Below are 56,643 nucleotides of genomic sequence, written 5' to 3' on the forward strand. Positions count from 1 at the left end.
GCAGGGCGAGGTCGAAATGATCGAGTTCGAGCATGAGGCGGATGTGCGCAGGAGCGATGGTGAATGCGACTTTATCGCATGCGTCCCGTTAAGCTCACAAAGCCCGTGCGCAAAAGGGCCCTTTCGCGCGTGTTTGACGAATCGCTTACGGCAGCAAACAAGGTAACGCGCGTGTTACCAACGATGACATCGCGGAAAGTCGAAGATAACGCGCGATTACTCCAAAACCGGCTGACTGCAAGCCTTCGAATAGCTAAAAGAAAGCTCCAATGTCATCTAGCTTTCAGTCTCGACTACCATTGTTGAATCGCTCGTAAGCTTCCCAGGCGGCGCGCGCCTCGTCGTCCAGTTGCTCGAACGGCACGCCGGACTGACGCTGTACAATCAGCAGCGCATAGGGCCTGGACAGCGCGCTCGCCTCCTTGCAAAGGCTGAGTTCGTCGCCGCTAGACGGGGAGCGGCCGCGCCAGTAGTTGATGGCGGCTTCGAGTTCGTTGATCGGGATGACAGCCATGTCCGGGCAGAAATACATTCGGTGTACGGCCGCTCGCGGCTTTCGGAAACGGTCGCGCAACGCCGCATGAAGATGTGAGTTTTGAACCGGCTCGAGCCCGCGCCGCTGCGTCGTGCATGTGAGCATGCCACCGACCGCCCCGCCCGCTCGAGCTCAACCCATTGTACTTGAGCGACTCCATGCGAATCCTTCTGATCGAAGACGACCGCCCCATCGCGCGCGGCATTCAAAGCAGCCTCGAACAATCCGGCTTCACGGTCGACATGGTGCACGACGGCATCTTCGCCGAGCAGGCGCTCGCGCAGAACCGCCATGAGCTCGTCATTCTCGATCTCGGCCTGCCGGGCATCGATGGCATGACGCTGCTCTCGCGCTTCCGCCAAAGCAATCGTCACACGCCGGTGATCATCCTCACCGCGCGCGACGAACTGCACGATCGCGTGCAAGGTCTCAATAGCGGCGCCGACGATTACATGCTGAAGCCCTTCGAGCCGCAGGAACTCGAAGCGCGCATCCGCGCCGTGATGCGCCGCAGCGGCCCGCATGGCGACGTGCCGCGTCCCGAAGTGTCGCTGGGCGGTCTGCGTCTGTCGGGCGTTGATCGCCGCATCTTCAACGACGAGCGTCCGCTGGAACTTTCGCCGCGCGAATTCGCCGTGCTCGAAATGCTGTTGCTGCGTCACGGCCGCGTCGTGAGCAAGGCGCAGTTGCAAGATCATCTGACGCACTTCGGCGGCGATCTCGGCGACACGGCCATCGAAGTGTATGTGCATCGTGTGCGCAAGAAACTCGAAAACACGCGCGTGGAAATCGTGACGGTGCGCGGCTTCGGCTATCTGCTTCAGGAGATCCGGCAAGCGGCCTGACGCTCCTGCCGTAGAACGCCTTGCGACTTCCCACCCGCCGCGCGGGCGATCAGCGTTTCGCCCGCGAAGACTGGCTCGATCTGGCGCGCTCGAAAGCCACCGAGACGCCAGCGCCGCCGAGTCTGCGGCGCACGCTCCTGCGCCGGCTCGCCGCGCCGCTGTCGCTGCTCGCGCTGATGTCCGGCCTCATGGCGTACTGGCTCGCGTGGCAGTACACGCAGCACGTCGTCGACCGCTCGCTCGCCGATCTCGCCACCGCCATCTCCAAGCAAATTCAGCTCGCGGGTGTCGATGCGCCGGTCACCGTGCCGCCGCTCGCCCAGGCGATGTTCTCCGATCCCGTCGAGCAGCTCATCTACCGCATCAGCACGGGCGACGAGGAAATCGCCGGCGAGCCCGATCTGCCGCTCACCGGCACCAACGTGCGGCGCATCCATTACGCGTACGTCTTCGAGACGCACTTTCAGGGCGTCTCCGTGCGCGCGGCGCAAGTGCGCGTGCCGCAGCCGACGGGCAATCCGATCGTCGTCGAAGTGGCGCAGCGCGTCGGTTCGCGCTATCGGATCGCGGTGGAGTTTCTCATCGCGATCATGATGCCGCTGCTGTTGTTGCTGCTCGCCGGATGGGTCATCGTGTGGCGCGTCGTCAATCAGCAACTGAATCCGCTGACCGATCTCGCCGACACGCTCAATCAGCAGACGCATATCTCGCTCGAACCCGTCGACGAAACGTATGTGCCCGGCGAAATCCGCCCGCTCACGAGCGCGATGAACGGCCTGCTCGTGCGCCTGCAGACCGCGCTCGACGCGCAACGCAAGTTCATCGCCGATGCCGCGCATCAACTGCGCACGCCGCTCACGGCCGTCAAGCTGCACGCCGAGCAGGCGCTCAGTTCGCGCGATCCGGCGAAAGCCGTCGAAGCGGTGAAGGAGCTGCGCGCATCGGCGGATCGCGCGGTGCGGCTGTCGAATCAATTGCTTTCGCTCGCCCGCGCCGAGCCAGGCGAACAGGCGGCACGTTTCGCCGATTTCGATCTCGCCGCGCTCGCGTTCGAAACCGGCGCGGAATGGGTGCCGCGCGCGCTCGCCGCGCACGTCGACCTGGGCTTTCAGCGGCTCGACGATCCCGAGAACGAGCATCCGCTGACCGTGCGCGGCAACGTCGTGCTGGCGCGCGAAGTCATCGCGAACCTGATCGACAACGCGCTCAAGTACATTCCGCCGTTCCGCATCGAAGGCGCGCGCATCACGGTGACGGTAACCGAATGGCGCAACGCGAACGGCCGGCGCTTCGGCGAAGTGATCGTGGAAGACAACGGACCTGGCGTGCCGCCCGATCAGCAAGGCGATCTCTTCAAACGCTTCTTTCGCGGCGACGGACAAAACGTGGAAGGCGGCGCCGGTCTCGGACTCGCGATCGTTCACGACATCATGGTGCTGCACGGCGGCACGGTGCATTACGAAGATGCGTCCGAAGGCGGCGCGCGCTTCGTCGTTCGCCTGCCGCTGAAAGAAGCGCAACCGGCTTCGGAATGAAAAAAGCCACGGTCGCATCGCTCGACCGTGGCTCTTCTCGGAACATCGCGCGGCTTACTTCTTCTTTTTCTCTTTCTCTTTCTTGACCGCGAGCATCGTGCCGCGGCATTTCTTCGCGCCGCATCGGCACTCGTATTCTTTCTTGAGCTTCTTGGTGATGCGGCCGTCGATGACGAGACCGTAGTCGTAGTTCAGTTCTTCGTCCGCCTCGATATCGCGCAGCGCGTGAATGAACACGCGCCCTTCGACTTCCTCCGCCTCGCAATTCGGCGCGCACGAATGATTGATGTACTTCGCGCTGTTGCCGTCGATCTTGCCGTCGATCACGCGGCCGTCGTCGAGTGCGAAGTAGAACGTGTGATTCGGCTCGTCGGGATTGTGCGGATGCCGGCGCAGCGCTTCCTTCCACGAGATGCGCTCGCCTTTGTATTCCATCACCTGCTCGCCCGAGGCGATCGGCTTCACGGCAAACACGCCCTTGCCGTGGACGCCCGAGCGGCGAACGGTGACCCTGCGTGAACTCATCGAACGAATCCTTAAATAACGCTTCGCTCCCGCGCGATCGGGATGAACATCGGGATGAAAAAAAACGCGGTGGCTCCGATGCCGCCGCGTTTGCTCGGTTGAACGCTCACGTTCAACACACCGGTATCCTACACTCCCGGCGCGCATATGCTCAACCGTTCAGGGATGCCCGCTCCGTTTCAGCGCTGGCCGATCGTGATCTCGCCGAAGAGGTTCTTCTGATCGCGCGGTTGCGAGCGCCAGTACTGCGGCGGCGCAGTGACGGTCGCGCCGAGTTCGGCGGCGGCGTGCCACGGCCAGCGCGGATCATAGAGCATCGCGCGCGCCATCGCGACGAAATCGGCCTTGCCGCTCGCGACGATTTCCTCCGCTTCCTTCGCCTCGGTGATGAGCCCGACCGCGACGGTGTTCACGCCCGTCGCTTCCTTCACGGCCTGCGCGAACGGCACCTGATAGCCCGACGACAACGGAATCTTCTGCAACGGCGAAACGCCGCCCGACGATACATCGACCCAGTCGACATTGCGCTTCTTCAATTCGGATGCGAACGCGATCGTATCTTCGATGCTCCATCCGCCTTCGACCCAGTCGCTCGCGGAGACGCGCACGCCAACAGGCTTGTCGGCGGGAAATGCGGCGCGCACGGCATCGAAAATTTCGAGCGGATAACGCATGCGGTTTTCGAGCGAACCGCCGTATTCGTCGGTGCGCTGATTGGCGATCGGCGACAGGAACTGATGCAGCAGATAACCATGCGCGCAATGCACTTCGATACCGTCGATGCCGAGCCGCGCAGCCCGCTTCGCCGACGCGGCGAACGCTTCCTTCACGCGGATCAGGCCGGCGGCATCGAGCGCGAGCGGCGGCGTTTCCTCGGGCTTATGCGGAATGGCCGATGGCGCGAAGGTCATCCATCCGCCATCGGCGACGGAGATCAGCGCACCGCCTTCCCACGGCTTGCGACTCGATGCCTTGCGGCCCGCGTGCGATAGCTGCATGGTCACCGCGATCTTCGAATACTGGCGGATCGCGGCGAGCACCGGACGCAGCGCGGCTTCGGTGGCATCGTCCCAGAGACCGAGATCGCCCGGCGTGATGCGCCCGTCGGGCTCGACGGCCGTCGCCTCGATGAAGAGCATGCCCGCGCCCGACAACGCGAGCTGGCCCAGATGGATCATGTGCCATGCGGTGGCCTCGCCGCGCTCTGCGGAGTACTGGCACATCGGCGACACGAAAATGCGGTTGGGAAGTTCGAGGCTGCGTAAGGTCGTAGGTGTGAACAGCGCGCTCATGGCGGTGACTCGTCGCAAGAGAAGAAGCGATCGAGAATAGCACCGCGCGTCAGGGACCGCAGAAACCCCGATGGTTCATACCATCACACGTTCAGCGCGGGCCGAGCGCGAAACCGTCGAGCCATTCGCCGAACATCGCGCGGGCGGCGCGTTCGAGATTCGGGCCATGGCGCGCGGTTTCCTCGCGCAGCGCGGCGACCGTCGTGCCGCTTCTCGCGATATCGCCCGGATACGTGACGAGCCAGTTTTCGAAGCGCTCGACGAGCACCTCGGGATGACATTGCAACGCGAGGACGTGAGCGCCCCAAGTGAACGCCTGATGCGCGCAAAGCTCGGTGGACGCGAGCAGCGTCGCGTCTTGCGGGAGATCGAAGGTATCGCCGTGCCAGTGAAAGACGGGCACCGGCGCGCCGTCTGCTTCGAGATGCCGCAGCGCGGACGCGCGTCCGGCGCCGGTGAGCGTGAGCGGCGACCAGCCGAGCTCGAACTTGCCCGACGGATACACCCGCGCGCCGAGCGCCCGCGCGATCAGTTGCGAGCCGAGACAGATCCCGATGGTCGGCATACCAGCCGCGATGCGCTTTTCGAGCATCGACAGGAGCGGCGCGAGATGCGGATACTGCGCGTCCTCGTAAGCGCCGATCGGCCCGCCGAGCACGACGAGCAACGAGGGATCGAGCGGATTGGGCGCGTCGATGCGCCCGCGCCCGACATCGAGATAGCGCACCAGATGGCCGCGATCGCCGAGCACGTGTTCGAGGCTGCCCAGATCTTCGAAATAGACGTGGCGAATCGCCAGGACTTCATGTTTCATCGGCGGCTTTCCGTGGGTCGAGCGCGCATGGCCCGGAACGAAGTTGTGACGGGCCGCGCCTCGCGGTGAGGCGCGACGGGCACAGTCTAACCGACTCGCCGCGGCCCCACAGCACCGGATGACGCCAACTGGCTTCTAACCCCGCCGCCTGGATCAGGCGACTTGCGCGAAGACCTTCCAGCTCTTCTTCTGCGTGGCGAGATCGGCTTCTTCGTATACCGAACAGTCGAGCCGGAGATCCGTGTCCGCCATGTCGATCTGCAGAAGCGCGCAGTGATGCGGCGTCTTCTTCGGATTCTTGCTCGCTTCGAAGTGCGAGCACGAAAGACACATGCGGTGCGCCGGAATCTGCTGCTGCGATTCGAGCTGACGGATGGTCTTGAGCAGCGTGCGATAGAACGCGACCTGCTCGTCCTCGCGCAGCGTACCGACCGCCTTCGCAAGAAAGTCCGGCCATTGCAGCGCCTTCTTCGCGGCCGTGCGGCCACGCGCGGTCAGACGCACGGCGAGCGCGCGGCCGTCGTCGAGCGCGCGGCGCTTCTCGACGAGACCCTTGCCTTCGAGCGTGCTCACCGCATCGCTCGTCGTGGCGGCGGTCAGTGCCGTTTCACGCGCGATCTCGCCGAGGCGCATCGGCCCCTTGCGCTGCATTAGCAGAACGAGAATTTCACCCTGGGTCGGCGTCAGCCCCGCGCCCTCCGCCCATTCCCATGCCTGGCTGCGCATCGCGGTGCTCAGCCTCAGCAGGCCGTGGGTCACCCGCCCCGTCGCCTGCTCTCCGTAAACGCCTTCACTCATAGTCTTTCGCTTGTTGTTCCGCTTATGTGTTTTGACGGCAAGTTCGCGCCAGGCGAACACCTCGTCCGAAACGCCGCTCGCAGCAAGTACTCCGAACACCTTTTGCGATCGACTTTTCGTACTCGGTCCCCGCCGTCTCAAAATTCAGGCGTGCCAAGCCAATTAGCGGTGCCTGAATGGGGACGTTGCAACCCTCTTCGTTCTGCGCCTTCTTATGGTCCCGCTCGTGGCGCTGTTTTCCTGCCGACTATAACGCTATGCCAGCAAAGTCGCCATTCTAAGCGACCTAGAACAAACGTACACCTTAATTATCCACGCAGAACTGTGGATAACCCGTGGAAAAACGTCTCTTTGTATGTGGATGTATTCTCGATAACACTTGCCGCCGCGCATTGCGACAAATCCGTCATCCAGATCCGGTGTGGTCGCGCACACTTAAGTCACATGGTTATCAACGTGCTAGTACGTTGACTGCGCACAGCTTTCGGACGTTTTCCACAGCTTCCGCAGGAGTCGTTCACCTCGTCGCTCGCGTCCATTACGGCCGTATGCGGATTCCCCGAAGTAATCCTTGGAAATATCAAATTCCTGCTTCTTTAAACGTTGCCGCAAGCGCGTTATTTCCCTGGTCGTCATGCATGTGTTTCATACGGACCAAAGAATAAGGCCGCCCGGAGGCGGCCTTTCATCGCCATTCGCTGTTTCGTCTCAGCGAAAGCGCGGCGTTATCGACGCCACTGCAAGCACTGCTGCCTGACCGCCTCGTGCAGCGATTTCTCCTTGTCGAATACGCCGCGCAGCGAGGTCGCGTCGTTCACTCCGCGCGCGATGTCGGCGACTTCGGCGAGCGCCGCCTGCGAACCGAGCGCTTCGGCGTGCGGCGCGAGCACGTCGAGCGTCGCGAGAATGTCCTCGCCGATGGTGCGCCGCTCGCCCGTCTGCGGATGGATGCACGTGCCTTCCAGACCGAAGCGGCACGCCTCGAAGCGGTTGAACGTGTAGACGAGGTAATCGTCCTCGCGCGGCGTGAGCGGCTTGTCGAGCAGCAGATAGCGCGACAGCGTCTGGATGTAGCTGGCGATCGCCGCGGCGCGGTCGACGGACAGCGGCGTGTCCATCACGCGCACTTCGATCGTTCCGAAGCCGGGCTTCGGCCGGATATCCCAGTAGAAGTCCTTCATGCTGTTGACGACGCCCGTGTTGACCATCTTCGAGAAGTACTCCTCGAAGCCGTCCCAGGTCAGCACGAACGGCGCGCGGCCCGACAGCGGAAACGCGAAGACCGAATTCAGCCGCGCGGAATGGAAGCCCGTATCGACGCCCTGAATGTACGGCGACGACGCCGAAAGCGCGATGAAATGCGGGATGTAGCGCGACATCGAATGCAGCAGGAACAGCGCGCTGTTCGGATCGGGACAGCCGATATGCACGTGCTGGCCGAACACCGTGAACTGCTTGGCGAGGTAACCGTACAGCTCGGAGATGTACTGGAAGCGCGGCGCGTCGTAAATCTGGCGATCGCTCCACTGCTGGAACGCGTGCGTGCCGCCGCCCGCCAGCCCGACGTTCAGTTGATCCGCCGCCGCGACGAGCACGTCGCGGATCTTGCGCAGATCGGTGACGGCCTGCTCGTGCGTCGTGCAGATGCCGGTCGAAAGCTCGATCATGCTTTCGGTGATTTCCGGCGTGATGTTGCCCGGAATCTTTTCGTCCTTGATGAGACGCATGAGGTCCGACGCGGCGCGCGTCAGATCGTAGTCGTGCGTATTGACGACCTGGATCTCCAGCTCGACGCCGAACGTGAACGGTTCGGAGTTGATGAAAGGTTCGAGTGCCATGGCGCCTCTTGAAAGATCAATGCCTGGGGAGAAGGCGCGCTTATTCGCGCCGCTCGCCCACTGCCGACAAGCTGCGGTAGACGACGAAAGGCGCCACGATCTGCAACACGACGATCGAGCACATGACGATCGCGCGCAGCGTCGGATCGTAGTCCGGATAGAGCACGTACATGTCGTCGACGAGCAGGTACGCGAGCGCCGACATCGGCGTGAGCGCGACGCCGAGCGCCGCGCCCTGCTTCAGGTTGAGGCCGCTCGGCTTTGCGAAGATCAGCACGCCGACGAGCTTGCCGATGAAGCGCGCGACGATCAGCCCGAGCGCCGCGATGCCGCCGAGCGCGATATCGCGCCAGTGAAACGACGTGAGCGTCAGCGCGAACAGGATCACGGTGAGCAGCCATCCGGCGGACCCGAAGTGCGACGGCCAGAGCTGCGGCCGCTCATCGGCGTTCTTGACGATGATGCCTGCCGCGAGCAACGCGAGAATCGTCGACAGCTTGAAGATGTGCGCGACCGCGATCGCCAGCAGCACGAGCCCGAACAGCGCGACGAACGAATGCTCGTCATTCGCGGGCAGGCGCCGCACGAGCATGTTGCACGCGCGCGCGAGCAGGAACGCGAGCACGAGCGAGCCGATCAGCAGATAAAGCGGCTGCAGGATCGTCGCGAGCGCGTTGCCGTAGATTTCCTGATGCAGCACGCCGGCCGCGAGCTTCTCGACGACCACCGCGTACATGCTGTTCAGCGCCGTGAGCGTCATGAGGCGCTGCGTGACCTGGCCTTCCGCGCGCAGTTCGGTCTTCAGCTGAATGACCATCGCGGGCGACGTGGCCATTGCGATGGCCGCGATCACGACCGATGGCATCGTCGGCACATTGAGCAGGGTCAGCGCGATTAGCACGAGGCCGAACGTCAGCGTCGATTCAGCGACGCTCGACAGGATCAGATACGGATTGCGGCGAATCCAGCGCAGATCGAGCCGGCCGCCGAGTTCGAAGAGCAAAAGCCCGAGCGCGACATCGAGCAGCGGCCGCGACAGGCCGCCCGCGCTTGCATCGATCACGCCGAGACCGGCGTTGCCCGCGATCAGCCCGATCACCGCGAAGCCGGTGATGCGCGGCAGGCGCCACGCGCGCCATAGCAGTTCTCCGGCGAGGCCCGCCGTGACGAGCGCGAGACCGGCCCACAGGATGGCGTCCGGTTCGAGCGGCCACGCGGGCAGAAATGAAAATGCCGAATTCATCGTATTGGCTACTCCTTCGTTGCTGCAGCAGAGCGTGCACGTTTCGTTGCGTGACTCGCGTCGACGGCGCGCGCTCGCGGGCGAGGCGCGTGAGCCCGGCTAGGCGAGCGTTGGTTCATTCAGGTGAATCGAAGTGCGAACGAACACGGCGTCACGGTCGGACCGTGCACGAATTAGACGACGCGTTCGGCTGGCTGCGAAGCGCCTTGCATGCCCTCGATGCCGCACCGGAGATCTCGGATCCGTGCGACACGGGTAATGCATGCGGCGCCCGCTCGAATGACCGGCCGAACACAGCGAACGACGGCGCGGCTTCGTTGATCAGATTCTTGGCGCGCAACCATCGTTCCATTGAAGCGGTCGCCGTCCGGACGGCGCGACGCAGGAAGAAGCGCGATTGTGCCATACCTCGGATGCCCTGACAGAAAGTCCAAGCTCATGATTCTTATGAAGTAAAAGCGACTGCCGAATGTAAAACCCGACGGCAACCCTGACCGGTTCGCCTGCGTTCACGCATTCGGCCTCGATGTTTACCGCCGTCCGACGACCTCGCCTTCAGGTGTTTACAGGTTTACTGTATATAAACGTAGTAGTTGTTAACAAAGCAACGTCCTTTCTGTGGATAACAGCGCTTTTGTCTTTTCATTCAATTATTTGGAGAAAGCAGAAGCGGGTCGTAAACATGTTGGCGCGATGCGGTCAAACAAGAACAACTTTCGGCCGGGTAAACCGGACGCTTCAGTTGTCCCGTTTACGTGCACAACACGTTCACAAGACTTTCGCCTGCAATTCGACGCGTTATCCACAGCCTTGGAGGACAACTACGCCAGGCCGATCTCGCCATGACGGAGTGCCTTGAGCAAGAGGCGGGCGGGATCGATCGCTTCGGCCAGTTCACGTTCGATGGGCCACGGCTCCCCTTCGACGAGCGAAGCGATCAGCTCGGCGGCGAGCGCCGCCCAGACGAGTCCGCGCGATCCGAACGCGAACGCGCCGTAAAGACCCGGCATGCGCGGCAGATCGAGCGGCCACGCGCCGGATAGCCGATGCGCGTCCTGGCGCGCGGCGCGTTCGTCGGCGAACTGGCCGATCATCGGCACGCGGTCGCTCGTCACGCAGCGAAACGCGACGCGCCCCGCGCGCACGTGCGTTGGCGCGAGCGACAAATGCGGCAACATTCCCGCGACGCGCGCGATGTTCTCGCGATGCCCGGCTTCGCGTATTTCGCGATCGGGATCGTCGATGTCGTACGTTGCGCCGATGAGCGTCTCATGCGCGCCGAGCGGCACCGCGTAACCTTCGCCGATCACCGGCATGCGCAAGGCGTCGAGCGCGGATCGGTCGAGCACGGAGAGCTGGCCGCGTACGCCGCGTGTCGGTTCGCCGTACAGACCGGCGAGTCGCGCGGCATCGTGCGCGTTCGCGAGCACGACGACCGGCGCGCTCGCGATCTCGCTATCGCTCGCATCGAAGGCTCGCCACACGCGGCCGTCGTGCGCGATGCGCGTCACTTCGGTCCGCATGCGCGACGTGATCCGCAACGATGCGTCCGCAAGCTGCGCCGCGCACACCGCCGCGGGCGAGATCGCACCGCCGCGCGGAAAGAACCAGCCGCCGCGCGCGACCTCGACGCCCGCGATGCGCGAAGCATCGGCGCGTGTCATCGGCTGCACGTAATCGGATGGATACGCGAAGCGCGCGATGGCGGCGGCGAGCGCGTCGGCGTCGCCGGGCGAATCGGCGATCTGGAGCAGGCCCGCGCCGCTGCGATGCAGATCGTGATGCGATGCTTCGAGCGCGTGCCATCGGCGCAGCGCGTACAGAAAGCCGGCGCGCGTGAGACGTGCGGCAACGCTGTCGTCGCGCCAGACGATCGGATGAAAAACGCCCGCCGGATTGCCCGACGCATCGCGCGCAGGCGAGGCATGACGATCGATCAGCGTGACGCGCCAGCCGCGCGCAGCGAGCCGCGAAGTCACCGCGCAGCCCGCAAGCCCCGCGCCGATGACGATCGCCTCGCGCGTGTTCGTGTTCGTGCTCGGGTCGCACGGCAACGGCGGTTCATGCCGGCGCACGCGCCAGCGCGGCGCGAAACGTGCGACGAGCCGCGCGTCCGTTGCCGCCGATAAACATTCGAACCCCGACGATTCCAGCGCGCGCCTCCATGCCGGATGAAGGTCGGCAGACGAGTCGATGCAAACCGTCGCGCCGTCGCCGGCAAAGCGCGCGAGCGTCTTGCACAGCTTGCTCGGGTCGTCGGACGGTGCGAGCTGGAACGCATCGGCGCGCAGCCATAGTTTCGACAACATCGCCTGCACGCCGTCGCCGATCGCGAGCGTCAGCACGACGCGGCCTTCGTCGAATTCGAGGCGATGCACGCCCGGCACGCGCATCGGCCATGCGCGCGCCAGTTCGACGGCGAGCGGCGCTGCATCGTCGATAGAAGGCGGATGATCCAGCGCATCGAGCGGCGCAATCGCGACGACGTGCAGACGATCGCAACGCGCATCGTCGTCACGCCAAAGCTGCCAGAGCGGCAGGAAAGCGCTCGAAGTCGTATCGACGAAAGTGAAGACGCGTCGATGCAGCCAGCGCGCGGGCAGCTCGTGCGGCGCGAGAAACAGGGAGTCGGTCATGCAATGGATCGTAAGACTTCAGGCGGAAGACGAGCGGGCGACGGCGCGTATTGCGTCATTCGCGGCGTCTTCGATCATCAGCGGTTCTAGCGCGTAGCCCGCCGCGCGCCAGGCCGCGAGACCGCCGAGCAGCGGCGCGACATCGGTGAAGCCGTGCGCGGTCAACTCTTTGGCGGCAAGCGCGGCCGATACGTCGCTCGGGCAATCGCAATACGTCACGAGCTTGCGATTGCGCGCGATGTCCGCGAGTTGCGATGCGGCGTCGTCGTGCAGAAGCAGCGCGCCGGGAATGGCGAACGGGTCCATCGCGCGACGTTCGCGCCGGCGCACGTCGATGACGAGTGGCGGCGGCTCGCCTTCGAGCAGCGCGCGCAGCATCGCGGTATCGATGCGCGCCATGCGCAGCCTGCGCAACAGCGACACGCGCTGCCACCAGCGCACGCCGAGGTAGAGCGCGAGGACGACGAGCGCGAGCACGATCACGCCGCGCCCGAAGAGGTCGAGCCAGGCGAGCGCGCTATCGACGAGATCGGCGAAGATCGCGCCGAACGCGACGCCGATGCCGGACCACAGCAGCGCACCGAGCGCGTCATACAAGAGAAAGCTGCCGAAGCCGATGCCGGTCGCGCCCGCAACGGGAATCGCGAGCGTCGACAAGCCGGGTATGAACTTCGACACCGCGAGTACGCGCACGCCGAAGCGTCCGAAGAAGTCGAGGCTGCGGTTCACGCAGGTATCGCGCGAGATCGAGAGCTTGCATATGAAGGCGAGCACGCGGCTGCCATAGCGGCGTCCGAGCCAGAACCAGAGCGTGTCGCCGATGAGCGCGGCAACGCTGGCCGTGACGACGATCGCCGCGAGCGGTCCCCATGCGGCAAACGGAAAGCCCGCTGCAAGCGTCGAGACCGGCGCCGCTGCGAAGCTCGCCGAGACCGTGATCGCGCCCGTCAGAACCAATGTGGGCAAGGCCGGGAGCGGCAAGCCGAGGCACTCGAGGAGAACGTTGGCAAAAACCAACGGCAGGCCATATTCGATGATGAGCTCGCGTAGCATGGACCGGACCCAGTTGTTCTACGCCCAGAAAAACGGCCAGCAGCCTCGAAAATATAAGGGTAAATCTTTGAAACCCTTATCCTGATTGGGTTTGCGCTGCGCTATCATACCAAGCGCCGCGTATAGAGGCGGCGTGAAGACGACGATGTGAAGCAAGGCCGGTGGATTGGCGCGCAGAACGCCGAATCGCGGGGAGCCACGCCAGAAGGCGCTTCCACTCGACTGCACGGCTTGCGCACGTATAATCGGCGCGTTCGCGCTGTTCGTGTCAACCTAAACTGATAAAGGAACCTTAATGAACAAACAGGAACTGATCGACGCCGTAGCCGCGCAGACCGGCGCCAGCAAGGCTCAAACCGGCGAAACGCTGGACACGTTGCTCGAAGTGATCAAGAAGGCTGTCTCGAAAGGTGACGCAGTGCAGTTGATCGGCTTCGGCAGCTTCGGCTCGGGAAAGCGCGCAGCGCGCACCGGCCGCAATCCGAAGACCGGCGAGTCCATCAAGATTCCGGCAGCAAAGACGGTCAAGTTTACGGCTGGCAAGGCATTCAAGGATGCAGTGAACAAGCGGTAAGCATTTTGCCGATTGTGCGGCTACCCAAGGTAGCCCGTTGTACATGACCCGCCCTCGGCGGGTTTTTTTTCGGCTGCGCATCGGTCCGGCGGCCCGATTCCGCATCGGGCGCGCCGCGCATCAATGCCGATGATCGTCGCAATCGCAACCGGGTCCGTGATGGTGATCGCGGTCGTGATCGTTGTCATGATCGTGGTCTTCGACTTCCCACGCCGGGAACGGATCGGGCAGGCGATGCAATGCATCGGCGTCGAGCGTCCATTCATCATCGGTGACAAGGCATGCGTCGAACTTGTCCTGCCAGATAGCGGGATCGAGGTTCGAGCCGATCAGCACCAGTTCCTGCCGCCGATCTCCGATGCTATTGTCGTCGGGATCCCCATACCATTCCGCGACGATCTCGGCTTCGAGCTCGGGATCGTCGACCGGCCATTCGCTGCGATCCTGCGCGGCCCACCACAGCCCCGCCGGACCATGCCGCACCGTGCCGCCCGCCTGCGACAGCGAGCCGCCGACATCGCTTCGCGTCGCCAGCCAGAAGAAGCCCTTCGCCCGCAGCACGCCGGGCCATTCTTCATGCAGCAGCGTCCACAGCCGCTCAGGATGAAACGGCCGGCGCGCGCGATACACGAAATGGCCGACGCCCGATGCATCCGGCGCATCGTTCTCCGCTTGCTCGCCGTTCAGGATCGCGAGCCAGCCGGGCGCGCTCGCGGTCGCATCGAAATCGAAGCGGCCGGTGTTCAGCAGATCGGCGGGATGCACGTTGCCCGACGGCAAGAGAGATTGCGTCTGTATATGAGACGCGCGCGGATTGAGCGCGCGCAGGATGTCCGCGATCTTCGCGACTTGATCTGCGCTGGCGAGATCGATCTTGTTGATGACGATGACATCGCAGAACTCGATCTGCTCGACGAGCGTTTCGACGACCGTTTGATCCGCTTCGTCATCGTGGCCTTCGAGCGATAGACCGCGTTCGGCGAGCGAGTCCGAAGAAGCGTAGTCGCGCAGAAAGCTCCCGGCATCGATCACGGTGACGAAGGTATCGAGGTGTGCGCGGCCTTCGAGCGTCGCGTCGTCGTCGTCGCCGAACGCGAGATGCTCGGCGATGGTCATCGGCTGAGCGATGCCCGGAGTCTCGACGACGATCGCATCGAAACGCTGCTGCTGCGCAATCCACGTGATCGCGTGCTCGAGCGCCGGCATCGAGCGGTCGGCGAGCGTCAGCAGCAGGCAGCCGTTGGGCAATTCGGTGGTCTCGCGATCCGCGCCGGATGCGGCCTTGCTGTACGTCACGGCGCCGATGCGCACGCCTTCGGCGTTCGCGAGCAAGGCATCGACGAGTGTGGTCTTACCCGCGCCGGTGAATCCCGATAGCACGGTAATGGGCAATGGCGTCTGGTTCATCGCAGTGGATCGTGACAGGGAACGGAGCGCGCAAGCGCAAGCCCGCGCTGCCGTTTGAGCGGCGCGGGCGATCGAATAGGGGATTTTGCATCAAATGCGCGCCGGACGCGGCGCGCGGGCGGAAGTCCGGGCGCGAACTTCAGCGCGTGGCCTGAAGCAATTTCCAGCGGCGCAGGATCTCGATGATCTGCACGGAGTATTTGTCGCGCAATGCAGGTGTTTCGGAATGGTAAGCACCGACCGCCTGCCACGAATTGCCATACTTGTTCATCTTCTGGCGCAGATGCCATGCGGCGACGTACACGCTCTTGCACGGCTCCATCAACGTGCCGCTCGAAATGCCGTACTGCGCGAGCGTATTGAGATGGATCGAATTGATCTGCATCAGCCCGTAATCGGTCGAGCCGTTGGCGTTCTTGTTGATCGCGTCCGGCTTGTTGTGCGATTCCTGCCACGCGATTGCGCGCAGGATGAGCGGATTCACCTTCTGGTATTTCGCTGCCTCGTCGAAGCAGTCTGCGTGCACGGAAGCGGCCGCCGACAGCGGCACGCATATCGCAAGTAGTCGCAGTATTTTCTTCATCGTCCTCGAACTCCATCCGCGCGCGCGGAACGTCATGCCGCCGTTGCGGCGCCTTGGCGCCAACGCCAACAAATCAACGCCCGCGGCCGGGCTGCATGGGGAAAACCCGCCCATTTCCTGGCCGCCCGTAATGCGGAACCGACCGTATCATACCGGCTGACGAATCAGGCCATAAGTTGGCTATCAGACATACGGCCGTTCGACCGTCTCGAGATCGCATGTGCGCGAAACAGTCGGCCTGTCTGTCGGACGTGTTCTAAATGTATGAATATTAAGAGTTGTGGACGGGGTACAATTCGTCTCCCGCGCGCATCGGCCGACCTTGGAACCGCCCCTGGTACGGTCTATCGGCAAGTTATTCGAAAGCTTGAGCGCTGGATCCGGAATCGCATGTAGCGTCCGATAAGGGCAACCTGATCTGGAACGACTTGGCACAATTCCGTTACATAAAGCTGTTATTGTCATATTTTTTAAAATGGTCGAGCGTGGCCGGGCGTGCCCGTTTCACTCTGCGATCGGCGGCGCTCTCGGCTGACGAGCGGTGCTGCCTTGGCCAGCTCTCCAGAGCCTGGCTCCGACATCACATCCATGAGAAGACAACCTATGGCACTGCGTCGTCTCGCGACGGCAATGCTGGCGGCGGGACTTATCGTCACGCAAGCCGCGCACGCGCAAGTGACGTTGAATTTCGTCAATGCGGACATCGATCAGGTCGCGAAAGCGATCGGCGCCGCTACCGGCAAAACGATCATCGTCGATCCCCGCGTCAAGGGGCAACTCAATCTGGTATCGGAAAATCCGGTTCCCGAGGATCAGGCGCTGAAGACGCTGCAGTCGTCGCTGCGCATGCAGGGCTTCGCGCTCGTGCAGGATCACGGCGTCCTGAAGGTCGTGCCCGAAGCCGACGCCAAGCTGCAAGGCGTGCCCACGTATGTCGGCAACGCGCCGGCCGCGCGCGGCGATCAGGTGATCACGCAGGTCTTCCAGTTGCACAACGAATCGGCGAACAATCTGCTGCCGGTGCTGCGGCCGCTCATCTCGCCGAACAACACGATCGCCGCTTATCCGGCGAACAACACGCTCGTCATCACCGATTACGCCGATAACGTGCGCCGCATCGCGGGCATCATCGCGGGCGTTGATACGGCGGCGGGCCGCTCCGTCGACATCCTCACGTTGAAGAACGCCAACGCGATCGATGTCGCCGAGCAGATGAACAAGCTGCTCGATCCCGGCGCGGTCGGCAGCACGGACGCGACGCTCAAAGTCACCGTCACGCCCGACGCGCGCACCAACTCGCTGATGTTCCGCGCATCGAGCAGCGCGCGCCTCGCGGCGGCGAAACAACTGGCGCAGAAGCTCGACGCGCCCACGTCGCAGCCCGGCAACATGCACGTCGTCGCGCTGCGCAACGCGGACGCGACGCGCCTCGCCAAGACGCTGCGCGGCATGCTCGGCAAGGGCAGCGGCAGCTCGGACAACACGTCGAACAACAGCTCTAACACGTTCGGTCAGAGCGGCGGCGGCCTCGGCAATTCGTCGATGTCGACCGGAACGTCGGGCACGCCGCCTTTGCCGGGCGGCCTCGGCGGCAGCGGATCGGGCAGCAGCAACAATCCGATGTCCGGCGGCACGGGCAGCAAGGATTCGAGCTTTTCGTCGAACAAGGACAACGACTCCGGCAACGATCAGGGCGGCGGCATGATCCAGGCCGACGCCGCGACGAACTCGCTCATCATCACCGCGGCGGACCCGGTGTACCGCAATCTGCGCACCGTGATCGACCAGCTCGACGCGCGCCGCGCACAGGTTTATATCGAAGCGCTGATCGTGGAACTGTCCGCGACGAGCGGCTCGAATCTTGGCATCCAGTGGCAGGGCGCGCTGCTCTCCAACGGCGGCAACAACGCGCTCTACGGCAGTTCGAGCTTCGGCAGCGGCAATACGAACATCGTCGATCTGACCTTGCAGGGCAACGCGATCGCGCAGAATCCGTCGTCGCTCACGTCGACGAGCGGTCTGCTCGCGCAAGGCCTCAACATCGGCCTGTTGCACCGCTTCGGCAATCTGTTCGGCCTCGGCGGCCTGTTGCAGGCGCTGTCGACATCGGCGGATGCGAACATCCTCTCGACGCCTAACCTCATCACGCTCGACAACGAAGAAGCGAAGATCGTCGTCGGCCAGAACGTGCCGGTCGTGACCGGTTCGTACGCGACGCCGACCGCCAACGCCGCTACTTCGGTCACCGCGTTCAACACGTTCGACCGGCGCGACGTCGGCGTGACCTTGCACGTGAAGCCGCAAATTACCGACGGCGGCGTGCTCAAGATGCAGATCTATCAGGAAGATTCGAGCGTCGACAACACCACCAAGAACGATCCGGGCGGCGTGACGATCAACACGCGCTCCGTGCAGTCGACGATCCTCGCGGACGACGGCGAAATCGTCGTGCTCGGCGGCTTGATGCAGGACCAGTACAGCAACAGCAACAGCAAGATTCCGCTGCTCGGCGACATTCCGTTCATCGGCAGCCTGTTCCGCAGCGAAGGCAAATCGCGCACGAAGACCAATCTGATGGTGTTCCTGCGCCCGGTGATCGTGCGCGATCAGGCGACGGCCACGCAGATCGCCAACACGCGCTACGACTATCTGCGCCAGCAGCAGTACGGCTCGACGACGGACAACCGCATCATCAAGGATCAGAATGTGCCGGTGATGCCGCCGAAGCCGCTCGGTCCGAGCGAAGGCGGCGGCGCGCCGGCCCAGAATCTGCTGGACTGGAGTGATACGACGCGCGGTCCCGGCCCGAGCACGACGCTGCCGCAAAATCCGGACGCCGGCCCCGCGCCGCAACCGATGCAAACCGCGCCGCAATCGACGATGCCGCCGCAGAACACGTATCCGGCGCCGGCGAACGGCGCAACGAACGCGATGCCGGCCAACGGCGCGACCAACGCGTTGCCCGGCAATGCCGCAACGGGAGTTCATCCGTGAGCACGCTCAACGATGCAGTCGAGAACACGGGCACGGCGGCGTCGCCGCTGGCGGCCCGGCTCGTGCCTTACGGCTTCGCGCGCAGCGGGCAGATTCTGCTCGCGCATCAGCACGCGGACAGCATCGAAGTGTGGATCAGCGAGCGCACGACCGACGCGGCGCTCGCCGAAGTCGCGCGCAATTACGGCGCGCTGTCGATCGTCCGCAAGCCCGCCGACGAACTCGCGGCGGCGATCAATTCCGCCTACGCGCGTAACGACGGCAGCGCCGCGCAGGTGGTCGGCGAAGTGGAAGGCGAAGTCGATCTGTCGCGTCTGATGCAGGACATTCCGGAAGTCGAAGACTTGCTGGAATCGGAAGACGACGCGCCGATCATTCGCATGATCAACGCGCTCCTGACGCAGGCGGCGCGCGAACAGGCTTCGGACATTCACATCGAGCCGTTCGAGAACGCGTCGGTGGTGCGCTTTCGCGTCGACGGCACGCTGCGCGATGTCGTGCGTCCGAAGAAGGCGCTGCACGGCGCGCTGATCTCGCGTATCAAGATCATGGCGCAGCTCGATATCGCCGAAAAACGCTTGCCGCAGGACGGGCGCATCACGTTGCGTGTGGGCGGCCGTCCGGTGGACGTGCGCGTGTCCACGCTGCCGACCGGCCACGGCGAGCGCGCGGTGCTGCGTCTGCTGGAAAAAGACGCGCAGCGCCTGAACCTTGAAAAGCTCGGCATGGCGCGCGACACGCTCGTCGACTTCGACAAGCTGATCGGCCGCCCGCACGGCATCGTGCTCGTGACCGGGCCGACCGGCTCGGGCAAGACGACCACTTTGTACGCGTCGATGTCGCGGCTTGAGACGACCACCACCAACATCATGACGGTGGAAGATCCGATCGAATATGACCTGTCGGGCATCGGCCAGACGCAGGTGAACGAGCGCATCGGCATGACCTTCGCGCGCGCGTTGCGGTCCATCCTGCGTCAGGATCCGGACATCATCATGATCGGTGAAATCCGCGATCTCGAAACCGCGCAGATCGCGGTGCAGGCATCGCTCACCGGTCACCTCGTGCTCGCGACGCTGCACACGAACGATGCCGCCTCCGCCGTCACGCGTCTCACCGACATGGGCGTCGAGCCGTATCTGCTCGCGTCGTCGCTGCTCGGCGTGCTCGCGCAACGGCTCGTGCGCCAGCTGTGCCCGGTGTGCAAGGAAGAGCGCGTCGAGGAAGACGGCACGAAGCGTTACCATCCGGTCGGCTGCGAGCGATGCGGCCAGTCGGGCTACGTCGGCCGTCGCGGCGTGTATGAGCTGCTGCTGATCGACGAAGCGATTCGCCCGCTCATCCATCGCAATGCGGCGGATGCCGAGATTCTCGACGCGGGCCGCAAGCAAGGCATGCGCACGCTGCGCGAGGACGGCGACCGCTGGCTCGCGGCAGGCGTGACGTCGCTGGAAGAAGTGTTGCGCGTGACGGGCGGAGAATAAGCAGATGCCGGCATTCCGTTTCGAGGCGATCGATCACGCGGGCAAGACGCAAAAAGGCGTGCTCGATGCCGACAGCGCCCGCGCCGCGCGCAGCCAGTTGCGCACGCAAGGGCTGACGCCGCTCGTCGTCGAGGCGGCGGGTTCGCGCACGCGCGGCGAGCGCCAGCAGCGTCTGTCGCTCGGACGGCGTCTTTCGCAGCGCGAACAGGCGATTCTCACGCGCCAGCTCGCGAGCTTGCTGATCGCGGGCCTGCCGCTCGGGGAAACGCTCGCTGTGCTGACCGAGCAATCGGAGCGCGATTACATCCGCGAACTGATGGCCGCAATTCGCGCCGAAGTGCTCGGCGGCCATTCGTTCGCCAACGCGCTCGCGCAGCATCCGAAGGACTTTCCGGAGATTTATCGCGCGCTCGTGGCGGCGGGCGAGCATACCGGCAAGCTCGGGCTCGTGCTGTCGCGTCTCGCGGACTACATCGAACAGCGTAATGCGCTGAAGCAGAAAATCATTCTGGCGTTTACGTATCCGGGGATCGTGACGATCATCGCGTTCGGCATCGTCACGTTCCTGTTGAGTTACGTCGTGCCGCAGGTCGTAAACGTGTTCGCGAGCACGAAGCAGGCGCTGCCGTTTCTCACCGTCATGATGATGGCGCTCTCCGCCTTCGTCCGAAGTTACTGGTGGGCCGTGCTGATCGGCGTCGTGATCTTCGCGTGGCTCGTGAAGACGATCCTCGCGCGGCCGGGACCGCGCATGTCGTTCGACCGCTGGCTGCTCGGCGCGCCGCTCATCGGCAAGCTGGTGCGCGGCTATAACACCGTGCGCTTTGCCAGCACGCTCGCGATCCTGACCGCCGCCGGCGTGCCGATCCTGCGCGCGCTGCAGGCAGCGGGCGAAACGCTCAGCAATACGGCGATGCGCGAGAACGTCGACGACGCCATCATCCGCGTGCGCGAAGGCTCGTCGCTGTCGCGCGCGCTCGGCAACACGAAGACTTTTCCGCCGGTGCTGGTTCACCTGATCCGCTCGGGCGAAGCGACCGGCGACGTCACCACCATGCTCGATCGCGCTTCCGAAGGCGAAGCGCGCGAACTCGAACGGCGCACGATGTTCCTCACGAGCCTGCTCGAACCGCTGCTGATCCTGGCGATGGGCGGCGTCGTGCTGGTGATCGTGCTCGCGGTGATGCTGCCGATCATCGAACTGAATAATCTGGTGCAGTGATGAACGCCCTTCAAACTCGTTTACTGACGCTCGCCGCGCTCGCGCTCTTCTGCGTGACGGTGACGTACTGGGTCGTCACGCTGACCTCGCGACAGACCGCGCCGCTGCCCGCCGCCGCCGCGACGCGCCAGCCTTCGGTCGAGCAGGCCGCGACCATTTTCGGCGGACGACTCGAGCGTCAGGCCAATTCCGATGTGCATCTGTTCGGCATTCTGGCGCTGCAGGGCGGCGCGGCGGCCATCTTGAGCTATGGAGGCGAAGCGGCGAAGGCCGTGTCGCTGGGCGGTCCGCTCACGCAGGGCGTGAAGCTCTCGGAAGTGCGCGCGCGCTCGATCATCATCGAGCGCAATGGGGTGAAGTCGGAGATATTCCTGCCGCAGAATCCGCCCGGCCCGACGATCTGGGTGCGCTGAAGCGCGACGCGATGACTCGCTCGCGACCGGATCACGCGACGAAAGCAGATCGATAGAATGTCCGGCGGCTTCGGCAACACACGAAGCCGCGCGATTTTTTAATACCGGGCGCGAGGCCCGGAGACGATATTTTCAATTCAAGAGGTAGCAGTCATGCAATTGTGGACCCAACGCCGCATGCAAATTCAACAAGCTCAGGCGCAAGGCCGCCGCCAGCGCGGCTTCACGCTGATCGAAATCATGGTCGTGATCGCGATCCTCGGCATTCTCGCCGCGCTGATCGTGCCGAAGATCATGAGCCGTCCGGACGAAGCGCGCCGCGTCGCCGCGAAGCAGGACATCGGCACGATCATGCAGGCGATGAAGCTGTACCGCCTCGATAACGGCCGTTATCCGACGCAGGAGCAAGGCTTGCGCGCGCTGATCGAAAAGCCGACGACCGAGCCGGTGCCGAACAACTGGAAGGACGGCGGCTATCTCGAACGCCTGCCCGCCGATCCGTGGGGCGGCCAGTATCAATATCTGAATCCGGGCGTGCACGGCGAAGTCGACGTGTTCAGCTACGGCGCGGACAACAAGGCCGGCGGCGAAGGCAACGATGCCGACGTCGGCTCCTGGCAGTAAATCCGGCGGAATAGATCGTGAAAGGGCATTCGTCGGCGCGGCGTCAGGCGGGCTTCACGCTGCTCGAAATGCTCGTCGTCCTGGTGATCGCGGGCCTGCTCGTATCGCTCGCGTCGCTGCAGCTCACGCGCAACCCGCGCACCGATCTCAACGAGGAAGCGCAGCGTCTCGCGCTGCTGTTCGAATCCGCGGGCGACGAGGCGCAGGTGCGCGCGCGGCAAATCGCGTGGCAGCCGCTCGACGGCGGATTTCGCTTCGATATCCGCACGGAGGACGGCTGGCGTCCGCTGCGCGACGACCTTTTGCGCCAACGGCGCTGGGAAGGCGGCGTGACCGGCGTGTCGATCCAGTTCCTCGATTCCGACAAATCCGTGAACCGGCTCGTGTTCGGCACCGAGGCCATCGACGCGCCCATGGAAATCACGCTGTTCTCGGCGGTGGGCCGCGTGACCATCGTCGGGAGCGGCAATGGCCGCTATCAGGTGCGGTGATGCGGCAACGTCGTCGACCGCAGTGCGGCTTCACGATGATCGAAGTGCTCGTCGCGCTCGCGATCATCGCGGTGGCGCTCGCGGCGTCGGTGCGCGCGGTCGGCTCGCTCGCAACGGGCGAAGCGGACCTGCATCGGCGGCTGCTCGCGGGCTGGAGCGCGGACAACGAACTCGCGCAGTTGCGCCTGTCGCATCAGTTCCCGCCGATCGGCTCGCGCACCTTCGACTGCTCGCAGGGCAATCTGAGGCTCTCGTGCACGCAGCGCGTGAGTCAGACGCCGAACCCGATTTTCCGGCGCGTCGAGATGTTCGTCACGACGCCGGGCCGCTCGGGTTATCTGGCGCAAATGGTCACGGTGGTGGCGAATGAAACGAACCGCTCGCTCTGAGCGCGGCTTCACGCTGCTGGAGATGCTGATCGCGATCGCGATTCTCGCGGTGCTCGCGGTGCTGTCGTGGCGCGGGCTCGACGCCGTGATCCGCGGCCGCGCGACCATCGAGAACGCGATGCAGGACGAGCGCATCGTCGCGCAATTGTTCGATCAGATGCGTATCGACGCGCGCCAGGCAGCAACAGACGACGAAGCCGGCCAGCCCGCCGTGCAGATCGGCAACGGCTCGCTGCAGATCGTGCGCGGCGTGTTCGCGCCCGGCACGGCGCCGCGTCTGCAAGTGGTCCGTTACCGGCTTTCGAACGGGCGCATCGTGCGCTTCGCGTCGCCGCCGCTCGAGAACGTAGGCGAAGTGCGGCGCGCGCTGCAATCGGGCGATACGGGCGATGGCTGGAGCTCGATTCCGTTGATGGGTGGCGTGGCGTCGCTCGCCACGCGCGTCTACATCCCCGAAAAAGGCTGGACGACGCGTATGAGCGACGTGTTCTCGCAGATTAATCAGAACGACAACAACCTTAAGGTGCCGCAACTCGGCAATGCGCCGCTCGCGCGCGCGGTGTCGGGACTTCAGGTGGCGGTCGGCGCGCACACGCTCGCGACGCCGCTCACGCGCGTGTTCCTGGTCGGAGAATGAACATGCGCGCGCGCAATCCAGACAGGCAACGCGGCGTCGCGATCATCAGCGCGCTTCTGGTCGTGTCGCTGACGGCGATTCTCGTGTCGGGCATGTTGTGGCGTCAGCAGGTGCAGATCCGCCGTATCGAGAATCAGCGGCTGCTCGCGCAGGCGCAATGGATTTCGCGCAGCGCGCTCGACTGGACGCGCCTCATCCTGCGCTCGGAAGCCGATACCTCGCCGACCGTCACGTATCTCGGCGGCGTGTGGGGCGTGCCGATCGCGAAGACGAAGCTCTCGGATTTTCTCGGGCAGATCGGCGAAGTGCGCGCGCAGCAAGGCGCATCGACGTATCTGTCCGGCTCGATCGAGGACGCGCAGGCCAAGTTCAATCTGCGCAATCTCGTGTCGACGCCGACGCCCGGCGTGCTGACGATCAACGTCGCGCAGATTCAGGCATTCCAGCGCCTGCTGACGATGCTCGGCGTCAATGGCTCGCTCGCGAAAACCGTCGCGCTGCAGATGCGCGCGGGCCTCGCCCGTTCGGCGACGCGCTTTCAGACGCAGACGGGCAACAACCCGGCGACGGCGAGCGGCGCGAACAACGAATCGACGACGCTCGCGGCGATCGCGCAAGGCGGCGGCACGGGCGGCGGCAACTTCACCGACGATCCGGGCCTGAAGGACGCGGACAGCAACGCGCCGGTCGCGCCTTTGCAGATGATTACCGTCGATTCGCTGCTCGACGTGCCCGGCTTCTCGGCGGAAGCGGTCGCGAAGCTGAGGCCGTTCGTCACCGTGCTGCCGACGACGACCGCCGTCAACATGAATACCGCGCCCGCCGAAGTGATCGCGGCACTGGTGCCGGGCATGAATCTGTCGCAGGCACAGGCGCTCGTCGCGCGCCGCGAGACGGTGTTCTTTCACGACGTCGGCAACGTGCAGCTCGCGCTGACCGGCGCGGGCGTCAAGACGGTGTCGATCGATCCGAACGAGATGGACGTCACCACGAAGTATTTCGTGATCCACGGGCGCGTCGAGCACGAACGCGCGCAACTGGAGCGCACGACGCTCGTGTATCGCGATCCGACGACGCACACGACGCGCATCGTCTACACGCGCGACGCGCTGTAATCACGACGCGCCGTCATTGATGAGAGGAAGTGGCCTTTGAGCACACTGATCGTTTTGTTACCGCCGCGCGATCCCGCGGTGCGCTCGGAAGAGTGGCATCTGCCGGATCTGCCGTTTCTGCTGCTCGACAAGCGCGGCGAGCCGCAACGCGCCGGCCGCGCGGCGCTCGGGCTCCTGCCGCGCGCGAGTGCGACGGTGCTGATCGTCGCCGCGCGCGACACGCTGCTGCTCGCCGCATCGTTGCCGCCGTTGAAGGGGCCGCGCTTGCGGCAGGCGCTGCCGAACGTCGTCGAGGATCAGTTGATTCAGGATCCGCAGACGTGCCACATCGCCGTCGATCCGGTGGAACTCGCGGATGGCAAGCGCGTCGTTGGCGTGATCGATCGCGGCTGGTTCCGCTTCGTCGTCGGCGCGTTTTCCGGCGCGGGACATCGCAACGTGAAGGCCGTGCCCGCGATGCGCTGTCTGCCGATGCCGGCCACGGCGCCCGTCGATGACGAAGCGACGGAAGCGCCGCCAGCGCCGTTCATCGCGGGTCTGCTCGGGCATGTCGTGCCGACCGCGCCCGCGCTGATCGGCGAGATGGCCGCGCCCTCGCCCGCCGCGCTCGGCGCACCGCGCGTGGAAATCGCGATTGCGCGTGGCGAGCGCGCGGCGCTCGGCGAAGGTCTCGCGCTGCCCGCCGATTCGATCGAAGCGACGCTCGCCGCGCTCGCGGGCGATCATCCGGCGACGCTCTATTCGCTCGTCGACCTTCCCGGCGACGAACCGCGCCTGTCGGGTTCGCGCAATGCGGCGGCGGCCGTCGCCGGCGCGCAGCCGATCTCCTTCGAAGCGCTCGCGCGCAATGCGCTCGCGTGCCGCTTCGATCTGTGCCAGTTCGAATTCGCCGCGCAGCCCTGGCGTCTCGATCGCGCGACGGTGCGCCGTCTGCGCGTGCCGATCGCGCTCGTGGCGGCGTCGATCATCGTGTCGATCATCGGCGTGAACGTGCAGTGGCTCCAGCTCGCGCGCCAGCGCGACGCGATCAGCACGCAGGAGACCTTTCTGCTGCTCGAAGCGTTTCCGAAGACGACGACCGTGCTCGACGCGCCCGATCAGATGACGCGCAATCTCGATCGCCTGCGCGTGGCGTCGGGCGAGTTGTCGCCGTCGGATTTCCTGTCGCTCGCCGATGGGCTCGCGCGTTCGCTCGGTCCCGTGCCGGTGAACGGCATTGCGGGGCTGGATTATCGCGAACGTCGACTGGAAGTAACCTTCAAGCCGGAGACGAAGGTCGATCCCGATCTGTCGAAGCGCCTCGCCGCGAACGGCCTGAACGGTGCGATCGACAGCAACACGGGCAAATGGACGATCAGGAGCGGCCAATGAAAGCGGAAATCGGACGTTCACTGTCGGAATTCTGGGAAGCGCGCACGCCGCGCGAGAAAACCATCCTCATGTGGGGCGGCCTCGTGCTCGGGCTCGCCCTCGTGTATCTCGTGCTCTGGGCGCCCGCCTACGAAGGCCGCGCGCGCCTGCGCGACACCTTGCCGACGATGCAACGCCAACTCGCCACGATGAACGCGCAAGCCAACGACGCGCGCTCGCTCGCGCCCGCCGCCGAAGGCGTGATGCCGACCGGCGCCGCGCTGCGCGATGCGCTCGCGAAATCGCTGGCGGACAACGGCATGCAGCCGACGCAGGTTCAGGTGATCGGCGCGGCGGTGCAGATCCAGTTGAAGAACGCATCGTTTCCGAACTGGACAGCGTGGCTCGACGACGCGCGCAAGCAGTTCAAGGTGCAGGTTTCGGAGGCGCACGTCACGGCGCTGAAACCGGATGGCCAGGTCGATCTCACGGCGTCGCTGCAACCGGCCGGCGCGAAATGAGCTATTGGACGCGACGATTCCGGCTCGCGTTGCCGGCGCTTTTCGTGATCGTGATTTCGGTCGCGGGCACGCTGCTCGCGATGATGCCCGCCGCGTGGATCGTGCCGCAGTTCTCGAAGGCGACGGGCGGCCACGTGAATCTGGTGGATCCGGCGGGCTCGCTGTGGAGCGGCTCGGCCATGCTGATGCTCGCTGCCGGCAGCGACGGCGCGGGCGGGACGCTCTTGCCGGGACGCATCGAATGGACGACGGCTTTCCTGCCGCTTTTCACCGGCCGCGTGCACATGACGATGCGTCAGACCGACGCCATGCCCGAGCCCGTCACCGTCGATGCCACCACGCGCGGCGCGGTGATCACCGCCGGTCAGATCGCCGTGCCCGCGACGCTGCTGTCGGGTCTCGGCGCGCCATTCAATACGCTCGATTTCGACGGCAACGTGCGGCTTTCGTGGACGGATTTCCGGCTGCTGAATCGCAGCGCGTACGGGCAAGTGGTCGTCACGCTCGACGACATGGCTTCGCGCGTCTCGCGTGTGAAGCCGCTCGGATCGTATCGCGTCGCGTTGCAGGCGCAGGGCGCGTCCGCGACGATCGATCTCTCGACGAGCAAGGGGCCGCTGATGCTCACCGGCAGCGGCATCATCTCGCCGGAATCGACGTCGTTCCAGGGCACCGCGACCGCTGCGCCGGATCAGCGCGAAAACCTCGCGGGCCTGCTCAATCTGCTCGGCCGCCACACGGACCCGGACACGGTCGCGCTCAACTTCATGCGCTGATCGATCAGCGGCTGGCGGTTTGCGCTGGACCCGATGCCGGCGCGGGCGCTTCCACCGCGCCCGTTTCGCGATCCATCTGCGCGACGTCCCAGCCGCCGCCGAGCGCCTTCACTAATCCCACCGACGACACCATGCGCTGTCCCGCAATGTTCGCGAGCTTTTGCTGCGCGGTGAAGGCGGTCGTCTGTGCGGTCAGCACGCTGATAAACGCGACGGTTCCCGCCTTGTACTGATTGTTGATGATCGCGAGCGCCTGCTGCGCCGACTCGACCGCCTGCTGCTGCACGACGATCTCCCGCTCCAGAATGCGCAGCGACGCGAGATTGTCTTCGACGTCCTGGAACGCGGTAAGCACCGTCTGCCGATAAGTCGCGACGTTCTGATCGTAGGTCGCGCGCGCGGCTTCCGTGCGTGCGGAGCGCAGGCCGCCGTCGAAAATGGTCGCGGCGATGTCCGGCCCGAGCGTCCAGAAACGCGACGGCGCGCGCAGCAGTTGCGACAGCACCGAGCTTTCGAAGCCGCCCTGCGCGGAGAGCGTGAGCGTGGGAAAGTACGCGGCCATTTCGATGCCGATCTGCTCGTTCGCCGCCGCCGCCTTCCGCTCCGCCGACGCGATATCGGGCCGGCGCTCGAGAATCGCGGACGGCATCTGCACGGGCACGGTCGGCGGCGTCGCGTCGAGCGGAATCGGTGGAATGGAGAACGTGGACGCCGGTTCGCCGACGAGCACGGCAATCGCGTGTTCGTACTGCGCGCGCGCGACGCCGTTATCGATGGCCGATGCCTGCGCGGACTGCAACTGCGTCTGCGCCTGAATCACGTCCGAACGCGCGACGATGCCCTGCGCGTACTGATTCTGTGTGAGCTTGAGCGATTGCTGATAGGCCGCGACGGTGTCGTCGAGCAGCCGCTGCTGCGCGTCGAGCGAGCGCAACTGGAAGTAGGTCTGCGCGAGCGTGGCCTGCGCGGACAGGCGCGCATTGGCGAGATCGGCGGCGGCGCCTTGCTGGCCGGCCTTCTGCGCGGTCACCGTGCGCGACACGCTGCCCCACAGGTCCGGCTCCCACGACGCGTCGAGCGACAGGCTGAACTGATTGTTCACCGAACCTTGCTGGCCGAAGCTGGAGCTGTTCGTCGACCGGTTGCCCGCGCCGGTTCCCGAGCGCGAACCGGACGCCGATGCGCCGATTGTCGGGAAATACGCGGCCCGCGCCTCGCTGACAAGCGCGCGCGCCTGCCGATACGCCGCTGCGTACTGCGCGATGGTCTGGTTCGACTGATTCACGCGCGCTTCGAGATCGTTGAGGCGCTCGTCGTTATAGACGGTCCACCACGTGCCGCGATCGGTCTGATCGGCGGGCTGCGCGACCTTCCAGCCTTCGGGCGCTTCCTTGTAGCTGGCCGGGACTGTCGTCGTCGGGCGCTGGTAATCGGGGCCGACCGCACAGCCGGCGATGAACATCGCGAGCGAGGCGGCGAGCGCCGCCGTGGTCAGGCGCGTGACGGCGGGAGCGGAAGGCACGGGAAGAGCGGGGCGAAACGGCATCTGCTTGTCGGAATTCCTGTCGGCGCCGCGCCGTCCGAATGATGGACGCGGCAAGCCGAAATGGTAACGGAACGCGGCGGGCGCTGGTCGTGCGCGCGCGTCAGGCAGACGTTAGCGTAACGGGTTCGCCGTAAGGCGGGTGTTACGCGGCGGGCGGAATCGGTTACGACGCGTTACGGTGCGGACTCATCGGCCGCTGTTGGGGCACGGCGAACACGGCGAGGCAAGCAGCGCGCGCGCCGGCGTTTCCGCGCGCGCGGTGGCCGCCTTGCGCCGATTGCGGTTCTCGAACCATCCCATGCCCAGCACCACGAACGATCCGCCCGGCAGCAGGAACACGATCAGATACAACGCGAGTTTCCACGACGTCAGCTTCGGCGGGACGAAATGACGGGAAGCGTTGGCGATCATGCTGCTGATAGGGCCGAAGCGTCGGCGAGCGGTGCGAACAAAGCGGGTCATCGGAAGGTCTCTCGGGGCGTCGAAAAAACGACGGCTGGCGGTCAGAACATAGTCTCGGGCGGCGCAATGAGCGCATAACTCGTTGCATAGAATAATATTGACTGTGCAACTACTTTTCAAGATACTGCTGATTGCTTTTTCGCAATTGTTGCCTGAACGAAACGCGACGCAGTGTCGCGGTTCACTTTAGCCGTCTGGTCGATGTCGCATGAACAGCGAACCGCTTTACGATCCCGCCACGATTCAGCTCGAAACGAGCCTTGGCTATTACCTCGCGAAGGCGCGCAACGTTCTGATCCTGCGAACCGATCAGGCGTTGAAGCCGCTCGATCTCACGTCGCCGCAAATCGGCGTGATCTTGCTGCTCGCGTCGGGACGCGCGCGCACGCCGCTGGAACTGTCGCGGGAGATGTCGTACGACAGCGGCTCGATGACACGCATGCTCGACAGGCTCGAGAAAAAAGGCTTTGTCGTCCGCGCGCGTAGCGAGGTGGACCGGCGCATCGTCGAACTGAGCTTGTCAGAACGTGGGCGCGACGCGGCGGCGCGTTTGCCGGCAATCGGCGCGGCCGTGCTCAACGAGCAATTGCGCGGTTTCAGCCGCGCGGAGTTGGACTCGCTGATCGCGATGCTCGCGCGCATCGTGGGCAATGCGCCGACGGGCGATTGCGCGCCCTGTTCGCTCGACGACGACCTATCCTGATTCATCCAACAAATTTCATTTTTTGCGCAGATTTCACTGTCTGAGCAGAGAATGACTCGACAAGAAATAGCTTGCGCGCGATGCATGTTTCGTACGGCCCGCGCGCCGGAGGATATCGATGTCCACATCCGCCACCGCAACGCCCGCAACGCCCGCCGCGCCCGCGCCGCTCGCGGGCGGCATCCTCGCCCTGCTGACGATGGGCCTCGCGCTCGGCACCTTCATGGAAGTGCTCGACACGTCGATCGCGAACGTCGCGGTGCCGACCATTTCCGGCAGTCTCGGTGTCGCGACGAGCGAAGGCACGTGGGTCATCTCGTCGTATTCGGTCGCATCGGCGATCGCGGTGCCGCTGACCGGCTGGCTCGCGCGGCGCGTCGGCGAAGTGAAGCTCTTCACGATCTCCGTGCTGCTGTTTTCGATTGCATCCGCGCTGTGCGGGCTGGCTCACAACTTCGAATCGCTGATCGCGTTCCGGCTGCTTCAGGGGCTCGTTTCCGGCCCGATGGTCCCGCTGTCGCAAACCATCCTCATGCGCAGCTATCCGCCGGAAAAACGCGGCCTCGCGCTCGGCCTCTGGGCGATGACCGTGATCGTCGCGCCGATCTTCGGCCCGGTGATGGGCGGCTATATCACCGATAACTTCACCTGGCCGTGGATCTTCTACATCAACGTGCCGATCGGCGTGTTTTCGGCGGCGATCGCGTACTTTCTGTTGCGTGGACACGAGACGAAGACGACGCAGCAGCGCATCGACGGCGTCGGGCTCGCGCTGCTCGTGATCGGCGTCGCGAGCCTGCAGATGATGCTCGACCTCGGCAAGGACCGCGACTGGTTCAGCTCGAACTTCATCGTGACGCTGGCGATCGTGTCGGCGGTGTCGCTCGCGTTCATGTTCGCGTGGGAGCTGACGGAGAAGGAACCGGTCATCGACCTGTCGCTGTTTCGCGACCGTAACTTCGCGATGGGCGTCATGATCACGTCGCTCGGCTTTCTCGCGTTCTTCGGCTCGGTCGTCGTGCTGCCGCTCTGGCTGCAAACCGTGCTCGGCTACACGCCGTGGCTCGCGGGCCTCGCGACCGCGCCGGTCGGGATCCTCGCGCTCGTGCTGTCGCCGATCATCGGGCAGAACATGCATCGCCTCAATCTGCGCGTGGTCGCGAGCTTCGCGTTCCTCACGTTCGCGTTCGTGTCGCACTGGAACTCGACCTTCACGCTCGATACGCCGTTCCACCAGATCATCTATCCGCGGCTGATTCAGGGCATCGGCGTCGCGTGCTTTTTCGTGCCGATGACGACGATCACGCTATCCAGCGTCTCCGACGACCGGCTCGCGGGCGCGGCGGGTCTGTCGAACTTTCTGCGCACGCTGTCGGGTGCGATCGGCACGGCGCTCAGCACGACGTTCTGGGAAAACGACATGATCCGCCATCACGCGCGGCTCACCGAATCGGTCACGCCGTATTCGGCGGGCACGAGCGCGTATTCGGATCTGCTTTCGGGACTCGGACTGTCGGGACAGGCGCTGACCGCGCAACTGGATCGCGTGGTCTCGGCGCAGGCGTACATGATGTCGACGAACGACTTCTTCCGTATTTCGTTCTACGCGTTCCTCGTGCTGGCCGCGATGGTCTGGCTGACGCGGCCGAAGAAAGGCGCGTCAGCCTCGATGGGCCATTGACCTATTGCGGCGTGAGCGGCGTGACCGACTGCCCCGGCTGATTTTCCAGATTCAGCGGAACCGGCTGATCCAGCGGGCTGACCTGCACGCCGCCTGGTGCGGGCGCGGGCGCGGCTTGCGTGGCTTGCGGCGTCTCGGTCTTGCGCAGGCCCGGTCCGTTCTTGATGAACTGCTTGAAATCCGCGCCCGCCTGCCAGGGATTCGGCTGGCAGCCGAGCGGGTTGTCGCAGTGCGCGGCGAAACCGATCGTCGCGGTGCCTTCGTTGGTCGGCGTCTTGGTGATCTGATAGGCGAGCGCACGCTTGCCGCTCGACGGTCCCGCCGTCTGGATGATCGAATCCGTGACGGTCTGCAGCTTGTATTCCGAGTGATTCGTGACCCAGACTTGCGCGCGGGCCCACCACGCGTCGCATTCCGGCTTGCTCATGCAGGTGAGCGGTTGCGTGGCCTGCTCCATCGTCGTGCTGCTGACCTGATCTTGCACCGCGCAGCCGCCCAATAGCCCGAGAGACGCAGCCCCCAGCCCGATCGCGCCGAAGAACTTCTTTTTCATTGCTCCCCCGATCGTCAAAAGTGGGCCATATTTTGACCCGTCAAATCGGATGACGTGATGACGCGTTTCCCTCTGTTGCATAAGCCGGTAAGCATTGCCGGTCCGTGCGGGCGCACGGGCGGAAAAAGCTGCCCGAAACCGTCACGCGTTCGCGGGATTCAGCTTGTAGACCTGATAAGCGGCAACGAAGGCGTCGAACGTTTCGGTGTCGCTGCTTTCGACGACGACCTGTTCCACCAGCGATTTCGCCGCAAGCTCGTCCATCATGCGCTCTTCATCGACGGAGAGCGGGCGCGCGCGAAAATCCTCCGCATGACGCGCGCTGAGGTCGAGCGCGAACTCGTCGAAGCTCTGCTGCTTGTCGCGCATCGTCTGGAGCACGCGCGCGGACGGCGTGAGCGATGCATCGGCGACGCGCGGCCGCAATGCTTCGAGCGCGCGCGTGTGATCGTTGCGGCCGTTGAGCGCATCGAGCGTCTTCGCGACGGGCGCGATGGCATCGAACAATTCTTCGGCCCACTGTTGCATCGGCACGCTTGCGCCCTCGCGTTGCAGTGTGAGGCCCGGCTTGCGGCCTTCTTTCGCGACTACGCTGAAGTTGCGGTTTGCTTCGATGCTCGCGCCAGGCGGCAAGAGCGGGCTGTCCTCGAGTGCGCAATAGAGCAGATAGGCATCGAGGAAGCGCGCGGTTTCGAGCGCGATGCCCACCGGTTCGAACGGATCGATGTCGAGACAGCGCACTTCGATGTACTGCACGCCGCGTTCGGCCAGCGCGTGCAGCGGACGTTCGCCCGAGTGCGTCACGCGCTTCGGACGGATCGTCGAGTAGAACTCGTTCTCGATCTGCAGCACGTTCGTGTTGATCTGCACCCATTCGCCGTCGCGCTGCGTGCCGATGGCTTCGTACGGCGCATACGGCTGACTCACCGCTCTGGCGAGCACGTCGAGATAGGCGTCGAGATTGTCGTAGCTCGGCAGCAGATCGGCCTGCGCGGGATTGTTCGTGTAGCCGAGGTCGCTCATGCGCAGGCTGGTCGCGTGCGGCAGATAGAACGTGTCGGCGTCGAACGTTTCGAGATGATGCGTCTTGCCTTCCACGAAGCGCGCATTCAAAGCGGGCGACGCGCCGAACAGATACATCAGCAGCCAGCTCGTGCGGCGGAAGTTGCGGATGAGCGCGAAATAGCGTTCGGACTGGAAGTCCTGCGCGGACAGCGCGTTCGCGTTGTCGAGCGCCTGCCACGCGCGCCAGACGTTTTCGTCGAGGGAATAGTTGTAGTGAATGCCCGCGATGCATTGCATCGTTCGGCCATAACGCAGCGCGAGCCCGCGGCGGTACACGGTCTTCAGCATGCCGATATTCGAGGTGCCGTAGTAGCCGAACGGAATCTCGTCCTCGGGCGGCAGCGAGTTCGGCATCGAGTTGTTCCACAACAGCTCGTCGCCCATGTGCGCGTAGGCAAAGCGATGCAACGCGTCGAGGCGATCGAGCGTGATCGACACATCGGATTCGGCGGGCGTGATGAGTTCGACGAGCGCCTCGGAGTAATCCGTCGTGATGAGCGGATGCGTGAGCGCGGAGCCGAACGAGCGCGGATGCGGCGTCATCGCCAGCTTGCCCAGCGGGGTCACGCGCAAGCTTTCTTTTTCGATGCCGCGCAAGCCTTGGCGCAACGCGTCGGCGTGCGGGCCGGACGCGAGCGCGGCAAGCCTGCGCTCGAAAGCGCCGGCCTTGGGGTGAGCGGGATTTTTGTTTGCCATTGAAGCGTTCTGCGAGGAGCGCGAGCGCGTGCGCCCGGTCGTATTTTTAGGGTAGCGGGCACTTTAACATCTCGGTGTAAGGCGTGCTTGAGCCCAGAGCCAGCAAGGGATTGCGGGTTTTTCGGGATTCGCTCGGAACGCTTTGCAATGTGCTTTGGAGCCGCTTCGGGCGGCTCGCGAAGAAATGGAAACGCTCGCGCGTCATGTCGACGGCGAGCGTTCCTGTCTCATGCGACCTTGTTGGTTTCGTTGCGCGCGCGTTCGGTTTCGAGCAAGGTCTCCTTGCGCGGCGTGCCCCAGCGATAACCCGCGATCGCGCCATCCTTGCCGATCACGCGATGACACGGAATCGCGAGCGCCACCGGATTCGACGCGCACGCGTTCGCCACCGCCCGCACCGCGCGCGGCGCGCCGAGCGCTTCGGCGATCTGCGTGTAGCTGCGCGTCTGTCCGTAGGGAATGCGTCGCAAGGCGTCCCACACGCGCCGTTGAAAGGCCGTCGCGCCGATGTCGAGCGGCAAGTCGAAACGCTCGCGCGTGCCTTGCAGATACGCACGGATTTGCGCGATGAACGGCTCCATCGTCGCGGCATCTTCGATGCGTTCGGCCTGCGCGAAATCGATGGCAAGTTGCTCGACGAGCGCGTCGGCATCTTCGCCGAACGTGATCGCGCAGACGCCCTTCGCGGTCGCGGCGACGAGCACCGTGCCGAGCGGCGTCGCGGCGCTCGCGTAACGCACGGTCAGCCCGGCGCCGCGGCGCTTGTACGCGGACGGCGTCATGCCCAGTTCCGCGGGCACCGCCTCGTACATGCGCGATGGCGAGCCGAAACCGGCGTCGTGCGTCGCGCTGGTGACATCGCGGCCGCGCTGCAACGCGTCGCGCAGCACGCCCGCACGCTGCGCCGCCTGATACTGACGCGGCGAAATGCCTACGATCCGCGAAAACAGGCGCTGCAGATGGAATGGACTGACGTGCACGGCCTCGCTCAGTTGCGCGAGCGTCATGCGCTGCTGCGGATCGGCGTCGAGCACCTTGCACGCGCGTTCGACGACCGCCAGCTCGCGCGGCAGGCTCGTCGGCTGACAGCGCTTGCATGCGCGATATCCGGCTTGCTCGGCGGCGTCGGTCGTCGGGAAGAACTCGACGTTTTCCCGGCGCGGCGCCCGCGACGCGCACGACGGCCGGCAGAACACGCCGGTCGTGCGCACGGCGAAGAAGAATGCGCCGTCGGCTTGCTGGTCGCGATCGACGACAGCTTGCCAGCGGTGTTCATCGGACGAAAAGACAGGGTTCGTTGCGGTTTTCATGACGACCTCGACGGCTCGTGGGTACGTGACCACTGTAGAGCCGCGCGAACGAGGTTACGCGCCGATTCTTGCTGTGTCATCGGAAGGCGAAATCGGAAGAGTGACGCGCAGATACCACACAGACACGCCATAGGGGTTTTTACCGAAATTTCTATTGCGTCGCATCAAGTGCCTGTGTATTATCGGAACTGTCTCCTCCATGTCTCCTCCTGATATGGATTCAGCCCGCCACACAGGCGGGCTTTTTTTCGTCCCTAGCAAGCGAAAAAACCGGGCGCGCGGCCCGGTTTTCCTCGACGTATCAGCCGCCCTTATAGCACGTAGCGCGACAGATCCTCGTCCTGCGCCACGTCGCCGAGCGCGCGGTCTACATAGGCCGCATCGATCCGCACCGGCTGTCCCGCGTGATTGCCCGCCGCGAACGACACTTCCTCCAGCAGCTTTTCAATGACGGTATAAAGCCGCCGCGCGCCGATGTTCTCCGTCTTCTCGTTCACCGAAAACGCGATTTCCGCGAGACGCCGGATGCCGTCCTCGGCGAAATCGAGTTCGACGTCTTCCGTCGCGAGGAGCGCCTTGTACTGCTTGACGAGACTCGCATCGGTGGCGTTCAGGATCGATTCGAAATCCCCGACGGACAGCGAATCCAGCTCGACGCGAATCGGGAAACGCCCTTGCAGCTCGGGAATCAGATCGCTCGGTTTGGCGAGATGGAACGCGCCGCTCGCGATGAACAGAATGTGATCGGTCTTGATCATCCCGTACTTCGTGTTGATCGTCGTGCCTTCGACGAGCGGCAGCAAATCGCGCTGCACGCCCGCGCGCGACACTTCGGCGCCGCCCGCCTCGCTGCGCGACGCGATCTTGTCGATTTCGTCGAGAAACACGATGCCGTTCTGCTCGACGTTCTGCACCGCGCGGCTCTTGACCTCTTCGTCGTTGAGCATCTTGCTGGCTTCTTCGTCGGTAAGGAGCTTCAACGCTTCCTTGACCTTCACCTTGCGGCGCGTCTTCTTGCCGCCGCCGATGTTCGCGAACATCGAACGAATCTGCTCGGTCATGTCTTCCATGCCCGGCGGCCCCATGATGTCCATGCCGACTTGCGGCATTTCGACGTCGAGCTCGATTTCCTTGTCGTCCAGCGCGCCTTCGCGCAGGCGCTTGCGGAAGGTCTGGCGCGTGGCGTTGTCGCCGCCTTCGCTGTTCGACTCGATCGCGTTCGACGCGCTGAATCCGACCGGGCGCGCGCTCGGCAGAAGAATGTCGAGGATGCGGTCTTCGGCGCGGTCTTCCGCCTTCGTGCGAACCTTTTTCATCTCGGATTCGCGCGTCTGCTTCACGGAAATTTCGATCAGATCGCGCACGATGCTATCGACATCGCGGCCGACGTAGCCCACTTCGGTGAACTTGGTCGCTTCGATCTTGATGAACGGCGCGTCCGCGAGTTTGGCGAGACGCCGCGCGATCTCGGTCTTGCCGACACCCGTCGGCCCGATCATCAGAATGTTCTTCGGCGTGATTTCCTGACGCAGCGGCTCCGCGACCTGCTGACGTCGCCAGCGGTTGCGCAGCGCGACGGCAACCGCCTTCTTCGCGCGCCCTTGGCCGATGATGTGCTTGTCGAGTTCGGAGACGATTTCGGAGGGAGTCATGGTGGTCATCGCTAGGGTCCTTTATTCGATCGTCTCGATGACGCGATTGTGATTGGTGTAGATGCACATGTCGCCGGCGATGGTCAGCGCCTTCTCGACGATGTCGCGCGGCGCGAGATCCGTGTTCTCGATGAGCGCCTGCGCCGCGGCCTGCGCGTATGCGCCGCCCGAGCCGATGGCGGCGATGCCGTGCTCGGGATCGAGCACGTCGCCGTTGCCGGTGATGACGAGCGTCGTGTCTTTGTCGGCCGTGATGAGCATGGCTTCGAGGCGGCGCAGCATGCGGTCGGTGCGCCAGTCCTTCGCGAGTTCGACAGCGGCGCGCGTCAGATTGCCTTGATGTTTCTCGAGCTTTGCTTCGAAGCGGTCGAGCAGCGAGAACGCGTCGGCGGTGCCGCCGGCGAAGCCGACCAGCACCTTGCCGCCATAGATGCGGCGCACTTTCTTCGCGCCCCCTTTCATGACGATGTTGCCGAGCGTCACCTGACCATCGCCGCCCAGCGCGACCTTGCCGTCGCGGCGCACGGAGACGATGGTCGTGCCGTGAAATTGTTCCATGTGCGTTCCTTGTGAAAACAGAAGGACGCGGGGCGGCCGGTCGTTCGGCCTGAGCCGCCGCGCAGTCGAGAATTCGATGGAGTGCACGGCGCGGGGTTCCGTCGGGTGCAAGCTCCCGGGCGGACGGCGCCGCGCTCGCGCCCGCCGCGATGAAACGTTTTGCGGGGCGCGTCGAGTTCATTTTAGGGCGGCGGGGAATTTATCAAGGCGTGCGACAGCGGCGGCCGCCGCTTTTACGCGCCGGAAAGCAAAAAAGGCATCCCGTCGATGGATGCCTTTTTGCTGATGCGACTGCCGATGCCCAACTTTTCGCGGCGGCGTGTCCCCCGTGGCGGGCGGTCCCGCGACGATCGCCGGCCGGCAACGATTTCAGTCGCCGAACAGTTTCTGACGCAGTTCGCGGCGTTCCTGAGCTTCGAGCGAGAGCGTGGCCGTCGGACGCGCGAGCAGGCGCGGAATGCCGATCGGCTCGCCGGTCTCTTCGCACCAGCCGTAATCGCCGGACTCGATGCGCGCGAGGGATTGCTGCACCTTCTTCAGAAGCTTGCGCTCGCGGTCGCGCGTACGCAGTTCCAGTGCATGTTCTTCCTCGATGGTCGCGCGGTCCGCCGGATCCGGCACGATCACCGTTTCCCGCAGATTCTCGGTTGTCTGGCCGGCATTCTTCAGAATGTCCGCTTGCAACTGTTCGAGCCGGTTCTTGAAGAAGGCGAGCTGATCCTCGTTCATGTAGTCCTTCTCGCTCATCTTCAGGATTTCGGCTTCGGTCAAGAGTTTCGTTGTCATCTGCTTGCTTCTTCAATGTAAGGCGATGTCTTCGCAACGCCCGCACTTGCGTTGCCCGCATGCAGCGCATCGGCACGCATGGTCTGCGCGACGCGTCGATGCGGGGCCGAACTCCTCTGGAAACCGATATTGGATGATGCTCCGAAAGGCCGGGCGCATTCACATGGCCCAGGATTTCCGGCCCCGGTGCTTTGACTTGATTTGCCTTCCCCCGGCAAATCGAGGCATCGTCCCGACGGGACATCCCTTCTCCTAACGTCCGCTGGCCGTGCGTCCGGGACGCGCATTCAACGGAACTGCCCTTCTCCAGTGGGGCTGTATTGTAACTGAACCGCAATTTCCGGCTAAACCTACGGAAAACCCTGTCGAATTGCGCCGGAATTTCAAAAATATAACGCCTGGACGTGCAAAAAGCGATGTCGGTTCGTGGGCGCGATTACATACGCGCATCGAAAGTCCGACATGAAAAACGCCGCGCGCGAGCCCTTCGCGGCGGCGTTTTGCATCAGCGCCCGTTTTCGCCCCGCGTGAATCGTCCCATCCAAGCGAGATGCATGCCGGATTACTTCACGAGGCAGGCGTCGAGGCCGTCGGTGATGAGATCCTTCGGCAGCTCGATACCGATGAACACCATCTTGCTGTTCTTCTTCTCGATCGGCATCCACTTGCCGGCGAGATCGCTGCCCATCATCTGATGCACGCCCTGGAACACGACCTTGCGATCGACGCCCTTCATATAGAGCACGCCCTTGTAGCGCAGCAGACGCTCGCCGTAGATCTGCAGAATGCCGCCGAGAAAATCTTCGAGGCGGTTGGGATCGAACGGCTTGTCGCTGCGGTACACGAACGATTTGATCTTGTCGTCGTGATGCGCATGATGGTGATGATGATGCCCGTGCTCGTGATCGTGGCTGTGATCGTGGCCGCACGTCGAATGATCGTGGTCGTGATCATGATCGTGCGCGTGGTCATGATCGTGCTCGTCTTCCGCGAGGAAGTCCGGATCGATCTCGAGCTTCGAATTGAGGTTGAAGCCGCGCAGATCGAAGATTTCCTTGATGTCGGCATCGCCGAAATTCACGACCTTGATCGCCGCGCGCGGATTCATGTGCAGCAGGCGATGCTTCAGCGCTTCGAGTTCATCGGCGGAAACGAGATCCGACTTGGTGATGAACAGGCGGTCCGCGAAACCGACCTGACGCTGCACGACTTCGTGCTGATCGAGCTGTGCGTTCGCGTGCTTCGCGTCGACGAGCGTGATGATCGCGTCGAGCAGGAATTCGTCGGCGACGGTGTTATCCATGAAGAACGTCTGCGCTACCGGACCCGGATTCGCGAGACCCGTGGTTTCGATCACGACGCGGTCGAAATCGAGCGTGCCCGCCTTCTTGCGGTTCGCGAGGTCTTCGAGCGCGCGCGCGAGGTCGCCGCGAATCGTGCAGCAGATGCAGCCGTTGCTCATCTGGATGATCTGCTCGTTCGTCTCCTGCACGAGGATTTCGTTGTCGATGTTCTCTTCGCCGAACTCGTTCTCGATCACGGCGATCTTCATGCCGTGCTTTTCGTTCAGGATGCGCTTGAGCAGCGTGGTTTTGCCGCTGCCCAGAAAGCCGGTGAGGATGGTTACGGGAATCATGGTGTCGCCTTTAAAGTTCGGGGAACGCGCTGAGTCGAATATTGGAACATATTTGCGCAGCCGACGCTTCGTGCGTCCTGGGCGCGCGGATCGCGCATAACTGGGGCCGGTCAGGCGATTTGCAACAGCAGCCCTTTCAGATACTCGCCTTCCGGAAACGCCGTCAGCAGCGGATGGTCGACGCCCGCGCCGAGACGCTTCAAGATGCGCGCATCGACGCGCGCGTCCGCCGCCGCGCCCGCGACGATCTTCTGAAAGAGGTCCGAATCGATCGCGCCGGAGCACGAATACGTGAACAGCAGGCCGCCCGGACGCAGCAACTTGAAGCCGCTCAGGTTGATGTCCTTGTATGCACGCGCGGCGCGGTCGACGGTTTCCTTCGATGGCGCGAACTTCGGCGGATCGAGCACGATCAGGTCGAAGCGCTGGCCTTCGTCGTAGAGGCGGCGCAGTGTCTTGAAGGCATCGGCGTCGAGCCATTCGGCTTTTTGCGCGTCGAAGCCATTCGCCGTCACGTTGGCGCGCGCGAGCGCGAGCGCTTCGCCGGACGAATCGACCGATACCACGCGCGTCGCGCCGCCTTTGAGCGCGGCGAGCGAGAAGCCGCCCGTGTAGCAGAAGCAGTTGAGCACTTCGCGGCCTTGCGCGTGCTGCGCGACGAGCACGCGGTTGTCGCGCTGATCGACGTAGAAGCCCGTCTTGTGGCCGTTGCGCACGTCGACGTGATAACGCACGCCGCACTCGTTTGCGATGAGCGTCTCGGGCGGCGCGTCGCCGGCGAGCACGCCGGTCGTCTGTTCGAGCCCTTCCTTCTGGCGGATCGACACGTCCGAGCGCTCGTAGACGTTCGGGCAGCCGGTCGCATCGACGAGCGCCTGCACGATGGCCTCTTTCCACGCTTCGACGCCCGTCGCCATGAACTGACAGACGAGTTGCGCGTGCTTGCCCTCGTCGGCGACGTAGTAATCGACGATGAGTCCCGGCAAGCCGTCCGCTTCGCCGAAGACGAGACGCGTGGCGCCGGTGTCCTTCACCATCTTCTGCCGATGCGCGACCGCGCGCTGCACGCGGCGCTTGAAGAACGCGTGATCGACCGGCTCGCTTTCGTCGAACGTCCAGACGCGGGCGCGAATCTGCGAGCTCGGGCTATACGACGCGCGCGCGAGAAAGCGGCCGTCCGCCGCGCGCACGACGACCGTCGCGCCGGGCGCGGGATTGCCGTCGATGCGCGCGATCGCATTCGCGTAAATCCAGGGATGGCGGCGAACGAGCGACTTGTCCTTCGCCGGTTTGAGCGTGATGGTGTTCATTGCAATCCGGAGGCGGCGCTCGAGGCGCTCGCGGAGTTAATCGCGCTTCTTCGCGCGCGGGTGCGCCGCATCGTAGACGCGGGCGAGATGCTGAAAATCGAGCGACGTATAAATCTGTGTGGCCGTGATGCTCGCGTGGCCGAGCAGTTCCTGCACCGCGCGCAGATCGCCGCTCGATTGCAGGACGTGCGTCGCGAAGGAATGCCGCAGCACGTGCGGATGCACGTTCGACGGAATGCCCGCCAGCAGCGCGAGCCGCTTCACGCGTTCGCGCACCACGCCCGGCGCCATGCGGTTGCCGCGCACGGAAAGAAAGAGCGCATGCGGCTCGTGCTTGACGAATTCGTCGCGCACGGCGATCCACGCGCGCAGAGCATCGATCGCTTTTCTGCCGACCGGCACCTTGCGTTCGCGCTTGCCTTTGCCTTGGACGTGAACTTCCGCGCTCTCGAGATCGAGCCAGCTAACCGACGATTCGGCATGCCGCACGTCGAGGGTCACGAGCTCCGCGAGCCGCAAGCCCGACGAGTAGAAGAGTTCGAGCATTGCGTGATCGCGCAACGCTTCCGTCGTGCCGGCTTGCGGCGCGTCCATGAGCTTCATGGCGTCATCGACGGAAAGCGCCTTCGGCAGCGTCTTCTCGCGCTTGGGTGCGCGCACGGTCGCGACGGGATTCGCGGGCATGTCGACGCGCTCGGCGAGCCATCGATAGAACGCGCGCCACGCCGACAGCCGATGCGCGATCGACCGCGACGACAGGCCGCCCGCGTGCGCGCGCACGACCGCGCCGCGAATGTCGGCGGCGGTCAGCGAGTCCAGCGGACGGTCCTTGGCGAGCGCGCGCAGTTCGCTCAGCTCGTGCGTGTAACCGCGCAGCGTGTGCTCGGACAGATGCCGCTGATGCTCCAGCATCGCGAGATATTCGGCGATCACTTCGGCGGCGGCGCGCATGTTCAGTGCGGCAGCAGGCGCGACAGCGCGGCGCTCGCGAGCGCGCCGATCTGCGTGAGGAAATCCGTCGCCATGCCGTCATGGAAGCGGCGCGGATCGGGCGAGCCCATCACCAGCAGACCGAAGCTCGGCGCGTCCGGGCCGGCTTGCGGATCACGCAGCGCGATGAGCGACACGGATTCGATCTTGCGGTCGACGTCCGACGGGCCGTCATCCGGCGCGACCGTCGCCGATGCCGAGTTCGCCACGCCCAGCCAATGCGCCGCCGCGAAGCCGGTATTCGCGCCGCAGTACGGCGCGGCGAGGTTGCTCGTGAAAATGCGGACTTCCTCGCCGACCTGACGCGCGAAATCGGCCTGGCGATACGCTTCGTCGATATCCCACACGCGCAGCGCGGCGTGCGGCACATCGAAGACTTCGCACAAACCTTTGCTGATGGTCGCAGGCAGCGCGTACGGATCGCGCTGCGCGATCACGCGCACCGTCCAGCGATTGAACTTGGTCGAAATGCTGTCGTTCTCGTGGCCGTAGCGCAGCAGTTCGGCGAGACGCCGTTCGAGCTGCTTGTTCTTGTCGCGCAGCATTTCCATCTGGCGTTCCTGCAACGACACGGCCGCCTTGCCGTGCGGATTCGAAAGCCGGATGGAGCCGAGCAGTTCCGCGTGCTCGACGAAGAAATCGGGATTGTCGAGCAGGTAGTCGGCGACTTCGCGTGGATTCATGGTGACGTGTATGCGTTAAACGATGCGATCGAGCTCGATTTCGCCTTCGAAAACCGTTGCGGCCGGGCCGGCCATGAAGAGCGCGGCGGCTTCGTTCTGCGCGCCGTCCCAGGAAATCGTGAGCGTGCCGCCGTGCGTCTCAACGCGCACGGGCGAATCGAGACGGCCGCGGCGGATGCCGGCGGCGACCGCCGCGCACGCGCCCGTGCCGCACGCGAGGGTTTCGCCCGCGCCGCGTTCGTAGACGCGCAGCTTCACCGAATGACGATCGACGATCTGCATGAAGCCCGCGTTGACGCGCTTCGGAAAGCGCGCGTGACGTTCGATGAGCGGGCCTTCGGACAGGACCGGATACGCCTCGACGTCGTCGACGATCTGCACTGCATGCGGATTTCCCATCGACACGACGGAGATCCAGCGAATTTCACCGCTCACGTCGAGCGGCCAGAGCGTGTCGTGGCCTTCGTTGCGGCCTTCGAGCGCGTGCGTGTCGAACGGCACTTGCGGCGGATCGAACACGGGCGTGCTCATGTCGACGACGACCTCGCCGTCTTCCTGCATCGTCAGCGTGATGATGCCGTTCTGCACCTGCACGCGCACCGTCGATGCGTCCGTCAGACGCCGGTCGCGCACGAACTTCACGAAGCAGCGCGCGCCGTTGCCGCAGTGTTCGACTTCGCCGCCATCGCAATTGAAGATGCGGTATTTGAAGTCGACACCGTCGATGGTCGGCTTTTCGACGAGCAGCAGTTGATCCGCGCCCACGCCGAAGTGACGGTTCGCCAGCGCGCGCACCTGATCGGCGGACAGATCGAGCGCCTGCGTGTAGCCGTCGAGCACGACGAAATCGTTGCCCGCGCCCTGCATTTTCGTGAATTTCAGTTTCATGGCCGCTATTGTATGTGAGCCGCGATGCCGCGCCGCTTCGAACTGCTCCTCGCGTCAATAGAAGCTCGGCTCGCCCGGCGGCCGCGTCTTGAAGCGCTTGTGCACCCAATAATATTGCTCCGGCATGTGCGGAATCTGCTCTTCCAGAAACGCGTTCATGCGGCGCGCGTCGGCTTCGTCGTCGCCGGTCGGGTAGTTGTCCCACGGCTTGAAAATCTTCAGCCGATAACCCTTGTAGTTCGGCAACACCTCGCCGATGAACGGCACGACCTGCGCCTTGCCCGTTTTCGCCAGGCGGCCGACGGCGGTGAGCGTGCACGTCGGGATGCCGAAGAACGGCACGAACGTCGAATTGCGCATGCCGTAGTCCATGTCCGCGCCGAGCATCACGGGCTTGCGGTCGCGCAGCCAGCGCAGCACGATGCGCGCGCTGTCGGCGCGGCTCGCCATGTCGGCGCCGAAGCGGGCGCGCTGCTTCTTCGCGAGTTCCTCGATCTGCGGATTCGAAAATGGCTGATACAGCGATCCGCACTGCCGATGCAGCGAATAGTTGAGGAAGATCGAGCCCGCCTCGATGCCGACGAAGTGAAAGCCGAGAAAGAGCGTGGGCGGCAGATCGGGATCGTCGAGATCGACCGCGCTATCCACTTGAATGAGCTTTTCGAGCTTCTTCGCCGAGCCGAACCATTGCACGCTGCGCTCCACGTAACTGCGGATCGCGTGCCGGAAATGCTTCTGGGCGATGTCCTCGCGCTTTTCTTTGGACCACTCGGGAAAACACAACTTCAGATTCGTATGGACAATGCGCTTGCGGCGGCTCGGAATCTGATAGAGCAGCCAGCCGAGAGCGTCGCCGAAACGCGCGGTGATGCCATACGGGATGAGCGCGAGGAATTTGAGAAAGCCGATGGCGAGCGCCACGCCGATGCGGCCTAGCATGACGAACTCCGGCGGGCGGACGAGTGGAGCGGGACCAGGTAAGCCAAAAGGGTCAATTCTGTGAAAACGAGGGAAGCCGGTATAATAGAACCTTCGCCGAGTTAATGGACAACTTGCGGGGCGAAGCAGGCCGAAGTCTTCTTATCTGAAAGAAGCCGGCGGTCTGGAAACATCCGCTAAAGCGTCGCCGCTTCAGACTCCAAAAGAAGACGGCTACGTGAACATCAACCGTACTCTTATTGGAGTCTGAAGCGTGTCGAACGACTACCTCTTTACTTCCGAATCCGTTTCCGAAGGCCACCCGGACAAGGTCGCCGATCAAGTCTCCGACGCCATCCTCGACGCCATCCTGTCGCAGGACAAATACTCGCGCGTCGCGGCGGAAACGCTGTGCAACACCGGTCTCGTCGTCCTCGCGGGCGAAATCACGACCACCGCCAACGTCGATTACATCCAGGTTGCGCGCGACACCATCAAGCGCATCGGCTACGACAACACCGACTTCGGCATCGACTATCGCGGCTGCGCGGTGCTCGTCGCATACGACAAGCAATCGCCGGACATCGCACAAGGCGTGAACAAGGCGCACGACGACAACCTCGACCAGGGCGCGGGCGACCAGGGCCTCATGTTCGGCTACGCGTGCGACGAAACGCCCGAACTGATGCCGCTGCCGATCCACCTTTCGCACCGCCTCGTCGAGCGTCAGGCGAACCTGCGCCGCGACGGCCGTCTGCCGTGGCTGCGTCCGGACGCGAAGTCGCAGGTCACCGTGCGTTACGTCGATGGCCGCGCGCATTCCATCGACACGGTCGTGCTGTCGACGCAACATTCGCCGGACATCGACCTGCCGCAACTGCGCGAAGCGGTGATCGAAGAAGTCATCAAGCCGACGCTGCCCAAGGAACTCATCAAGGGCGACATCAAGTTCCTGGTCAATCCGACGGGCCGTTTCGTCATCGGCGGCCCGCAGGGCGACTGCGGTCTGACGGGCCGCAAGATCATCGTCGATACGTACGGCGGCGCGGCTCCGCACGGCGGCGGCGCGTTCTCGGGCAAGGACCCGTCGAAGGTCGACCGCTCGGCGGCGTATGCCGGCCGTTATGTCGCGAAGAACATCGTCGCGGCCGGTCTCGCTTCGCGCGCGCTGATTCAGGTGTCGTATGCGATCGGCGTCGCACGCCCGACTTCGGTGATGGTCAACACGTTCGGCACGGGCCGCGTGTCGGACGCCGAAATCACGAAGCTCGTTCTCGAGCACTTCGATCTGCGTCCGAAGGGCATCATCCAGATGCTCGATCTGCTGCGCCCGATCTACGAAAAGACGGCAGCTTACGGCCATTTCGGCCGCGAAGAGCCCGAATTCTCGTGGGAAGCCACCGACAAGGCGCTCGCACTCGCGGAAGCCGCGGGCACGGAGCCGGTCGCAAGCGTGGCGTAACGCCATCGGCTGAAAAGGCAGGACAAGAACCGGCAGGCACACCGCCTGCCGGTTTTTTTTGTGCTTGCGCGGCGCGCTTCTTGCGACCGGATCGACGGCATAACCGATCATCAACGGAGCCGACATGCCGTACGACACGCTTCTTTCCCCCGTCAGCATTGGGAATCTGCAACTGCCGAATCGCGTCGTGATGGCGCCGCTCACGCGCAATCGCGCGTCGCAGCCCGGCGATGTTCCCAGCGAGATGAACGCGCACTATTACGCGCAGCGCGCGAGCGCGGGGCTCATCGTGACCGAGGCGACGCAGGTTTCGCGACAGGGCCAGGGTTATGTCGCGACGCCCGGCATCTATTCCGATCCGCAGGAGACTGGCTGGAAGGCCGTCGTCGGTGCGGTGCATGCGCGGCACGGGCGCATCGCGTCGCAGTTGTGGCATGTGGGGCGCGTGTCGCACCGGTCGATTCAGGAAGGCGGCGCGGCACCGGTCGCGCCCTCCGCGATCCGCGCGCGCGATACCCAGGTGTTCGTGAAACACGACGACGGCACCTACGGCATGACCGATGCCGACGAGCCGCGCGCGCTCGACATCGGCGAGCTGCCGGGTATCGTGCTGCAATTCGTCGATGCCGCGCATCGCGCCGAGCGCGCCGGTTTCGACATGGTCGAAGTGCACGCGGCCAATGGCTATCTGCTCCATCAGTTCATGGCGACGGGCACGAACCATCGCACGGACGACTACGGCGGCAGCATCGAGAATCGCGTGCGGTTCGTCATCGACGTGCTGGAGGCGGTCGCGGGCGTGCTCGGCGCGCATCGCGTGGGGATCCGCATATCGCCGAACTTCACGGGATTCGACTTGCACGACGATGAAGGCGAGGCGTCATCGCTCTATCTGGCGCGCGAGTTGAAGCGCATCGGCATCGCGTATCTGCACCTGGCGGAAGGCGACTGGGCCGGCGGCGCGCCGCTGCCGGAAGGCTATCGCCGCGCGCTGCGCGAGGCTTACGACGGCGCGATCATCGTCTGCGGCGAATACACGGCGGACGAAGCGAACGCGCGCATCGAATGCGGCGAAGCCGATGCCGTGGCGTTCGGCCGCGCGTACATCGCAAATCCAGATCTGGTCGAGCGCTTTAAGGCGGACGCGCCGCTCAACACGCCCGACGAGGCGACGTTCTACGGCGGCGGAGAAAAAGGCTATACCGACTATCCGACGCTCGACGAAGCCAGCGGCGGATGAACGGCTCAGCGCACCGCGAACGCGTACCAGCCGGCGCTGCTCGTCGATACGCGTCGCGGACGGCGGCTCGTCAGCGCGGCGGCCTTCGGCTTGGGCGTGGGCGCGCGCAATTGCATCGGACGGCGCAGCAGCGCCCGCAACGACACGCGACGCGAAGCCGCGCGAACGCGCAGATTGAAGAAGAAACCGCGAAACCACGACCGGATGCCGTCTACCGGATGCACGTTTTTCAGTTGCTCGGCGAGCAGTTGCGTGCGGGTGGAGTGATGACGCAGCGCGCGGATCATGCCGCGGCGCGCAGGACGCGCCGCCCGCGAGGCAACGCGCGTAAGTCCGATAGCGATTCGGTGGTTCATGTCAGCGGAGTTGGTCGATTCCGTGAAGGCAGACTCGACGATAGTCGTCTCAAAAATAGCGATCAACGATTCGATTCAACTGTCTTTAGCAAGTTGCACCGAATTGATGCGAATCAATGTACAGGACGCGTATTACCTCGATAAGTCCGCGTTTTCCCTGCTTTTTTATGAAGCGGCTGCTTATTAACGCCTTCTGAATCGTTGCCGCGCGGGCCTTCGGGCGCCGCCGGAATTACAATCGGCGTATTCGCCCCAATTCTGGATATAGCGCCGGCGGCATGAATAAGATCGAAAGCGCCGAAGCCACGAACTGAAATGTCTGATCAAAACCTGCTGAAATCGAAGAAGGAACAGGTTCACGAGCTGCGTCAAAAGGGCTACGTGATCGTTAAAGGACTGGTATCTAAGGAACGCCGCGACGCCATGCGCGAAGTCGCGCGCCAGCAGCTTGCCGAGGCCGCCGCGCCGGTTGAGTTCGAAGCGGACCTGAAATATCCCGGCGCGCCCGATTCGAAAGACGCGCCCGGCGGACACACCGTGCGACGCCTGCTCGACGCCTACGCGCGTCATCCGCTTTTCGCGGAATTCGCGACATCGCCGGAAGTGCGCGGCTGGATGGAGCTGTATTTCGGCGAAGCGCCGTATTTGTCGCGGGCGCATCACAACTGCATGATGACGAAGCACCCGGCATACGGCAGCCTGACGGGATGGCATCGCGACGTGCGCTATTGGGCGTTCGAGCGCGACGATCTCGTGTCCGCGTGGGTCGCGCTCGGAAATGAAACCGTGGAGAACGGCGCGCTGTGGTTCGTGCCGATGTCGCATACGCTGCCGTTCACGTCCGATCGTTTCGACGACGCGAAATTCTTCCGCTCCGATTTGCCCGAGAACGCCGCGCTGATCCGCACGGCGGTGTCGCCGGAACTGGAACCGGGCGATGTCGTGTTTTTCCACTGCAACACGCTGCATTCCGCGGGCAAGAATCTCACCGATCAGGTGAAATTCTCGCTCGTCTTCACGTATCGCGGCGCGAGCAATGCGGCGTTGCCGGGCACGCGTTCGGCGTCGAAACCGGAAGTGCCGCTCGTCTGACGTTAGCGTTTCAGCGTTTCGACGGAATCGCGAGGCCGATCAGCCCCGCGAGCGATGCGACGATCCCGCCCGCGATCAGCCAGATGGTCTTGTTCGTGGGCGACCCGGTGAAGAAGCGCGCGACGTCGTTGGAGAGCGAGTGAAACGCCTGGCCGCCGAAGTACAGCAGCACGACGCCGCCGACAAGCAGCGCAACGGAAATCGCTCGGGTCATAACGTGTTCTCGTATCTGAAAGGCGCGTCAGATTAGCGGTTTCGCGCGGGCGCGTCCACCGCGCTCATGCGGCTCACGCAGCCTGCGCCTGCTCGCGCGTGAACGGCTGAATCTTGCTCAGCAGATCGGCCATCACGTACTGATGATCGCTTCGGCTCGTCCACGCGCCGAGGTTGTATTTGACGCCGGTGTCCGTGTAATCCGTCACCGCGACCCACGGCGCCGACGGCCCATCCTGCACGATGCGCGCATCCTCGCTCATCAGCCTGCGCAATTCCGAAAGCACGTGATCGACCTTCAACCCGTGCTGCGCCTGGAAATTGATCACGACGCGACGGCGGTCGTTGGCGCTGTAGTTCGTGATCGCGTTCGCCCAGATGAGACTGTTCGGCACGAACATGATGATGCCGTCGGCTTTCGTGAGACGCGTCGTGAAGAGACCGATCTCGTTGACCGTGCCGGCCGTCGTTCCCACGCCTTCGATGTAATCGCCCACGCGAAACGGCCGCAGCAGCAGAAGCATCAGGCCGGCCGCGATATTTTGCAGCGTGCCCTGCAGCGCAAGACCGATGGCAAGGCCGGCCGCGCCGAGCACGGTCAGAATGCTGGCCGCGGCGATGCCGAACTTGCCGAGCGCCGCGACGATGGCGACCACGCGTATCGCCCACATCGCGAGACTGGCGAGCACGGGCGTGAGCGTCGCGTCGACGTTGGTGCGGCCGAGCGTGCGGCGCAGCGCGTTCGCGACGGCGTTCGAAATCCACCAGCCGACCGCGAGAATCAGAATGGCCAGCAAAATGTCGATGCCGTATGTCAAGGCGATGGCGCTGAATGAATCGTAAGCGGGACGAAGTCTGTCGATCGGGTCCATGAGTCGTGCTCCTCGGAAACGGAATCTGCATTGGTCCGACAACGCGTTCGATCGTTCCCCGTGCTGGCCAATCGGCCAGTGCCGGATAGCGGAACGGCATCGCAGGCCGTGCGCGCTTAGCCCCGATTGGCTTACCATTGACGCCCTTGGCAGGTTGCGTTCGCACGCGCGGCGCGCGGTACGCATTCTGTCCGTCCCAGTCCGTCCAATTCGCAAACCGCAGAGGAAATCCGTCATGGCCTACGAAGCAGCGTCCGAGCGTTATTCGCAGATGCAATACCGCACTTGCGGCAAGAGCGGCCTGAAGCTGCCCGCGTTGTCGCTGGGCTTGTGGCACAACTTCGGCGATAGCACGCCGATCTCCACGCAACGCGAAATTCTGCGCAGCGCGTTCGATCTTGGCATCACTCACTTCGATCTCGCCAACAACTACGGCCCGCCGTATGGCAGCGCCGAAACGAACTTTGGACGCATCTTCAAAGACGACTTCCGGCCCTATCGCGACGAATTGCTGATCTCGTCGAAAGCCGGCTGGGACATGTGGCCCGGTCCGTACGGCCAGGGCGGCGGCTCGCGTAAATACGTGCTCGCGAGCCTCGATCAGAGCCTGAAGCGCATGGGCCTCGATTACGTCGACATCTTCTATTCGCATCGTTTCGACGCCGACACGCCGCTCGAAGAAACCGCCGGCGCGCTCGCGACCGCGGTGCATTCGGGCAAGGCGCTCTACGTCGGCATCTCGTCGTATTCCGCGACGAAAACGCGCGAAATGGCCAAGCTGCTCGCGGAGCACAAGGTGCCGCTGCTGATCCATCAGCCGTCGTACAACATGCTCAATCGCTGGATCGAAGAGGAATTGCTCGACACGCTCGACGACATCGGCGCGGGCAGCATCGCCTTCACGCCGCTCGCGCAGGGCCTGTTGACGAGCAAGTACCTGAACGGCGTGCCGCAGGATGCGCGCGTGAACAAACCGGGCGGTGGCTCGCTCAAGCAGGAGCATTTGAGCGACGCCAACCTCGCGCACGTGCGCAAGCTCAACGAACTCGCGCAGAAGCGCGGTCAGAGCCTGGCGCAAATGGCGCTCGCGTGGGCGCTGCGCGGCGGCCGCGTGACCTCGGTGCTGATCGGCGCGAGCCGCGCGGAACAGGTCGCGGAAAACGTCGGCGCGCTGAAGAATCTGGAGTTCACGCAGGAAGAACTCGCGGAAATCGATCAGCACGCGCAGGAAGGCGGCATCAACCTGTGGGAAAAGCCTTCGACGGATCAGCGCATCTGACGCGCGCCCGAACCTGTCGCCGAAAGGGTATTTCGGGAAAGGCGCGGCATCCGTTGCTATCATGCGGGCTTGGCGGCTTTTCGGCAGCAAAGCGCGAAAATCGCCGACTCGCGACCGATTTCGCGCCAGTTTAATTGCCGATTTCGCTGCCCTTCCCGGCCCGCACGTTCGCCCACGAGGCGCGCGTGCGCGACGCTGCCGCACGGCGAGGCTCGGACCGCGAAACGACTATCGGGTTAAAATAGCCGATTGCGCCGGGCTGTCCTGTTTTTGCGCGATGTTCACGCGTGGCGCGGCGTGGAACGCTGTCATCGAATCGCGGGTTTCGGATCAATCGGCGACCATCACCATTCGATCGTCCTGCTCGGGCAGCGCAGCGCCCTCGTTGCGCCCTATTAGCGCGCTTTATTCGACGCCGGCCTGGCGTGGCATCGGCCGCGAGCGTCAGAGCGTCACCCGCTTTCGCACAGTTAGAGCACAGTTCAAGAAGCCATGAGCAACCTTAATTCTCAAACCGTTCTGAGCGTCCATCACTGGACCGACACGCTTTTCAGTTTTACCTGCACCCGCGACAGCTCGTTCCGCTTCGAGAACGGCCAATTCACGATGGTAGGGCTCGAAGTCGAGGGCAAGCCGCTCCTGCGCGCTTATAGCCTTGCGAGCGCGAACTACGAAGAGCATCTCGAATTTCTGAGCATCAAGGTTCCCGACGGCCCGCTCACCTCGCGCCTGCAACACCTGAAAGTGGGCGATTCCGTGCTGATCGGCAAAAAGCCGACGGGCACGCTCGTCGCCGACAATCTGCTGCCCGGCAAGACGCTGTGGCTGCTGTCCACCGGCACGGGTCTCGCGCCGTTCATGTCGATCATCAAGGACCCGGACGTCTACGACCGTTACGAGAAGATCGTGCTGACGCATACGTGCCGTTTCGTCGACGAACTCGCGTACAAGGACTTCATCACCGAGCATTTGCCGGCGCACGAGCATATCGGCGAAATCGTGTCGGAAAAGCTCGTGTATTACCCGACCGTCACGCGCGAAGAATTCGCTAACCGCGGCCGGATCACCGATCTGATCGAAACGAAGAAGCTGTTCGCGGATCTTTCGGTCGAGCCGTTCTCGGTTGAAAACGATCGCGTGATGCTCTGCGGCAGCCCGCACATGCTGCGCGACACGCGCGAACTGCTCGACGCGATGGGCTTCCAGGAAGGCAGCAACAACCATCCGGGCCACTACGTCGTGGAAAAGGCGTTCGTCGGCTGATCGATTGAGACGGCGCGTTCGCATAAATCGGAGCTTCGCGCTCCGGTTTTTTTTCGTCTGCGCGAGAAGGGGCGCGCGCAAGCCGCTGTTACAAATCGGATGGTAACGGTAGGTGTTTTTCTTACGCATTGTGTGCGTCCGACTTGCCAAGCGACATGAGGTTCGCCTGCCGAAGCCCCGCCAGACATGGATTTATAATAATTTTGAGATATCATGCGTTTACTTTTCGATGGCGCATGACGTGAGCAAAGTCCGTCGTCGATGTTACAGAGTGTAAATTCAGTTACGCCGCTCGTGAGACAACCGAGGACGTAGCTCCAGTTGCGCTCAAAGCGAGGATAGTGAATGAATCCGTCGGCCACGATCACGCTCGATGAGAGCCCGATTCGCCGCGCCCCGTTGCGCGGGGTTCCGTCACCGGCGCCGGAATGCTCCGGCGAGCCGTTCGCCTCACCCTGGTCGGCGCTGATCGACGCCAAGCTCAACGGCGATCGGCAGATTCAGCGTCTTACCGCGCGCGTGCAGGAACTCGCCGCGCTGCTCGCCGCGACCGAAGAACGTGCGCGCCGGGCGCTCGCGCAGGATCTCCACGACGAAACCGGCGCGGCGCTTACCGTTGTCAATCTCGCGCTCGCACGCGCCGAACACTGGATTCCCGCCGATGCGCCCGCCGCGCTTGGCGATGCGCTACATCAGGCGCGTGCCGCGCTCGCGGATGTCTGCGAGACGAGTCATCGAATCGTCGAAGGGTTGCAGACGCCTGCGTTCGACGCGGGTTTCGCCGCCGCGCTCGCGGAATGGATCGCGAGTTTCGGCACGCGTTCTGCGATCGCCGTCGACTTTTCCTGTTCCACCGATGCGCGTCTGGACCGCATGTCGCACGACATGTCGCTCGCGCTCTTTCGCGTGATGCAAGAGGCGCTCGGTAACGTCGCGCGCCACGCGCAGGCCGCGCACGCGCGCGTGTCCGTTTCCACCGATGCTCAAGGCGTGCTCCTGCTCGTGGAGGACGACGGCGTCGGAATTGGCGCGGCGGCGCGTCGCAAGAGCGGACGTTTCGGCTTGTCGGGCATGCGCGCGCGCTGCGAGGCGCTCGGCGGCAATGTGCGCGTCGCGGCGGCGAAGCCCGCCGGAACCAACGTGCGCGCGCGTCTGCCGTGGGCTGCGGCGCGTCCCGGCCTGTTCGCCTCCGGCGTGCCGCACCTGTTCAGCGCCTGAGGCCGCGAGCGATGCTCAAAATCCTGCTCGCCGACGATCACGCCATCGTGCGCCGGGGCGTCGCGCAATTGCTGCTCGAGCGCGGCGTCGCGTCGGAGGTATCGGAAGCGGAAACCGGCGTGCAGGCGCTTACGCTCGCCGCCCGCCGTCCGCTCGATGTCGCGTTGCTCGATATCTCGTTGCCCGATGTCAACGGCCTCGACGTGCTGAAGCGTCTCAAGCGCGAGAGTCCGCGTCTGCCGGTGCTGATGTTTTCGATGTATCGCGAAGATCAATACGCGGTGCGCGCGCTGAAGGCGGGCGCGTCGGGCTATCTCTCGAAGACGGCGGATCCGGCGCTGATGATCGGCGCAATTCAGCAAGTGGCCGCCGGCCGCAAGTACGTGAGCGCGGAAATGGCCGAGGCGCTCGCGACGTACGTCTCGCTCGACACGGACCGATTGCCGCACGAAAAGCTTTCGGATCGCGAATATCAGACGCTTTGCATGCTGGCGTCGGGAAAGCGACTCACGGACATCGCGCACGCTTTATCTCTTTCAGTTAAAACTGTGAGCGTTTATCGCGCGCGGTTGCTGGAGAAGATGAAGCTCGCGAACAATGCCGAGCTAACATTCTACGTGATGAGCAACCGTCTCGTCGACATGAATCCCGCCATCGCCGGCTAGTTATTTATCTTGTGTAAGATAAATACGGCCGGATCGTAAAAAATCGCCGCAAGAGTGCGTTACTTATCCAGCGATAGGCCATTCTCGAGTCTCCGATAAAATTGCGGGTTTTCCCGCAGCAGGGGCGCCCGCGCGCGCCAGAAGGAGACTCATCGCAATGTCGTTGTTCCGCAAGAAAAACATCGAGCACATGCTGGCCGGCGCGCACAGCACGTCGCTCAAGAAGACGCTCGGCGCTCTCGATCTGACGTTCCTCGGGATCGGCGCCATCATCGGCACGGGGATTTTCGTGCTGACCGGCACCGGCGCCGTTCAGGCCGGCCCGGCGCTCATGGTTTCATTCATCGTCGCGGCGATCGCGTGCTGTTTCGCCGCTCTCGCCTACGCCGAATTTTCATCGACGATTCCCGTCGCCGGTTCCATCTACGCGTATTCGTACGCGACGCTCGGCGAGCTCGCCGCGTGGGTCATCGGCTGGGATCTGATGCTCGAATACGGGCTCGCGACGTCCGCCGTGTCGGTCGGCTGGTCGGGCTATCTGCAATCGCTGCTCGCGGGCTTCGGCATTTCGCTGCCGACGGCGCTCACTGCCGCGCCGGGCGCGCTGCCCGGCCACGTCACGTTCTTCAACCTGCCCGCGTTCCTCGTGATGATGGCGATCACGTCGCTGCTGTCGGTCGGCGTGAAGGAATCGACGCGCGTGAACAACATCATGGTCGGGATCAAGGTGACCGTCGTGCTGCTCGTGATCGCAGTCGGCGTGTTCCACGTCAAGCCGGCGAACTGGCATCCGTTCATGCCGAACGGCTGGTCCGGCGTGTTCGGCGCGGCGGCGGTGATGTTCTTCGCGTTCATCGGTTTCGATTCGGTGTCGTCGGCTGCGGAGGAAGTGAAGAATCCGAAGCGCGATCTGCCGATCGGCATCATTTCGTCGCTCGCGGTGTGCGCGGTGCTGTACGTGGCGGTCGCGGCCGTCGTGACCGGCATCGTGCCGGCGGCGCAGTTCGCGAACAATCCGCATCCGGTGTCGTTCGCGCTGCAGGTCGCGGGACAAAACTGGGTCGCGGGCTTCATCGATCTGGGCGCAGTGCTCGGCATGCTCACCGTGATTCTCGTGATGAGCTATGGCCAGACGCGCATCATCTACGCGATGTCGCGCGACGGCCTCCTGCCCGCGCGGCTTTCGAAAGTGCATCCGCGCTACGCGACGCCGTTCCTCACGACGTGGATCGTCGGCATCTTCTTCGGCCTGATCGGCGCGCTCGTGCCGCTCAACGTGCTTGCCGAGCTGATCAACATCGGCACGCTCGCCGCGTTCTCGATGGTTTCCATCGCCGTGCTGATCCTGCGCCGCACGCATCCGGACCTGCCGCGCGCGTTCCGTTGCCCGGGCGTGCCGGTCGTGCCGGTACTCGCGGTGGCGTCGTGCCTGTTCCTGATGATGAACCTTCAGCCGATGACGTGGATCGCGTTCGCGGTGTGGCTCGTGATCGGCCTCGCGATCTACTTCGTGTATTCGCGCCGCCATTCCGTGCTCGGGCGCGCGCCGCTCGAAGCGCGTGAGCAGCGCGAAACCGTGACGCACTGAACGCGTTCTTCTTACGCCGAAGCGCCGCCCCCGAGGCGGCGCTTTGCTTTTGCAGCCGATCAACCGCGACTTTGGGACGGACGTTCGCGCGGATAGCGACGCCCGCCGTTTTGTGTTTTACTCATTGGCACAATCACATAACACCCATTCCGGCTGAACGCTCGCGGCGGCAGATGGCAGGTGCGTGGCGTGAAGCTGGTTCCATCCCCGAAGGAGACAGTGAAAATGGCGCTCAGCATCAGCCTGACGGTCAACGGGAAGCCC

At 64.1% G+C, this 56,643-nt stretch carries 55 protein-coding genes (2 of these 55 running past the window's edge); 26 read left to right on the forward strand and 29 right to left on the reverse strand.

The window, feature by feature from the left end:
* A protein-coding gene (locus AWB77_RS00790) for an Lrp/AsnC family transcriptional regulator (protein ID WP_061132504.1) crosses the window boundary here: on the reverse strand, nt 1-34 show its start. Its footprint begins 470 nt before the window's first position; only the first 34 of its 504 coding nucleotides appear in the window; it begins with the start codon at nt 32-34; its stop codon lies beyond the left edge, outside the window.
* 249 nt (nt 35-283) lie between these two features.
* The gene (locus AWB77_RS00795) at nt 284-514 is read right to left on the reverse strand and encodes a DUF3717 domain-containing protein (RefSeq protein ID WP_061133097.1); all 231 of its coding nucleotides are present in this window, start codon (nt 512-514) and stop codon (nt 284-286) included.
* Between the two features lie 179 nt (nt 515-693).
* Between AWB77_RS00795 and AWB77_RS00800 the strand changes: the two genes are divergently transcribed.
* Together AWB77_RS00800 and AWB77_RS00805 are read left to right on the forward strand one after the other, a co-directional pair.
* Nucleotides 694-1,380, forward strand: a complete 687-nt coding sequence (locus tag AWB77_RS00800; protein WP_014192702.1) for a response regulator transcription factor — start codon at nt 694-696, stop codon at nt 1,378-1,380.
* Between the two features lie 80 nt (nt 1,381-1,460).
* Nucleotides 1,461-2,915 carry a sensor histidine kinase gene (locus tag AWB77_RS00805; protein WP_061133098.1) on the forward strand — a complete coding sequence of 485 codons (1,455 nt, stop codon included), beginning with the start codon at nt 1,461-1,463 and terminating at the stop codon, nt 2,913-2,915.
* Nucleotides 2,916-2,969: 54 nt separating this feature from the next.
* Here the strand turns inward: AWB77_RS00805 and AWB77_RS00810 are convergent, their stop codons facing one another.
* From AWB77_RS00810 to AWB77_RS00850, 8 genes are all read right to left on the reverse strand, one after another.
* Complete coding sequence (locus AWB77_RS00810; RefSeq protein WP_061132505.1) at nt 2,970-3,440, reverse strand: SET domain-containing protein; 471 nt, start codon at nt 3,438-3,440, stop codon at nt 2,970-2,972.
* A gap of 179 nt (nt 3,441-3,619) precedes the next feature.
* The gene (locus AWB77_RS00815; protein WP_061132506.1) at nt 3,620-4,732 is read right to left on the reverse strand and encodes an NADH:flavin oxidoreductase/NADH oxidase; all 1,113 of its coding nucleotides are present in this window, start codon (nt 4,730-4,732) and stop codon (nt 3,620-3,622) included.
* Nucleotides 4,733-4,823: 91 nt separating this feature from the next.
* Nucleotides 4,824-5,546, reverse strand: coding sequence for a glutamine amidotransferase (locus tag AWB77_RS00820; protein WP_061132507.1), 723 nt, complete (start codon nt 5,544-5,546; stop codon nt 4,824-4,826).
* A 153-nt stretch (nt 5,547-5,699) separates the two neighbouring features.
* Nucleotides 5,700-6,344 carry a MarR family winged helix-turn-helix transcriptional regulator gene (locus AWB77_RS00825; protein ID WP_061132508.1) on the reverse strand — a complete coding sequence of 215 codons (645 nt, stop codon included), beginning with the start codon at nt 6,342-6,344 and terminating at the stop codon, nt 5,700-5,702.
* 725 nt (nt 6,345-7,069) lie between these two features.
* On the reverse strand, nt 7,070-8,182 hold the full coding sequence (locus tag AWB77_RS00830) for a YbdK family carboxylate-amine ligase (RefSeq protein WP_061132509.1): 1,113 nt from the start codon (nt 8,180-8,182) through the stop codon (nt 7,070-7,072).
* A gap of 40 nt (nt 8,183-8,222) precedes the next feature.
* On the reverse strand, nt 8,223-9,425 hold the full coding sequence (locus AWB77_RS00835; RefSeq protein WP_061132510.1) for a cation:proton antiporter: 1,203 nt from the start codon (nt 9,423-9,425) through the stop codon (nt 8,223-8,225).
* Between the two features lie 821 nt (nt 9,426-10,246).
* Entirely contained in the window at nt 10,247-12,061 is a 1,815-nt protein-coding gene (gene mnmC, locus AWB77_RS00845) for a bifunctional tRNA (5-methylaminomethyl-2-thiouridine)(34)-methyltransferase MnmC2/FAD-dependent 5-carboxymethylaminomethyl-2-thiouridine(34) oxidoreductase MnmC1 (RefSeq protein WP_061132512.1), read from the reverse strand.
* Nucleotides 12,062-12,079: 18 nt separating this feature from the next.
* Nucleotides 12,080-13,114, reverse strand: a complete 1,035-nt coding sequence (locus tag AWB77_RS00850; RefSeq protein ID WP_061132513.1) for a VTT domain-containing protein — start codon at nt 13,112-13,114, stop codon at nt 12,080-12,082.
* A gap of 295 nt (nt 13,115-13,409) precedes the next feature.
* Here AWB77_RS00850 and AWB77_RS00855 point away from each other — a divergent pair, with 295 nt between their 5' ends.
* The gene (locus tag AWB77_RS00855) at nt 13,410-13,688 is read left to right on the forward strand and encodes an HU family DNA-binding protein (protein WP_008352404.1); all 279 of its coding nucleotides are present in this window, start codon (nt 13,410-13,412) and stop codon (nt 13,686-13,688) included.
* Nucleotides 13,689-13,808: 120 nt separating this feature from the next.
* On the opposite strand, the gene AWB77_RS00860 is transcribed toward AWB77_RS00855, so the two are convergent.
* Both AWB77_RS00860 and AWB77_RS00865 read right to left on the reverse strand, forming a co-directional pair.
* On the reverse strand, nt 13,809-15,095 hold the full coding sequence (locus AWB77_RS00860) for a GTP-binding protein (RefSeq protein WP_061132514.1): 1,287 nt from the start codon (nt 15,093-15,095) through the stop codon (nt 13,809-13,811).
* A gap of 139 nt (nt 15,096-15,234) precedes the next feature.
* Nucleotides 15,235-15,678, reverse strand: a complete 444-nt coding sequence (locus AWB77_RS00865; RefSeq protein WP_061133099.1) for a lytic transglycosylase domain-containing protein — start codon at nt 15,676-15,678, stop codon at nt 15,235-15,237.
* A 603-nt stretch (nt 15,679-16,281) separates the two neighbouring features.
* On the opposite strand from AWB77_RS00865, the gene gspD reads away from it, so the two are divergent.
* From gspD to AWB77_RS00925, 12 genes are all read left to right on the forward strand, one after another.
* A complete protein-coding gene (gene gspD / locus AWB77_RS00870) occupies nt 16,282-18,672 on the forward strand; it encodes a type II secretion system secretin GspD (RefSeq protein ID WP_061132515.1) in 2,391 nt (796 codons plus the stop codon).
* A complete protein-coding gene (gspE, locus tag AWB77_RS00875) occupies nt 18,669-20,156 on the forward strand; it encodes a type II secretion system ATPase GspE (RefSeq protein ID WP_061132516.1) in 1,488 nt (495 codons plus the stop codon). The genes gspD and gspE overlap by 4 nt, the downstream gene beginning before the upstream one ends.
* A gap of 4 nt (nt 20,157-20,160) precedes the next feature.
* The gene (gene gspF / locus AWB77_RS00880) at nt 20,161-21,378 is read left to right on the forward strand and encodes a type II secretion system inner membrane protein GspF (protein ID WP_061132517.1); all 1,218 of its coding nucleotides are present in this window, start codon (nt 20,161-20,163) and stop codon (nt 21,376-21,378) included.
* Nucleotides 21,378-21,791, forward strand: a complete 414-nt coding sequence (locus tag AWB77_RS00885) for a hypothetical protein (RefSeq protein WP_061132518.1) — start codon at nt 21,378-21,380, stop codon at nt 21,789-21,791. The genes gspF and AWB77_RS00885 overlap by 1 nt, the downstream gene beginning before the upstream one ends.
* A gap of 153 nt (nt 21,792-21,944) precedes the next feature.
* Nucleotides 21,945-22,415: a type II secretion system major pseudopilin GspG gene (gspG, locus tag AWB77_RS00890; protein ID WP_061132519.1), complete on the forward strand. Its 471-nt coding sequence runs from the start codon at nt 21,945-21,947 to the stop codon at nt 22,413-22,415.
* 17 nt (nt 22,416-22,432) lie between these two features.
* Nucleotides 22,433-22,906, forward strand: a complete 474-nt coding sequence (locus AWB77_RS00895; RefSeq protein ID WP_061132520.1) for a GspH/FimT family pseudopilin — start codon at nt 22,433-22,435, stop codon at nt 22,904-22,906.
* Nucleotides 22,906-23,295, forward strand: a complete 390-nt coding sequence (gene gspI / locus AWB77_RS00900) for a type II secretion system minor pseudopilin GspI (protein WP_061132521.1) — start codon at nt 22,906-22,908, stop codon at nt 23,293-23,295. The genes AWB77_RS00895 and gspI overlap by 1 nt, the downstream gene beginning before the upstream one ends.
* Nucleotides 23,273-23,932, forward strand: coding sequence for a PulJ/GspJ family protein (locus tag AWB77_RS00905; protein ID WP_074168822.1), 660 nt, complete (start codon nt 23,273-23,275; stop codon nt 23,930-23,932). The genes gspI and AWB77_RS00905 overlap by 23 nt, the downstream gene beginning before the upstream one ends.
* A complete protein-coding gene (gene gspK, locus AWB77_RS00910; RefSeq protein ID WP_061132523.1) occupies nt 23,929-25,047 on the forward strand; it encodes a type II secretion system minor pseudopilin GspK in 1,119 nt (372 codons plus the stop codon). Before AWB77_RS00905 ends, gspK begins: the two co-directional genes overlap by 4 nt.
* A 36-nt stretch (nt 25,048-25,083) precedes the next feature.
* Nucleotides 25,084-26,418, forward strand: coding sequence for a type II secretion system protein GspL (gspL, locus tag AWB77_RS00915; protein ID WP_061132524.1), 1,335 nt, complete (start codon nt 25,084-25,086; stop codon nt 26,416-26,418).
* Nucleotides 26,415-26,918: a type II secretion system protein M gene (locus AWB77_RS00920; protein ID WP_061133100.1), complete on the forward strand. Its 504-nt coding sequence runs from the start codon at nt 26,415-26,417 to the stop codon at nt 26,916-26,918. Before gspL ends, AWB77_RS00920 begins: the two co-directional genes overlap by 4 nt.
* Nucleotides 26,915-27,694 carry a type II secretion system protein N gene (locus tag AWB77_RS00925; protein ID WP_061132525.1) on the forward strand — a complete coding sequence of 260 codons (780 nt, stop codon included), beginning with the start codon at nt 26,915-26,917 and terminating at the stop codon, nt 27,692-27,694. Before AWB77_RS00920 ends, AWB77_RS00925 begins: the two co-directional genes overlap by 4 nt.
* Before the next feature lie 4 nt (nt 27,695-27,698).
* Here AWB77_RS00925 and AWB77_RS00930 read toward each other — a convergent pair whose 3' ends face one another.
* The gene (locus AWB77_RS00930) at nt 27,699-29,240 is read right to left on the reverse strand and encodes an efflux transporter outer membrane subunit (RefSeq protein WP_061133101.1); all 1,542 of its coding nucleotides are present in this window, start codon (nt 29,238-29,240) and stop codon (nt 27,699-27,701) included.
* 186 nt (nt 29,241-29,426) lie between these two features.
* The gene (locus AWB77_RS00935) at nt 29,427-29,651 is read right to left on the reverse strand and encodes a hypothetical protein (RefSeq protein ID WP_244158376.1); all 225 of its coding nucleotides are present in this window, start codon (nt 29,649-29,651) and stop codon (nt 29,427-29,429) included.
* Nucleotides 29,652-29,910: 259 nt separating this feature from the next.
* Here AWB77_RS00935 and AWB77_RS00940 point away from each other — a divergent pair, with 259 nt between their 5' ends.
* Complete coding sequence (locus tag AWB77_RS00940; RefSeq protein ID WP_061132527.1) at nt 29,911-30,405, forward strand: MarR family winged helix-turn-helix transcriptional regulator; 495 nt, start codon at nt 29,911-29,913, stop codon at nt 30,403-30,405.
* A gap of 118 nt (nt 30,406-30,523) precedes the next feature.
* Nucleotides 30,524-32,086 (forward strand): DHA2 family efflux MFS transporter permease subunit, encoded by a 1,563-nt coding sequence (locus AWB77_RS00945; protein ID WP_061132528.1) that lies wholly within the window; start codon nt 30,524-30,526, stop codon nt 32,084-32,086.
* 1 nt (nt 32,087) lies between these two features.
* Here the strand turns inward: AWB77_RS00945 and AWB77_RS00950 are convergent, their stop codons facing one another.
* The 12 genes from AWB77_RS00950 to AWB77_RS01005 all read right to left on the reverse strand — a co-directional run bounded on the left by AWB77_RS00950 (nt 32,088) and on the right by AWB77_RS01005 (nt 45,152).
* Nucleotides 32,088-32,639: a hypothetical protein gene (locus AWB77_RS00950; protein ID WP_061132529.1), complete on the reverse strand. Its 552-nt coding sequence runs from the start codon at nt 32,637-32,639 to the stop codon at nt 32,088-32,090.
* A 141-nt stretch (nt 32,640-32,780) separates the two neighbouring features.
* Entirely contained in the window at nt 32,781-34,400 is a 1,620-nt protein-coding gene (gshA, locus tag AWB77_RS00955) for a glutamate--cysteine ligase (RefSeq protein WP_061132530.1), read from the reverse strand.
* Nucleotides 34,401-34,627: 227 nt separating this feature from the next.
* Nucleotides 34,628-35,710 carry a bifunctional DNA-binding transcriptional regulator/O6-methylguanine-DNA methyltransferase Ada gene (gene ada / locus AWB77_RS00960; RefSeq protein WP_061132531.1) on the reverse strand — a complete coding sequence of 361 codons (1,083 nt, stop codon included), beginning with the start codon at nt 35,708-35,710 and terminating at the stop codon, nt 34,628-34,630.
* Between the two features lie 311 nt (nt 35,711-36,021).
* On the reverse strand, nt 36,022-37,371 hold the full coding sequence (gene hslU, locus AWB77_RS00965; protein WP_061132532.1) for an ATP-dependent protease ATPase subunit HslU: 1,350 nt from the start codon (nt 37,369-37,371) through the stop codon (nt 36,022-36,024).
* A 12-nt stretch (nt 37,372-37,383) separates the two neighbouring features.
* On the reverse strand, nt 37,384-37,920 hold the full coding sequence (gene hslV / locus AWB77_RS00970; protein ID WP_014192734.1) for an ATP-dependent protease subunit HslV: 537 nt from the start codon (nt 37,918-37,920) through the stop codon (nt 37,384-37,386).
* A 369-nt stretch (nt 37,921-38,289) separates the two neighbouring features.
* Nucleotides 38,290-38,706: an RNA polymerase-binding protein DksA gene (gene dksA, locus AWB77_RS00975; RefSeq protein ID WP_008352366.1), complete on the reverse strand. Its 417-nt coding sequence runs from the start codon at nt 38,704-38,706 to the stop codon at nt 38,290-38,292.
* Between the two features lie 562 nt (nt 38,707-39,268).
* Nucleotides 39,269-40,342, reverse strand: a complete 1,074-nt coding sequence (locus AWB77_RS00980; protein WP_061132533.1) for a CobW family GTP-binding protein — start codon at nt 40,340-40,342, stop codon at nt 39,269-39,271.
* Nucleotides 40,343-40,452: 110 nt separating this feature from the next.
* Complete coding sequence (locus AWB77_RS00985) at nt 40,453-41,652, reverse strand: class I SAM-dependent rRNA methyltransferase (RefSeq protein ID WP_061132534.1); 1,200 nt, start codon at nt 41,650-41,652, stop codon at nt 40,453-40,455.
* A gap of 36 nt (nt 41,653-41,688) precedes the next feature.
* Nucleotides 41,689-42,603: a tyrosine recombinase XerC gene (xerC, locus tag AWB77_RS00990; protein WP_061132535.1), complete on the reverse strand. Its 915-nt coding sequence runs from the start codon at nt 42,601-42,603 to the stop codon at nt 41,689-41,691.
* Between the two features lie 2 nt (nt 42,604-42,605).
* Entirely contained in the window at nt 42,606-43,325 is a 720-nt protein-coding gene (locus AWB77_RS00995; protein ID WP_061132536.1) for a DUF484 family protein, read from the reverse strand.
* Between the two features lie 15 nt (nt 43,326-43,340).
* On the reverse strand, nt 43,341-44,213 hold the full coding sequence (gene dapF / locus AWB77_RS01000; protein ID WP_061132537.1) for a diaminopimelate epimerase: 873 nt from the start codon (nt 44,211-44,213) through the stop codon (nt 43,341-43,343).
* Between the two features lie 54 nt (nt 44,214-44,267).
* Complete coding sequence (locus tag AWB77_RS01005; protein WP_061132538.1) at nt 44,268-45,152, reverse strand: lipid A biosynthesis lauroyl acyltransferase; 885 nt, start codon at nt 45,150-45,152, stop codon at nt 44,268-44,270.
* A 253-nt stretch (nt 45,153-45,405) separates the two neighbouring features.
* Between AWB77_RS01005 and metK the strand changes: the two genes are divergently transcribed.
* Together metK and AWB77_RS01015 are read left to right on the forward strand one after the other, a co-directional pair.
* Nucleotides 45,406-46,593 carry a methionine adenosyltransferase gene (gene metK, locus AWB77_RS01010; protein WP_061132539.1) on the forward strand — a complete coding sequence of 396 codons (1,188 nt, stop codon included), beginning with the start codon at nt 45,406-45,408 and terminating at the stop codon, nt 46,591-46,593.
* A gap of 124 nt (nt 46,594-46,717) precedes the next feature.
* Entirely contained in the window at nt 46,718-47,833 is a 1,116-nt protein-coding gene (locus AWB77_RS01015; protein ID WP_061132540.1) for an alkene reductase, read from the forward strand.
* 5 nt (nt 47,834-47,838) lie between these two features.
* Here AWB77_RS01015 and AWB77_RS01020 read toward each other — a convergent pair whose 3' ends face one another.
* Nucleotides 47,839-48,189 (reverse strand): hypothetical protein, encoded by a 351-nt coding sequence (locus AWB77_RS01020; RefSeq protein WP_208601479.1) that lies wholly within the window; start codon nt 48,187-48,189, stop codon nt 47,839-47,841.
* Between the two features lie 315 nt (nt 48,190-48,504).
* Between AWB77_RS01020 and AWB77_RS01030 the strand changes: the two genes are divergently transcribed.
* Nucleotides 48,505-49,281: a phytanoyl-CoA dioxygenase family protein gene (locus AWB77_RS01030; RefSeq protein WP_061132542.1), complete on the forward strand. Its 777-nt coding sequence runs from the start codon at nt 48,505-48,507 to the stop codon at nt 49,279-49,281.
* Nucleotides 49,282-49,291: 10 nt separating this feature from the next.
* Here the strand turns inward: AWB77_RS01030 and AWB77_RS01035 are convergent, their stop codons facing one another.
* Both AWB77_RS01035 and AWB77_RS01040 read right to left on the reverse strand, forming a co-directional pair.
* A complete protein-coding gene (locus AWB77_RS01035; RefSeq protein WP_061132543.1) occupies nt 49,292-49,495 on the reverse strand; it encodes a DUF3185 family protein in 204 nt (67 codons plus the stop codon).
* A 73-nt stretch (nt 49,496-49,568) separates the two neighbouring features.
* On the reverse strand, nt 49,569-50,366 hold the full coding sequence (locus AWB77_RS01040) for a mechanosensitive ion channel family protein (protein WP_061132544.1): 798 nt from the start codon (nt 50,364-50,366) through the stop codon (nt 49,569-49,571).
* 235 nt (nt 50,367-50,601) lie between these two features.
* Between AWB77_RS01040 and mgrA the strand changes: the two genes are divergently transcribed.
* From mgrA to AWB77_RS01070, 6 genes are all read left to right on the forward strand, one after another.
* The gene (gene mgrA / locus AWB77_RS01045) at nt 50,602-51,645 is read left to right on the forward strand and encodes an L-glyceraldehyde 3-phosphate reductase (protein WP_061132545.1); all 1,044 of its coding nucleotides are present in this window, start codon (nt 50,602-50,604) and stop codon (nt 51,643-51,645) included.
* 492 nt (nt 51,646-52,137) lie between these two features.
* Nucleotides 52,138-52,908, forward strand: coding sequence for a ferredoxin--NADP reductase (locus AWB77_RS01050; RefSeq protein WP_061132546.1), 771 nt, complete (start codon nt 52,138-52,140; stop codon nt 52,906-52,908).
* Between the two features lie 345 nt (nt 52,909-53,253).
* Nucleotides 53,254-54,126 carry a sensor histidine kinase gene (locus AWB77_RS01055; RefSeq protein WP_061132547.1) on the forward strand — a complete coding sequence of 291 codons (873 nt, stop codon included), beginning with the start codon at nt 53,254-53,256 and terminating at the stop codon, nt 54,124-54,126.
* Nucleotides 54,127-54,137: 11 nt separating this feature from the next.
* Complete coding sequence (gene rqpR / locus AWB77_RS01060) at nt 54,138-54,791, forward strand: response regulator transcription factor RqpR (protein WP_061132548.1); 654 nt, start codon at nt 54,138-54,140, stop codon at nt 54,789-54,791.
* A gap of 157 nt (nt 54,792-54,948) precedes the next feature.
* A complete protein-coding gene (gene bcaP / locus AWB77_RS01065; RefSeq protein ID WP_061132549.1) occupies nt 54,949-56,379 on the forward strand; it encodes a branched-chain amino acid transporter BcaP in 1,431 nt (476 codons plus the stop codon).
* 225 nt (nt 56,380-56,604) lie between these two features.
* Nucleotides 56,605-56,643, forward strand: partial view of a (2Fe-2S)-binding protein gene (locus AWB77_RS01070; RefSeq protein ID WP_061132550.1) — the 5' portion only. Its footprint extends 438 nt past the window's final position; the window shows 39 of its 477 coding nt (coding positions 1-39); its start codon is at nt 56,605-56,607; the stop codon falls past the right edge of the window.

Origin of the sequence: Caballeronia fortuita (assembly GCF_001544835.2) — a bacterium.
In the GTDB taxonomy this organism is placed as follows: domain Bacteria; phylum Pseudomonadota; class Gammaproteobacteria; order Burkholderiales; family Burkholderiaceae; genus Caballeronia; species Caballeronia fortuita.

Bases quoted from the DNA above. Each gene is read 5' to 3' on its own strand.
- AWB77_RS00795 (WP_061133097.1), bottom strand. From the start codon at position 514: ATGGCTGTCATCCCGATCAACGAACTCGAAGCCGCCATCAACTACTGG.
- AWB77_RS00800 (WP_014192702.1), top strand. From the start codon at position 694: ATGCGAATCCTTCTGATCGAAGACGACCGCCCCATCGCGCGCGGCATT.
- AWB77_RS00810 (WP_061132505.1), bottom strand. From the start codon at position 3,440: ATGAGTTCACGCAGGGTCACCGTTCGCCGCTCGGGCGTCCACGGCAAG.
- AWB77_RS00815 (WP_061132506.1), bottom strand. From the start codon at position 4,732: ATGAGCGCGCTGTTCACACCTACGACCTTACGCAGCCTCGAACTTCCC.
- AWB77_RS00820 (WP_061132507.1), bottom strand. From the start codon at position 5,546: ATGAAACATGAAGTCCTGGCGATTCGCCACGTCTATTTCGAAGATCTG.
- AWB77_RS00825 (WP_061132508.1), bottom strand. From the start codon at position 6,344: ATGAGTGAAGGCGTTTACGGAGAGCAGGCGACGGGGCGGGTGACCCAC.
- AWB77_RS00830 (WP_061132509.1), bottom strand. From the start codon at position 8,182: ATGGCACTCGAACCTTTCATCAACTCCGAACCGTTCACGTTCGGCGTC.
- AWB77_RS00835 (WP_061132510.1), bottom strand. From the start codon at position 9,425: ATGAATTCGGCATTTTCATTTCTGCCCGCGTGGCCGCTCGAACCGGAC.
- mnmC (WP_061132512.1), bottom strand. From the start codon at position 12,061: ATGACCGACTCCCTGTTTCTCGCGCCGCACGAGCTGCCCGCGCGCTGG.
- AWB77_RS00850 (WP_061132513.1), bottom strand. From the start codon at position 13,114: ATGCTACGCGAGCTCATCATCGAATATGGCCTGCCGTTGGTTTTTGCC.
- AWB77_RS00855 (WP_008352404.1), top strand. From the start codon at position 13,410: ATGAACAAACAGGAACTGATCGACGCCGTAGCCGCGCAGACCGGCGCC.
- AWB77_RS00860 (WP_061132514.1), bottom strand. From the start codon at position 15,095: ATGAACCAGACGCCATTGCCCATTACCGTGCTATCGGGATTCACCGGC.
- AWB77_RS00865 (WP_061133099.1), bottom strand. From the start codon at position 15,678: ATGAAGAAAATACTGCGACTACTTGCGATATGCGTGCCGCTGTCGGCG.
- gspD (WP_061132515.1), top strand. From the start codon at position 16,282: ATGGCACTGCGTCGTCTCGCGACGGCAATGCTGGCGGCGGGACTTATC.
- gspF (WP_061132517.1), top strand. From the start codon at position 20,161: ATGCCGGCATTCCGTTTCGAGGCGATCGATCACGCGGGCAAGACGCAA.
- AWB77_RS00885 (WP_061132518.1), top strand. From the start codon at position 21,378: ATGAACGCCCTTCAAACTCGTTTACTGACGCTCGCCGCGCTCGCGCTC.
- gspG (WP_061132519.1), top strand. From the start codon at position 21,945: ATGCAATTGTGGACCCAACGCCGCATGCAAATTCAACAAGCTCAGGCG.
- gspI (WP_061132521.1), top strand. From the start codon at position 22,906: ATGCGGCAACGTCGTCGACCGCAGTGCGGCTTCACGATGATCGAAGTG.
- AWB77_RS00905 (WP_074168822.1), top strand. From the start codon at position 23,273: ATGAAACGAACCGCTCGCTCTGAGCGCGGCTTCACGCTGCTGGAGATG.
- gspK (WP_061132523.1), top strand. From the start codon at position 23,929: ATGAACATGCGCGCGCGCAATCCAGACAGGCAACGCGGCGTCGCGATC.
- AWB77_RS00920 (WP_061133100.1), top strand. From the start codon at position 26,415: ATGAAAGCGGAAATCGGACGTTCACTGTCGGAATTCTGGGAAGCGCGC.
- AWB77_RS00925 (WP_061132525.1), top strand. From the start codon at position 26,915: ATGAGCTATTGGACGCGACGATTCCGGCTCGCGTTGCCGGCGCTTTTC.
- AWB77_RS00930 (WP_061133101.1), bottom strand. From the start codon at position 29,240: ATGCCGTTTCGCCCCGCTCTTCCCGTGCCTTCCGCTCCCGCCGTCACG.
- AWB77_RS00935 (WP_244158376.1), bottom strand. From the start codon at position 29,651: ATGATCGCCAACGCTTCCCGTCATTTCGTCCCGCCGAAGCTGACGTCG.
- AWB77_RS00940 (WP_061132527.1), top strand. From the start codon at position 29,911: ATGAACAGCGAACCGCTTTACGATCCCGCCACGATTCAGCTCGAAACG.
- AWB77_RS00945 (WP_061132528.1), top strand. From the start codon at position 30,524: ATGTCCACATCCGCCACCGCAACGCCCGCAACGCCCGCCGCGCCCGCG.
- AWB77_RS00950 (WP_061132529.1), bottom strand. From the start codon at position 32,639: ATGAAAAAGAAGTTCTTCGGCGCGATCGGGCTGGGGGCTGCGTCTCTC.
- gshA (WP_061132530.1), bottom strand. From the start codon at position 34,400: ATGGCAAACAAAAATCCCGCTCACCCCAAGGCCGGCGCTTTCGAGCGC.
- ada (WP_061132531.1), bottom strand. From the start codon at position 35,710: ATGAAAACCGCAACGAACCCTGTCTTTTCGTCCGATGAACACCGCTGG.
- hslU (WP_061132532.1), bottom strand. From the start codon at position 37,371: ATGACCACCATGACTCCCTCCGAAATCGTCTCCGAACTCGACAAGCAC.
- hslV (WP_014192734.1), bottom strand. From the start codon at position 37,920: ATGGAACAATTTCACGGCACGACCATCGTCTCCGTGCGCCGCGACGGC.
- dksA (WP_008352366.1), bottom strand. From the start codon at position 38,706: ATGACAACGAAACTCTTGACCGAAGCCGAAATCCTGAAGATGAGCGAG.
- AWB77_RS00980 (WP_061132533.1), bottom strand. From the start codon at position 40,342: ATGATTCCCGTAACCATCCTCACCGGCTTTCTGGGCAGCGGCAAAACC.
- AWB77_RS00985 (WP_061132534.1), bottom strand. From the start codon at position 41,652: ATGAACACCATCACGCTCAAACCGGCGAAGGACAAGTCGCTCGTTCGC.
- xerC (WP_061132535.1), bottom strand. From the start codon at position 42,603: ATGCGCGCCGCCGCCGAAGTGATCGCCGAATATCTCGCGATGCTGGAG.
- AWB77_RS00995 (WP_061132536.1), bottom strand. From the start codon at position 43,325: ATGAATCCACGCGAAGTCGCCGACTACCTGCTCGACAATCCCGATTTC.
- dapF (WP_061132537.1), bottom strand. From the start codon at position 44,213: ATGAAACTGAAATTCACGAAAATGCAGGGCGCGGGCAACGATTTCGTC.
- AWB77_RS01005 (WP_061132538.1), bottom strand. From the start codon at position 45,152: ATGCTAGGCCGCATCGGCGTGGCGCTCGCCATCGGCTTTCTCAAATTC.
- AWB77_RS01015 (WP_061132540.1), top strand. From the start codon at position 46,718: ATGCCGTACGACACGCTTCTTTCCCCCGTCAGCATTGGGAATCTGCAA.
- AWB77_RS01020 (WP_208601479.1), bottom strand. From the start codon at position 48,189: ATGAACCACCGAATCGCTATCGGACTTACGCGCGTTGCCTCGCGGGCG.
- AWB77_RS01030 (WP_061132542.1), top strand. From the start codon at position 48,505: ATGTCTGATCAAAACCTGCTGAAATCGAAGAAGGAACAGGTTCACGAG.
- AWB77_RS01035 (WP_061132543.1), bottom strand. From the start codon at position 49,495: ATGACCCGAGCGATTTCCGTTGCGCTGCTTGTCGGCGGCGTCGTGCTG.
- AWB77_RS01040 (WP_061132544.1), bottom strand. From the start codon at position 50,366: ATGGACCCGATCGACAGACTTCGTCCCGCTTACGATTCATTCAGCGCC.
- mgrA (WP_061132545.1), top strand. From the start codon at position 50,602: ATGGCCTACGAAGCAGCGTCCGAGCGTTATTCGCAGATGCAATACCGC.
- AWB77_RS01050 (WP_061132546.1), top strand. From the start codon at position 52,138: ATGAGCAACCTTAATTCTCAAACCGTTCTGAGCGTCCATCACTGGACC.
- AWB77_RS01055 (WP_061132547.1), top strand. From the start codon at position 53,254: ATGAATCCGTCGGCCACGATCACGCTCGATGAGAGCCCGATTCGCCGC.
- rqpR (WP_061132548.1), top strand. From the start codon at position 54,138: ATGCTCAAAATCCTGCTCGCCGACGATCACGCCATCGTGCGCCGGGGC.
- bcaP (WP_061132549.1), top strand. From the start codon at position 54,949: ATGTCGTTGTTCCGCAAGAAAAACATCGAGCACATGCTGGCCGGCGCG.